This window comes from Hyphomonas sp. TMED31 (genome assembly GCF_002172815.1).
In the GTDB taxonomy this organism is placed as follows: domain Bacteria; phylum Pseudomonadota; class Alphaproteobacteria; order Caulobacterales; family Hyphomonadaceae; genus Hyphomonas; species Hyphomonas atlantica.
Map to the genome: position 1 here is coordinate 1 of NZ_NHCK01000026.1, position 41,303 is coordinate 41,303.

Genomic DNA, 41,303 nt, shown 5'->3' on the forward strand with positions numbered 1-41,303 from the left:
AAGCAATGCGATCAGCATCAGGTTACCTCTGCGTCGGAATACGACAGGATCGGGCCGGCCGGCAAGAATGCCGCCGGCCCGTTCAGGATGTGCGTCGGTCTATTAGACGACGAACAGGATCAGGATGGCGACGAGGAACGACAGGATGCCGAGAGCCTCGGAGAGGGCCATACCGATGAAGAGGTTGCCGGTCTGCTGCGGAGCAGCGGACGGTCTGCGCATCGCGGCGTCGAGGAACGAGCCGAAGATGTTGCCCACACCGATTGCAGCACCGATCATGCCGAGCGTTGCGAGGCCAGCGCCTACGTATTTCAGACCGAGAGCGATATCGCCTTCCATGGGTAGTCTCCTGTTTGGAATGCAAGGGTTTCAGTATTTTGCGGCCCGTGAAGCGTGTTCGTTAGGCTGCGTCAAGGTTTTTAGTGTGCGCCGGGGCCCACACTGGCGAAGAGGTCCTTAGTGTGACGGGTGCAGTGCGTCGTTCAGGTAAACGCAGGTCAGGATTGCGAAAACATAGGCCTGAAGACCTGCCACAAGAAGCTCGAGCGCGTTGAGCGCAACCCCCATGCCGAAGGCCAGCAGACCCACAACACCCATGAACACCGCGCCGGACAGGGCCGCGCCGATGAGCTGGGCTGCAAAGGTTGCAAACAGTTTCAGCATGATGTGACCGGCCAGCATGTTGGCGAACAGACGCAGCGCCAGCGTGACCGGACGGGCCAGGAAGGAAATGATCTCGATCGGGACGAGGATGAGATAGATCAGGAACGGTGCGCCGGACGGGGCAAACAGCTTGAAGAAGCTGAGGCCGTTCTTCCAGATGCCGAAACCGATGACGATGGAAATGACGAGCATGGCCAAGGCGCCGGTGACAACCAGGTGGCTGGTCGTTGTGAAGGCGTATGGCACCATGCCGATCATGTTCGCGAAGAAGACGAAGAAGAAGAGCGTGAAGACGAACGGGAAGAAGCGCAGGCCTTCTTCGCCAGCCGTGGAGCGGACCATGTCCGCCACGAAGCCGTAGCCGATCTCGGCCATGGACTGGGTGCGGCCCGGTACGAGCGCTTTCTTGGAGGCGGCATAGCCGAAGAAGGCAATGCACAGAACCACGCCGAGCAGCATGAAGCCGGACGCGTTGGTGAAGGAAATGTCCACGCCGCCAATGCTCAGGTCCAGCCACTTCGTGACCTGGAACTGGTGGATCGGATCAATCGCGGTGTTTTGCAGAGCGAAGTTCATTCGTTCCCGGTCCCGTCTGTTGGAGCCTCCGGCTCCTTTAAGTGTCCTTGCGCCCGGGCATTCAGTTCCCGATAAGCGCGCATCATCGCTCGAATACCTGCTGCGAAGCCGAAAGTCCCGACAATCAACAGGCCCCAGGGCTTTGTTCCTGCGAATGCGTCAATCCAGAAACCAATCAGGCCTCCGACAAAGATGCAGGCGACAAACTCCGCGCCATATCGCAGGGCATAGGCCCCGGCCGAAAGACTTCCATCATCTGGTTCAAGCTTGCGCTTGGCTGCCTCTTTTGCCGCTCGGGCCGCCTGAGCCTTGGCGATGCGTTCACCGAGGTCGTTCGGGCCTTCACTGGACATGATATGACAAGCTTCGCGCGTGCGAATCCCTTCTGATGGGGTGCCCCCCGGATTTCGGCGCAAACTATGTATACGGGGCGGGCAAGTCAACCGCGATTGCAGAAAGCTAGACGCCTGATTTTATTGAGTTTCTATTGTGCAGGTGTGCGCTACTCCGCCGCAACAAGCTCTTCGGCTGCCTGCAGGTCCACAGAAACCAGCTTGGAAACGCCTTTTTCCCGCATCGTGACGCCGAAAAGACGGTCCATCCGGCTCATCGTGACCGGATTGTGCGTGATCACCACAAAGCGCGTATCGGTACGCTGGCGCATCTCGTTCAGCATGTTGCAGAAGCGGTCGACATTGGCGTCGTCCAGCGGAGCGTCCACTTCGTCCAGCACGCAGATCGGGGCCGGGCGGGACAAGAAGACCGCAAAGATCAGCGCTGCCGCTGTCAGGGCCTGCTCTCCGCCCGACATCAGGTTCAGCGTGCCGAGCTTCTTGCCGGGCGGCTGGGCCATGATTTCGAGTCCCGCCTGAAGGGGGTCGTCCGCATCGACGAGGCGCAGCTCGGCCTGCCCGCCGCGGAACAGGGCCGTGAACAGCGCCTTGAAGTGCTCATTCACGGTCTCGAACGCGGTCAGCAGGCGTTCGCGGCCCTCGGCGTTCAGCTTGTCGACGCCCTGGCGCAGCTTGGCGATGGCCGCGATCAGGTCTTCCTTCTCGGTGACCTGTGAGCCGAGGCGTTCTTCCAGCTCTGCGGCCTCTTCCTCGGCATTCATGTTCACGCCGCCGAGTTGGTCTCGCGTGCGGCGCAGTTCGTCGGCCTTGCGCTCTGCGTCGCGCGGGGAGAATTCGCCCATCTCTTCTTCGTCGAGGCCCGCTTCGGCAATCGCCAGCAGGCCTTCGGGCGTGCGCTGGAAATTGTTGCGGGCGATCTCGACCGATTCTTCGAGACGGCCTTCGGCGTTTTCGAGCTTCACTTTCCAGCCAGCCAGATTCTCTCGCGCTTCAGAGGCTTCATTGGCGGCGCGGCGGGCGGCCTGTTCGGCTTCGCGGATCGCGGTTTCTTTTTGGGCCAGCTGGTCCGCGACGCGCTTGCGCTCTGTTTCCAGCGTTTCGACCTCATTGCTGCGGGTCTCGATCTCGCTGGCGAGTTCTTCCGGGCGCGCCTTGGCGGCGAGCGCTTCGGAGGCTGCGGATTTGCGGCGCTCGATCAGGCGGCCAACGCGNTCCTCGGCTGAGGCGATGCGGCCAGACCAGGTCTTGATGTCCCGCTCCAATCCCTCGCGCCGGGCAGCGGCCTGTTCCCGGCCACGGGTGATGTCGGTCAGGCGGCCACGCGCTTCGACCTCTTCNGTGCGGGCNTCGGCCACCATTGTCCGCGCTTCNGCGAGGCGGGCCTCCAGCGCNCTTTCATCCTCTGCCGGGCCTTCNGGNGAGATCATGGCCAGCGTTTCATTGACGATGGCAAGGTCTGATTCGGCGCGGGTCAGTGCTTCGCCGCTGGTGTCGCGTTTCATCGCNGCGCGTTCAGAGGCCTGCGCCTCCTGNGANACGCGATTGCGNGCTTCGCTCAGCGCCCGCTGGGCCGGGGCNATTGCCTGACGCAGNTCGCGCAGATTCGTTTCGGCGGCCTGACGGGCCTCGCGCGCCGCGACCCATTCGGCTTCGCGCGCTTCATAGGTTTCGGTCAGCGGGCCAAGCTCGGCCTCGGCNGCTTCCAGTCGGGCCTGCTGCTCCAGACGGGCNGCGGCGCTGACGGGGGCATCCGGCGTGCGGATATAGCCATCCCAGCGCCAGAGATGGCCTTCGACCGAAACAAGGCGCTGGCCCGGCTTCAGCTCAGCCATCAGGCGCTCACCATCCGCCACATCCACCACGCCACACTGGGCAAGGCGCGCAGCCAGTTCGCCTGGGGCTTCGGTCACGTCCGTCAGCGGGCGTGCGCCATCTGGCAGGGTTTGTCCGGCGAGAGAGGCACCGCCCCAGAACATGGCCGCNGACCGGTCTGTCGGTGCTTCAATGTCATCCCCAAGGGCGGCGGCGATGGCCTTTTCGTATCCATCCTGCGTGCGGATGCGCTCCACGACCGGCGGGGCCTTGGGGCCTTCCGCCTTGCGGAGCAATTTGCGCAAGCCGGCAATCTCGGCTTCCAGCGCGCGAACTTCCTGTTGCGCTGAGTCCCGTGGGGGTTGGGCCGAGGTTTCTGCTTCACGGGTTTCGGCCAGCTTCGCTTCTGCGGCCTCTACGGCNCGTTCCGCCTCGTGCAGCGCCGTTTCGGCAGATTGCTCAGCCGTCTTGGCGTCTCTCAGACGGGAGGTGAGGGTCACCACGTCTTCGATGCGGGACATCTCGCCCTTGAGGCGGTCGATCTCTGCGGTCAGTTGCGACTGGCGACGACGCTGGGCGGCGGCATTCTCTTCAGACGCGCGGCGCTGGGCGCGGACCTGTGCCAAACGTTCCTGCGCTTCGTCGGCAGTCTTTTCAGCTTCGGCGAGGCGCATGCGGGCATTTTCCAGCGCACGGCGCGTTTCGGCCTCGATCTCTTCATTGCGGGCTTCGTCCAGCACCGGCAGGGAGGAGAGTTCGAACTTGGCATGGGCCAGCGCGTCTTCGGCTTCCAGCTTCTGGTCCTGTTCGCGCTCGATGTCTTCCATCAGACGGGTCGCTTCGGCGTCGAGGCGCTGATGCGTTTCGGCGGCGATTTTGCGCTCGGTTTCCAGTTTCGCCAGCGTGATCCGGGCCTGGCCCAGCTTGGCGGCGGCGATGCTCTCGGCTTCGCGCAATGGGTTCAGGCCCTCGCTGGCCTCGATGCGCTCACGCTCGCGCACGGCATCTTCGCGGGTTTTCTCTTCAACGGCGCGGCGTGCGTCTTCCAGCTGGGTGCGGGCGGTGTCGCAGGCGAGCTTGGCCTCGTGCCAGCGCAAATGAGCGATCAGCGCGTCGAGGGCATGGATTTCTTCGGACAGGCGCTTGTAGCGGCGCGCCTTTGCGGCCTGCCGCTTCAGGCTTGCCAGCTGACGTTCGACCTCGGCGGAAACTTCGGACAGGCGCTCCAGATTGGTCTCTGCGCCATTCAGCTTCAACTCGGCCTCGTGACGGCGGGAGTTGAGACCCGCAATTCCGGCGGCTTCTTCGAGGATGCGGCGGCGGTTCTGGGGCTTGGAGCCGATGAGTTCGGAGATCTGGCCCTGACGCACCAGCGCCGGGGAGTTCGCCCCGGTGGAGGCATCCGCGAACAGGAGCTGGATGTCCTTGCCGCGCACGGTGCGCCCATTGAGCTTGTAGGTGGAGCCCGCACCGCGCTTCAGGCGGCGGATGATCTCCAGCGTGTCAGAGGCGTTGAATTCCGGCGGCGCGGTGCGCTTGGAATTGTCCAGCACCAGCGTGACTTCCGCCGTTTCGCGGGCCGGGCGCCCGTCTGCACCTGAGAAGATCAGGTCATCCATCTCCCCNCCGCGCATGGCGCGGGCAGAGCTGGCGCCCATCGCCCAGCGCAGGGCTTCGAGTAGATTGGACTTGCCGCAGCCATTCGGGCCGACGATCCCGGTCAGGCCGGGTTCGATCGGAACATCCTGAGGGTCCACGAAGGACTTGAAGCCAGCGATACGGAGTTCGGTTATCTGCATGCTGGCTCCCCCATATCCTTATTCGCCTGCAGCCTCGAGTGCGGCGTCCAGTGCGGCAGTGACCTTCTCGGCAGAGTTCATGTTGGCGAACTGGTGCACTTCACCATTGATGATGAAGGTCGGGGTGCCGGTCACGCCATAGGCCTCTGCGGTCTGGTACACATCCGCCATCTGCTCGCGCAGCTCGCGATTGTTCATGCAGGCATCAAAATCAGCTTCGGATTCAATGCCGTGGCGCTGTCCGATGGTTTGCAGCATGGCTTTCAGAACGCCATTCTGGGCGGATTCAACGATGCCGGACTGGTATTCGAAAAGCTCGTCCAGAACGTCGAAATACTTGTCTTCGCCAGCGCACATCGCCACGAGGTAGGCAGGCACGTCAGGCCCGTGGATCGGGTATTCGCGGAATACGAACTTCACCTTGCCGGTGTCGACATAGTCTGACTGAACGACCGGGCTGATGTCATCATGCCAGTATTTACAGGCCGGGCAGGTCGGGGACGCGTATTCGATCAGCGTGACCGGCGCATCGGCATTGCCCTTCACATGGCCCAGTTCGCTACCGGCGCTTACCGTGCCGCCTGCCGGCGTGTTGGCCGCGCCGGAGTCACCGCAGGCAGCCAGGGCCAGCGCGGAGAGTGCGGCAAGCGCAGTGCGTCGTGAGAAGATGTTCATGGTCATAACCTTCGCGTTAAGAATTGAGTCGGTTAGGTTGCCAATTGGTTAACTGCAACCCCGGTGTTTGTTAACTATTCTGCCTGTTCGGCAGGCGTTTCGGAAAGTGCGGTCAGCTGCTCATCCAGATAGGCGGCAAAAGCGTCGGCGGATTTGAAATCCTCATCGACATATTTCTCCTCGCCATTCACGATCAGGGTGGGCGTGCCGCGCAATTCGTAGAGTTCGCTGGTTTCCTGCACTTCGATCATGTCGAGGCGGATATCCATGTCCTCGTAGCAGGCATCGAACTGGGCCGGTGTGTTGATGCCGAACTCCGCGCCGATATCCAGGAAAGTGTCGAGCACTTTGCCGGCCTGCGCGGATTTGATGATCTCCGGCTGTTTCTCGAAAATCGCATCAGTGATCGCGAAGAATTTGTCAGGCCCCTTGCAGCGCGCCATGGCGATGAGGGCCGTATCCACATCGTTGCGCAATGCCTCGCGGAAGATGAAACGGACCTTACCGGTTTCGATATAATCCTGCTCGACGCGCGGCATGATCTTGTCGTGGAAGAATTTGCATCCGCCGCAGGTGACTGAGCCATATTCGATCAGCGTGATGGGCGCGTCTTCCGATCCCTTTGAGTGCCCGATCGACAGATCATCCGCGAGCGCGGGCAGGGCAAGCGCGGCGGCAGAAATGAGGGCGGTCAGAAGGGGTTTCAGCATGTCGGGGCTCCTTGCGGGCAGCGCGGATGTCTAAAAGGGCAGGTCACCGCCTGTACCGGACGTGTCGGCGGGCGGCGTGTCTTCTGCGGTTAGCATGGCCTCTCCAAGCGCAACAATTGCGGCGCGCAGCTTGTCGTCCTGGATGCGGGCGGCGGATTCCTGCAGCGCCTCACGCTCGGCGCGGGTCAGGGGGCGTGTCTTGCGGCGCATCGGCTTGGCAGGCTCGTTTCCGAGTGCGCCCTGCTTGATCTTGATCGCGGTGATGTCACCCCCGGCAGAGACCGAGACACGCTGGCGCAGCGTTTCGGACTGGTGCTGCACCATCGGCGCGGCCTGGGGCACGACGAGCAGGGTGAGCACGCGGCCATCCTTGCCGCCACTGAGTCGTTCCGGGCGGCAGTATTTGTAGAGTTGCTCCCCGGCAATCTCGCGCCAGCGCTGGCGCAGGATCTGGATGGGGGGAAGTTTCTTGGCGCCGGACTTGCGCCCGATCCGCTCTGCCGACAGGCCGATCTGGCGCATGCCCGGATGGGCGCGCGTCGCCCGCTGGTAGCGAAGGCGGATCCGCGCGCGGGCTTCCTCAATGGGATCAAGACTTGATCTCGTGACCATTCGCACGAGATTGCACGGCTTTCGGGCGAGGAAAAGGCATGGCGCCGGCAAAGCACAGAGATTTGAACAGCCTGCCGGGCAAATTGCTGCCCTGGTTCGAGCGGCATGCGCGCGATTTGCCGTGGCGGACGCTGCCGGCTGACCGCGCCGTGGGAGAGCGGCCCGACCCTTACCGCGTCTGGCTATGCGAGATCATGATGCAGCAGACCACCATCCCGCACGGCACGCCATACTTCCACGCCTTCACGGAGCGCTGGCCAAGTGTCGAGGCGCTGGCGGCGGCGAAGGATGAAGACGTGATGAGCGCATGGGCCGGGCTTGGCTATTATGCGCGGGCGCGGAACCTCCTGAAATGCGCGCGTGAAGTAACGGCGCGCGGCGGATTTCCGGAAACCGAGGCAGAGCTGCGCAAGTTGCCGGGCATCGGGCCATATACGGCGGGCGCGATTGCGGCGATTGCCTTCGATCAGAAAGCCGCAGCGGTGGATGGCAATGTCGACCGTGTGTTCGCGCGCCTGCTGGCCCTGAAGGGCGAATGGGCGGCAGAAAAGAAAGTGATCGCGGAAACCGTCCGCGCGCTGGTGCCGGAAGATCGGCCCGGAGAGTTCGCCGAAGCTCTGATGGACCTTGGCGCGACCGTCTGCACGCCGACCAAGCCGAACTGCCTGATCTGCCCCGTCTCGGATCTCTGCGCTGCGCGGGCCGAAGGGGAACCGGAGCGCTACCCCATCAAGCCTGCCAAAGTGGCCAAGCCTGTGCGCTACGGAACNGCCTATGTGCTGCGNGTGAAGGATCAGGTCCTGCTGGTCCGGCGCCCGGANAAGGGCCTGCTGGGCGGCATGCTCGCCCTGCCGACNGAAGACTGGGTGGAAGGNGGCTTTGCCGAAACCCNNCCCCCGGCAACNGCAGAGTGGGAAGACATTGGCGAAGTGCGCCATGTCTTCACGCATTTCGCGCTGCGCTTTCGGGTGATGCGGGCCGAAGCCGCACGCAAACCGAAGATCCCCGGCGCGATCTGGACCAATGCCAACGCCGTCAAAGGCCTGCCCAGCGTCTTCGAAAAAGCCTACAAACTCGCTTTGAAGTAGGGAGCGCTCATCGGGGCGCGCAACCAGAAAACGTCATCAACGCGCGATTGACTAAGCCGATCGATTGCGGAAGGTAGAATTCTGTTTTGGGTTTGATGAGTTTGGGGGCAAACATGAAAACCAGAAGGCGTTCAGACAATTTCCGAAATCCGTTCGTTGTGTCAGGGCTGTTGCGCCTTGCTCGCGCGGTGATCGTTTTTCTGGTGGGATTGTTTGTGCTGTTCCAGGCGCTTGGCGCATTCAGTAATGACAACATGCCTTTGATGATGCTGTCAGGTTTTGCTGCGTCGGTGCTGATCCTGTCAGGCTTGACGGGACTGAAGCAGGCTGTGGACAGGCTGACCGGGTTCGAGCCTGATCCACGCTCTCCAGCCGACCTTGCTGTGCGCTCGCAAGGTGGCAAAGCTGTCGCATCCATCGGAAAGGCGCAACGTTACTCCCCCGGGGAATTGTCGGAATTGCTGGATGTGGGCTCACCGCCAGAGGGAAGTATACAGGCTGGCTTACTGGGCCGGTTGGCAGAACTGTTCTTGCCCGGACTTCGATTTTCGCCCCCCGAGATTCGCCTTCTGATTGAGTACATTTTTGCCTGCCTGATCGGCACATTGATTGTGCTGGGTTTGGCGCTGTTCTTCGTGGCGGCCTCAAATACAGTCGGCCTGGAAATGACGGGAAATACGAAGAGCATGTTCTGGTGGGTGCTTGCGACCGTCTTGCTGGCGCGGTGGCGCATGTTTGTCCGCTCCTCCACGCTGACCATGCAATTGGCGCAGATGAGAAATGCGTCGCCCGGCACCCTCAGGGGGCTGATCTTCTTCCTGGCGCTGCTTGCAATCGGGGGCGTGCTGGTGTCCAGCCTCGACTATGCGGCGCTGGGAGTTGACCCGGCCAGTGCCAACGCATTGATGAGAACGTCGGATGCAAGCGTACCACAGGGGCTGGTCATGCTGATCCTGGTGTTGGCCGCGGCGTTGTCGGGCGTAGCTGTTTTCTTCTGGTTCGTCAGGATGGCGCGATTGAGGTCGCTGTCAGGTGAACTGGATGAGGGCGTTACGCAAATCCGCTTCCAACGGGATGGCGTGGGCAATTCTCGCCAGTTTGCCGAAGCCATGATCACGGCAACGCAGGACCTGTACCCAAATCAGGCCATCCGGATCTACAATACGGGGCCGCGCGTGTATGCTGAGACGCAGCCTCAGCTTCAGAAAGCCCCAATCGCGAAATATGTGCCATTTCTGGCGGAAGGGTGCGGCAACATTCTTTTGCTGGTGGCTGCATTGGCGCTGGCGTTTCGAATTCCGGAAGTGGAGGGTCTGGAAAGCCTTTCCGCCGTTCTTCAGGCCGGGAACGAACCCAGCGACGAAGCCATCGTGAATGGATGGCGCGATCTGGGGGCCATAGGACCCTGGATNNTGGTGTTCCTCATTTTCGGCGGGTTCGGGAAATGGTTCATCGGACTCTCCGAAGTGTTCCTTGGCGAAACCAATTTCAGAAGCTTGTTCTTCCGGGCAGAGATGACCGGAACAGAAACAAGCGTGACGCAGGCCATCGGCAATGCCTCATTCGACACGATGAAGACCGAAATCGATATCCCCTTCACGAATGGCGTGGTCGAAGGGAGCGCAGTATTGGTGCACTCTTGCGCCTTTGCCCGGCCAAACAAGAATGGACTGATGGGCCCGCGATCCATTCTGGAGTTTGGCAGCGACACGGACGAGTTGAAGGAAATTGTCGCCACGGCGGTGAAGTCACTGGACGATTTGAAGTTCATGCCTCAGCTACAACGTCGGGATGCCGCCGCCGTACAGGATGTCGTATCGATCAACACCCAATACGCCAAGGCCGTGCAGCATGGGGCGGAAACACCAAACGTGCTGGGCATGAAGTCGAACACACCTCAACAAGTCTCTCATGACAAGGACNCCTCGTCCGGCTCGGATGANGAGTCCTGACGCCGACTGGGAACAACGTCGGATCAGAAATCGAAGACTGAAAAGTTACCGCTAACACTGGACAAGGCTGTCGGGTTTGGGGAATGTCNCTTCAAACAAAGAGGGCGGAGGCGGATTCGTGATTCAGAAGCTTGGGCTAAGCGCATTGGCGATTGCCATGCTGGCGGGATGTGCTGAACCGAACAGCGCCGAACTGGCGGATGTGTTTGGCGACCACATGGTCATCCAGAGAGACCAGCCGGTGCGCGTGTTCGGCACCGGCGAGCCCGGAACCGAGCTGTCGGTGAAACTCGATGCGGCCGTACGCACGGTGACCGTCGCCGAAAGTGGCGCGTGGCAGGTGGAGTTTGCCGCTCTGCCCGCGGGCGGCATTCACGAAATNTCTCTCCATGAAGGCGGTCGCAAGCTGGATCATGTCGGCGANGTTCTGTCAGGTGATGTGTTCCTGTGCTCCGGCCAGTCGAACATGAAATATCCGCTGAGGAACATGCCTTACGCGCCGCAGATCCTTGAGGAGGCGAGCGAGGAAAATATACGCCTGCTGAATATTTATCAAAAGGCAGCGCTGGAGCCGCAGTCAAAACTGCCCGAGCCGACCGCNTGGAGCAAGGCGACGCCGGAANCCGCGGAGTGGTTCTCTGCGATGTGCTATTTCACNGGGCGAGACATTGCCGAGACTTATGATGTGCCGGTCGGCCTGATCCAGTCAGCCTGGGGCGGCTCTCGTATCGAATCCTGGATNGATGCCNAGGTTGCGGGCGCGGCGGCGGNGCATGCCGAACAGGTTGAGTTGCTGCGCACTCATGTTGATGATCCGGTCAAGGCGGCAAAGGATTATTCGGAAAGTTGGCAGGCGAGCTGGCTGGCCGATCCGGCAACGGGTGGAGACGCCGTTTGGGACGCGCCGGACAAAGGCAACTGGGCAGCGGTGCCCGGCCAACTACGCGACTGGCGCACATGGGGAGACCCTGAACTGGCCGATCACAAGGGGATGGTGTGGCATAAGGTGAGCTTCGATCTGACAGACGCGCAGGCCAGCCAGTCGGCCAGTGTGCACATCGGATCAATCGACGATACGGACGTNACCTGGCTGAATGGTGTGGCGATCGGCACGACGTTCGATTGGGGCGGATTGCGGGTCTATGACGTGCCGGCGGACCTGTTGAGGGCTGGGCGCAATGTCCTGCTCGTCAATGCGCATAATGATTATGGCGAAGGCGGCATGAATGGTCCGGATGCGGAGCTACGGCTNGAGCTTNCCGATGGCAGTTCGGTTTCGCTCGCGGAGGGCTGGACCTATCGCAAGGTGCCGACGGATGTGACGCGGCCCAAGCCTGCTCCCTGGCAAACCATTCAGGGATATTCGATGCTGCACAATGCGATGATCGCNCCATTGGAAGGCGTCGGGCTGAAAGGCGCGATTTGGTATCAGGGCGAGTCCAATGCCGGNGCCGGTGCGGCTTATGAGGAATTGCTGACTCTGCTTGTTCAGGACTGGCGCGCNAAGTTCGGCGCGGACCTGCCTGTGGTGGTGGTTCAGCTGCCGCGCTTTGGCGCGTTGCCGACAGTGGCCGGGGAGCCTGGCTGGGGCATGGTTCGGGAATCCATGCGCCGGGTCGCCGCGCAGGATGACCGGGTCGGGCTGGCCGTCACCATAGACCTTGGTGANCCGTATGACATTCACCCGGCCGACAAGATTTCAGCCTCCAATCGGGTCATCCGTGTCGTGAAGGCACTGATCTACGGCGAGGCGATTGACGGGCCGAGCGGGCCGGTTGCGACAGACGCCGAAATCCTGGAGGATGAGATTCGCGTCTCATTTCAGGGAATTGATCAGGGGCTGGTCACGATCAGCTCCAGCAATGTGACCGGCGTCGAGCTTTGCGATGGCGCGGCTTGCCGGTTTGCCCCGGCGACGCTGGACGGGGATGTCATGGTCATTGAAACCGATGNCGCACAGGTTTCGGAAATCCGCTACTGCCAAGGCGACTCGCCGCTGTGCAATCTGTTCGACGGCAATGGCCTGCCGGCAGGCCCGTTCTGGATGCAGNTCGACTNAGGCGANTTATTCGGCNGGCACCANGTCGGGCGCGTCGCGGCGGATGGCGCGNCGGATGACATCNCCATAGCCGTGCGAGATGCAATCGAACTCNTCATAGTATCCGCGTGAGGACAATAGCGTGTGCAGCCGCTTCAGCCGGTAGGGCGGGATCGACGCGAACATGTGATGCTCAAGGTGATAGTTCACATCATTCGGNGCAATCAGGANNCGTTGCCAGAAGGGCGCCACTGTCGTGCCNGTGTTCAGGCGTGGGTCCAGGCTGGTGCGATCCAGTGCCGTGCCATGTTCACCAATCTGGCGCAGGCGGACAATTGCGGGGTAGACGAACAATTCAGCCGCCCACCACATCAAATAGGCCCANGGGGCGCCGACCGCTGTCAGCACGCCAAGCAGGCCGACATGGAAAGTCAGCCAGGGCCAGTGGCGAGAGAGTTTGAAACTCCGGATCTTGCGCATCGTGTCGCGAAACCCGGTCTGCCCGGTCAGGTCGCGCACGAATTTGCGGCGCAGGCTCTCTTTCGGAACCGGATAATTCTTCACGAAGATGATGTCCGGATCGTCTGGCGTGCCGGCATATTTGTGGTGCTTCAAATGGTAGGCGCGATAGGCGGGCAGGGAGATGTTCATCGGTGCGCCAGCAATCCAGTGCCCGACGAACTCATCCATTTTCGGGCTCTTGAAGAAGGCGTGATGCGCGCAGTCATGATTGATAATACCAAGNCCNAGCTGCCGCCCGCCAAGNATCAGCACGCCGCCCAGAATGGTCAGNGGGTTCGGCCAGATGATCGCCACCGCGAACGCCGCAATGATCAGGCCCCAGTTCCAGCTAAGCGTGGCCAGCGCACGAATATCGGATTTCTTGCGCAGCTCGCGCAATTCNTCCTTGGTAACGGCTTCCGACAGCTTCATCTTGGCGGACANGGCAGGCCTCCCATCCTGTGCTTTAATCGTTTATTACATAAAANGGNNGTATGAGTCAATTNGTGTATTATTATGAGCCCCTGACCCCCGAAGACGTTTCGGCCCGCGCGCTGGTCCTGTCCCTGATGAGCAGCACGGATGCGTCGCCGCAGGCNATCGGGCGGTTGATCCACGCCGCGGCCCTGTTCGGGATCGAGGCGTCGACNTTGCGCGTGGCNGTNACNCGGCTGATCAAGGATGAATTGCTGGAAAGCCCCGAGCGCGGCATCTATTCCCCCGGCCCGAAGGCGCAGGCGTTGATGCGGCGGGTGAAACAGTGGGAGCATGTCGCCGGGCGCATGGTCGACTGGAATGGTGACTGGCTGGTCGCGCTGACCAGACATCTCGGCCGCAGCGATCGCAAGCAGCTGCGTGCGCGGGAGCGGGCATTGGCCCTGTTCGGCTATCAGCAGACGGAGGAAGGCTTCTGGGTNCGGCCCGCAAATCTGGCAGGCGATCTGGAAAGTCACCGGGCGGGCCTGACAGAGATCGGCGCGGACGAGGACATTATCCTCATGCGCGCGTCCGACATGGCGATGGCCGGGCCGCAGGATTGGGCGAGCCTGTGGTCGCCGGATGCGCTGTCGCGCTCCTATGCGCACGCAATCGACACAATGGACAAGAGCATGGCCACGCTGGACGGGAAGGCGGTGGATGCNGCGGCGCGCGAGACGCTGCTGATCGGACAGCCCGTGATCCGCGCCATCAACTTTGATCCGCTATTGCCGCCAGAGCTGGGCGATCAGGATGGANTGTTGCGAATGGCGGACAAGATGCGCGCCTANAACAAGATCGGNCAGGCCTGCTGGCAGCGATATTATGCCTCCATAGAAAAAGCGGCGCAGGAGTGATCCCGCNCCGCTTCGTNTTCNGATNGTCCGGNGGCGGTCTAGTTCAGCCCCATTTCTTCGCGATAGCGGCGACGCAGCAAGTCGATCGGCGCAAGGTTCCGCTTCGGGTCTTCATAGTGCCAATAGGTCCAGCCATTGCAGGCCGGCGCCTGTTGCACATGCGCGCCGAGACGATGGATCGAGCCGGAAATGGTGCCGGTCGTCAGTGAGCCGTCGACGCGGATGCGCGCCTGATAGCGACGCTGCGGGCTGAACAGGCGGTCGCCGGGCTTCAGCCAGCCGNTTTCCAGCAGGGCGCCAAAGGGGACGCGCGGCAGGGATTTCTTGCTCTTCTCCGTTTCCAGCACCGCGCCTTCGATCGGCTCAATGGCCTTCAGGCGCGCGCGGGAGAGGCGGATATAGGTTTCGTCGCGCTCGATGCCGACATAGTTGCGGCCGAGGCGCTTGGCGGCGGCGGCGGTTGTGCCCGTGCCGGAGAACGGGTCCAGCACCGTGTCGCCNGGATTGGTTGTGGCCAGCAGCACGCGTTGCAGCAGGCTTTCCGGCTTTTGCGTCGGGTGGGCCTTCTTGCCGTCTTCATCCTTCAGGCGCTCGCCGCCGGTGCAAAGCGGGATCATCCAGTCAGAGCGCATCTGCTTGTCGTCATTGAAGACTTTCAGCGCATCATAATTGAATGTGCATTTTGAGGCTTCGGACTTGCCCGCCCAGATCAGGGTCTCGTGGGCGTTCTGGAAGCGGGTGCCCTTGAAGTTCGGCATCGGGTTGGATTTCAGCCAGATCACATCATTCTGGATCCAGAAGCCCTGATCCTGGAGGATCGCGCCAACGCGGAAGATGTTGTGATACGAGCCGATCACCCAGATGGCGCCATCATCTTTCAGAACGCGGCGGCATTCTTCCAGCCATTGATGGGTGAACAGGTCATAGGCGTCGAAACTGTCGAACTTGTCCCAGTCATCGTCCACGCCGGCCACGTGCGACTGGTCCGGACGGGTCAGGCCGCCGCCAAGCTGCAGATTGTAGGGCGGGTCGGCAAAGACGAGATCAACCGACCGGTCCGGCAGACGGGACAGGATGTCGATGCAATCGCCCTGCATGATCACGTTTTTCTGTAGTTCCATAGGTTCAGCCCCGCTTGCACAAGATGTCGTATCGAAGCGCGAATCAGTGCCGGAGGTCGGTTTCTGAATCCCTAATTATTGCGCATCCGAATCAGCCCGGAAATATTTCGGNTCCGAAACTAACAGCGAAAATGACCNGTGGATAGAGTTGTGGANAATCCTGTGCNCAAGGCTCGGGAAACCCTGTGAAATCTGCGTGGGCATCNTGCTGCTGCGCCTTACTCGGGAAATGTCCTTATCCCGTTTTCTGCCGTGCGCATTACGGTGCGCGTCAGTCCAACGGAGAAAGATCATGACTGAGGCTACGATGAAGGCTGCCGTGGTGCGGGAATTCGGCAAACCGCTGGNGATCGAGGAGGTGAAGACGCCGAAGCCGGGGCCAGGGGAAATTCAGGTAAAGATCGAGGCGTGCGGCGTATGCCATACGGATCTGCACGCCGCGCGCGGCGATTGGCCGGTCAAGCCGCAACCGCCCTTCATTCCCGGTCATGAAGGTGTGGGCTACGTGTCCGGCGTTGGCGCTGGCGTTACGCATGTCAGGGAGGGCGACCGCGTGGGCGTCCCGTGGCTCTACTCGGCGTGTGGACATTGTGAGCATTGCCTCGGCGGATGGGAGACCCTGTGCGAGAGCCAGCGCAATACCGGGTATTCGGTGAATGGCGGCTTTGCCGAATATGTCATCGCCGACCCGAATTATGTCGGGCACCTGCCGGACAATATCTCCTTCGTAGAGATNGCGCCGGTCCTGTGCGCCGGAGTGACCGTCTACAAGGGGNTGAAGGTGACCGACACAAAGCCNGGCGACTGGGTTGCGATTTCCGGCATTGGCGGGCTGGGCCATATGGCAGTCCAGTATGCGCGCGCAATGGGACTGCGTGTGGCTGCAGTCGATGTTGACGAGTCCAAGCTCGCCCTCGCNAGGCAATTGGGGGCAGAGGTGACGGTGAATGCTGCCCAGACGGATCCGGCGACTTTCCTGCGCAAGGAAATCGGCGGGGCACATGGCGCCCTTGTTACAGCGGTTTCGGTGAAAGCGTTCGAACAGGCTCTCGGCATGGTACGNCGCGGCGGGACCGTGTCGCTGAATGGCTTGCCGCCCGGTGATTTTCCCCTGTCCATCTTCAACATGGTGCTGAACGGCATCACGGTGCGCGGTTCAATTGTCGGCACCCGCCTCGACCTTCAGGAGTCGCTGGANTTTGCAGCGGCGGGCAGGGTGCGCGCGCACACGGCTACCGCGCGCCTGGAAGAGATCAACACCGTCTTTGACAAGATGCTGGANGGCGGTATCGACGGGAGAATTGTGCTCGATTTCGCCTAGACATCCAGTCGCATCTGGCCNCCTCTGTCCTCGACTACGCGAAACAGATCCGTGCGCAGGGGCTCTACCGGGTGGTTCATGTCGAGCTTTGCGATGGCGCGGCCAAACCGTTTGGAAATCAGGTCCGCCATCGGCCCGCCGCCGCGCATGCGNTCATGCCAGGTGGCGTCNTAATCCTTCCCNCCGCGCATTTCCCGGACAAGGTTGATCACCCGTGCGGCCCGGTCCGGCACATGCTGCACCAGCCATTCGAGGATCAGNTCCTTGATCTCATAGGGCAGGCGCAACATCACNTAGCCCGCCCGGGTCGCGCCATGATCGGACACCGCTTCCAGAAGGCTTTCAATCTCGTGATCGTTCAGGCCGGGAATGATTGGCGCGGTCATGGCGGTGACCGGAATGCCCGCATCGGCCAGTGCGCGCATCGTGTCCAGTCGTTTCTGGGGCGTTGCGGCGCGCGGCTCCATCTTGCGGGAGAGTGTGCGGTCCAGCGTGGTGATGGACACGCCGACACGGGCAAGCCCGGCCTTGGCCATGGGCGCGATCAGGTCGATGTCCCGCTGGATCAGGGCAGACTTTGTCAGCAGGCTGACCGGGTGGCGATAGGCGTACAGCACTTCCAGCAATTCGCGGGTCAGGCGCTGTTCCCGCTCAACCGGCTGGTAGGCATCCGTGTTCATGCCCAGCGCGATCACNCGCGGCACATAGTCGGGCTTTGACANNTCCCGCTTCAGCAATTCGACNGCGTTNTCCTTGTAGAAAAGCTTGCTCTCGAAATCGAGACCGGCCGAAAGCCCNTCCCAGGTATGCGTGGGCCGGGCGAAGCAGTAGATGCAGCCATGCTCACAGCCGCGATAGGGGTTCACAGTCCGGTCAAAGGAGATGTCCGGCGACTTGTTGTAAGTGATGATCTTGCGGGCGGTATCCTTCATCAGGACCGTTTCCAGCCGCCCGGCATCATCCTCTATCGTGCCCCAGCCATCGTCAAAGGCGTGATGGGTCTGCTTTTCATACCGGCCAGTCTGATTGGAAACGGCGCCGCGCCCGCGATGTTCAAAGCGTTCCTGCGCGGCGTTGGTGTCCATTAGTGTGACACGGCCCTTGGGCGAAAGTTTCTGTCCTGTCCTCATGAGGAGAACAGGCCACAAGCCCNNGAACAAATCAAGAACATTTGTTGCCGCGNCTGGCGGAAACCTGTGAAATCAGATGCCCTTCAGGGAGGCGAAATTATCAAACACCTTGCGCACGCTGACGGGCATCTCGCGGTCGAGCACATCTGTCATGACGTGCATCTTCTTGAACTTNTCTTTGCTTTGCAGCTCCGGCGTCTTGCGCGCGACCATGCGCCAGTCTGAAAAGATCCGCAGCTGGGCTGGTTCAACAAGGACAGTCGTCACTGAAACGTGTCGCTTGTCGGTCAGAATGCGATTGTAGATATTCTCGACATTCGATTGCGGGCCTTCCAGCAATTGCAGGAAGTTCAGGCCATTGAACAGCAACACACCCGTCAGGCTCTGCACCTCGTTCACGCGCTGAGCCGTTGCCACGATATCGTCGATATCGCTTTCCTGAATCGTGTCGATTGCTGTGCTGATATAGATCAGTCTTTTCATAGGTGTCCTGTTGCCTGAGCGCGCCCCCCTTGGACACCGCTTCCAGATTTTGTTCGATAACTTAAATCAAGTTAACAGAGATTGTCAGCACTCCAGATTTTCCAATCTTCCTTCGTGTCTACGTCCTGTAGCGTTGGCAACAGGGCCACGCGAAAGCCGGAAGGCAGATTCTTGCGAAGATCGGCCATTGCGTGAGGCCCTGACCAGCGCACGTTTTCAAACATAGGTGGCAAACCGGGCCTTTTGTTCAACCCGAATAGCCAGAATCCGCCATCTGTCGCCGGGCCGAAGATGGCGTCATTGCGCGACAAGAGCCGCTCGGCGCGCAAGAGCAGGGCGGGGCTGATGTCNGGCGCATCCGTGCCGATGAACATGACCGGCCCGTTTGGGGAGTCAGCAAGCCCTTTTGCCAGCTTCTCGGTCAGTGTGCCCGGCCCCTGACTGACGCGCGGCAGATGTGGCGGCAGCAGGCCCCCCAGCGTTTCGCCCAGCGCGCGGTCGGGTGAGAGATACAGCGACACATCAAGCCCGCTGGCTGCGGCGGCGCGCATCGTGCGGGCCAGGGTGAAATGGGCAATGCGGCGCGCCTCCGTCCGGCCCATNCCNGCGGCNAGCCGTGTCTTGGCAAGGCCCATACGCGGCGGCTTGGCATAGATGAGAAGCCGGGCGCGGCGCATCAGCGATACGCCTTTGCCAGCGTCTCCGGCTTTGCCCCGAGCAGGAACCGCGTCAGCAGGGCGGCATTGCCCCAGGCCCGTTTGCGCCAGCCATCGCGTTCGTATTTCTCGGCGGAGGTGCGCGCTTCAGCACTCAGGAATGAGAGCCGCGCCTTGCCCAGCGCCCGCACGATCATCACGTCTTCCATCAGNGGCACATCCGCATAACCGCCAATCTCGTCATACAGCTTGCGGGAGACCAGCAGGCCCTGGTCGCCATAAGGCAGGCCAAGCCACCGGGCGCGGCGATTGGCGCGCGCCTCCAGCCAGCGGGCTGCGCGATCATCCGAGCGATACTTGAGCGTAAAGGCCGCCGCCTTGCCGGGCCGAGTGTCCATATGGTGCGCGGCACGTTCGGCCCAGTCGGGGGAGAGATACGTGTCAGCGTGCAGGAACAGCAACCACTCGCCCCGCGCGGCCTTCGCGCCGGCGGCAAGCTGTGCCCCGCGCCCGCTTGCGCCGGTCACCAGTGTCGCGCCCGTGTCCCCGGCAATGCGCGGCGTTGCATCATCAGAGCCGCCATCAGAGACAATCACCTCACGGATCAGGCCCAGCTCCAGCCCCGGCATCAGCGCCTGCAGACAGTCCGGCAGGCTGCGGGCGGCGTTCAGTGTGGGAATGATGACAGAGAGTGGGGCGGCCATGAATTTCCCCTAGCAGGCAATTGTGCGCTGCGGAACCGACGAGCGGTTAACACGTTCAGCAGGGACAGAATTGAACAAGGATCCCTCACATGCCGTCGATTTACGAAACCCTGAAGAAAGACCATGATACGCATCGCGAGCTGCTCGCCCAGCTGGCTGAGACAACCGGCGATTCGTCGCGCCGTCGCGAGCTCTGGAAGCAGTTCTACTATGATGTCGGTGGCCACGCCGCAGCCGAGGAAGAAACCTTCTACAGCCCGCTGATGGAGAAAGAAGACGGCCAGCCCAAGGGCCGCCATTCAGTTGCCGAGCACAAGGAGCTCGACGACATCATCCAGGAACTGGACGAGATGGATATGAGTTCCCCCGGATGGATGACGCGCTTCAAGACGCTGCGTCACGACTATGAACATCATATCGACGAGGAAGAAGAAGAGATCTTCCCGGTTGCTAAAAAGGTTATCGGCAAGGATGAAGACGGCGCGATCAGCCAGTCCTTCCTCAAGCGCAAGGAACGCGAACGCAAGATCGTCGACGAAAAGGCCGAAGCCGCGCTGGAGGAGTAATTATCCTCCCAGTTCCCCAAGCCGCTGTTCGACCAGCAACAAGTCCCGCCATGCGCGGGATTTGTCTTGTGGGCGGCGCAAAAGATAGGCCGGATGCAGGATAGGGATCAGCGGCGCGGCAAAGCCGCCCGCCGTTTTGTACACATGTTCCGTGCCGCGCAGGCGCATGATGCCATCCGAGCTTGCCAGCAGGGATTTCGCCGGAACGCCGCCCGCCGCGATGATCACTTTCGGCTGGGTCAGCTCGATCATCCGGTCCACGAAGGGGCGGCACACGGCCAGTTCCTCGGCTTCGGGATTCCGGTTTCCGGGCGGGCGCCAGTAATTCACATTCGTGATGAAGGCATTTTCCTTACGGTCGCGCTNAATCGCCGCCAGCATCCGGTCCAGCAATTGTCCGGCCGGACCAACAAAAGGGACACCGCGACGATCTTCTTCCGGACCGGGGCCTTCACCGATCACCATCAGGCTCGCGCCCGGTGTGCCATCATAGACGGCGGTTTTTTCTGCAGCGGCTTTCAGGGGGCTGCCCTCAAAGGCTTCGATGGCCGCTTTCAGCGCTTCGACCGAATCACACGCCGCAGCGGCGTTTCGGGCCTCTTCCACCCAGTCGACTTTCTTGCGACGCGGACGCCGTACAGGCGTTGGAGAGACTGCAGGCGCGGCTGGCGCGGCGCCCTCGGCAACCTTCAAATACGCCTGTACCGTGGCGTCATCGACCTCCACGCCCATGTCGCCCCACCATTCGGTGAGGGCCTGAATTGCATCAATTGACGCAGGGGCGGGCATCTGGACGCTCTGGACCTTCCTGATAGACGCTGTAATTGCTTTACCAAATGGGCTTATGAGCGGGCAACCTATCACCCGCAAGGAGGAGAAACCAATGGCTGATGACGCTATTCAGCGCGAGTCGATGGAATATGACCTGGTCATCGTNGGCGGNGGCCCTGCGGGTCTGTCCGCGGCGATCCGNGCNAAACANCTNGCACAGGAAGCTGGCGAAGACATTGAAGTGGTCGTGATCGAGAAGGGCGGCGAGATCGGCGCTCACATNCTGTCCGGCGTGGTCATGGACCCGGTNGGCCTCGACAAGCTGATNCCNGACTGGCGCACGCGCGATGATCGCCCGCTGAAGACAGAAGTGACCGGCGACAAGTTCAAATTCCTCGGGCCGAATGGCGAAGCGGACATTTCCTGGCTGCCAATGCCGGGCTTCATGAAGAACCACGGCAATTTCACCGGCTCGCTGGCAAATGTAGCCCGCTGGCTCGGACAGGAAGCCGAGAATATGGGCGTTGAAGTCTTCCCGGGCTTTGCCGCGTCAGACCTGGTGCTGGGCGAGAATGGCGAAGTGAAGGGCATCGTGGCNGGTGTCATGGGCATCGCGGCGGATGGCTCTCACAAGGCCGACTATGAGCCAGGCATGGAATTGCTCGGCAAATACGTCCTGTTTGCCGAAGGCGCACGCGGCTCGCTGACCAAGCAGCTGATCGCCAAGTACAATCTGGACGAGGGCCGTGANCCACAGAAATTCGGCATCGGCCTGAAAGAGCTGTGGTCCATTCCGGAAGAGCAATTCAATGAAGGCTATGTCCAGCACACGATGGGCTGGCCGCTCGACAACAAGACTGGCGGCGGCAGCTTCCTCTATCACTTCCGCGACAATGGCGAGCCCTTCGTATCGGTCGGCTTCGTGGTTCACCTGAACTATGAGAACCCGTACATCTCGCCGTATCAGGAATTCCAGCGCTTCAAGCACCACCCATCCGTTCTGCCACACCTTCAGGGCGGCAAGCGCGTGGCCTATGGCGCGCGGGCGATCACCGAGGGCGGCTTCCAGTCCGTTCCGAAGCTGGCCTTCCCGGGCGGCGCCCTGATCGGCTGCGGCGCCGGNTTCGTCAACGTGCCNCGCATCAAGGGCAGCCACAACGCCATCCTCACCGGCATGATGGGCGCAGAAGCCGCCTATGCAGCCATCAAGGGTGGCCGTCAGGGCGACGTGCTGACGGATTATGAAGAGGCTTACAAAGCGTCTTCCGTCTACAAGGAGCTNAAGCAGGTGCGGAACGTGAAACCGCTCTGGTCCAAGCTCGGCACGGCGATCGGCATTCCGCTCGGCGGTCTCGAAATGTGGATTTCCAGCCTGTTTGGCGGATTCTCCTTCTTCGGCACACTCAGCCACGGCAAGACCGATGCAGCGGCGCTGAAGCCTGCGAAGAAGTTCAAGCCGATCGAGTATCCAAAGCCTGATGGCGTGATCAGCTTCGACAAGCTGACCAATGTGTCCTTCACCAACACCTATCACGGCGAAGACCAGCCTGTTCACCTTGTCGTGAAGGACATGGCGCTTCAGAAGGCGTCGGAGCATGACGTCTATGCCGGTCCGTCGGCGCGCTACTGCCCGGCAGGTGTGTACGAGTGGATCGAGGAAGGCGGTGAGCTGAAGTTCCAGATCAACTCGCAAAACTGCATTCACTGCAAGACTTGCGACATCAAGGATCCGAATCTGAACATCAACTGGACCGTGCCGGAAGGCGGCGGCGGCCCGGCCTATCCGAACATGTAATCAGGCCGCTCAGGTCATGGTTTCCGGAAAGCGCGGTGGGGTTAACCCTGCCGCGCTTTCTCCATTTCGCGCCTTGCTCTCGCCGCATCCGGCTGCTTCACTCACAGCCAAAGCGAATTCGGAGCAAGCCTCGTTACCATGCATTTCAGACTGACCTTTGCCGCCTCTGCCCTGACCCTTTCCGCCATGATGAGCGCCTGTGCCACCGAACCGGCCCCGGNGCAGCCTGTCGCCGAGATCGACGCGCCAATTGTTGAGAGCAGCATTCCGCTGTCCCCGGCCGCGCGCGCCACGGCGGTCATNGGCGACAATGGCATGCCGGTCGGCATCTCCGCNTATCCCGCGCCGCTGGACGCGGTGAAGGCAGGGGACATGGCCGCGTTTCTGGAAATGACCTCCGGCCTGTCCCAGGAAGACCGGGATGTCAGCCCGCTATTCGANGCCTTCCTCGCGCTGGACCGCGCCGCNGATGGCGACATGCTGGCCGCGCGCAACATCCTGCAATNCTCCAACAGCCAGGATGATGAAGACGGCGAGACCGGGTTTTACGCCTTCCTCGACGCNTGGCTGCTGGCAATGGAAGGCAAGCCGGANGAAGCGATTGAGCGCCATCGCGGCGCTGCGGGCTCCATGCCGGGCCTGACNGGGGACCTCTCGCTGGCCGCCATGCTTGAGGCGCTGGGCCGNCCGGAGCAGGCGCTCGCNGTCTATGAATTCATGACGCCCGCAGAGATCGAGGCCCCGGAACACCAATTCGACCCGAAGGGCCTGCTCTACAGCCATGTCCGGACGGTGATTTCCCGCCACGCCTTGCTGCTGCAGCGCCTTGGCCGGATCGAGGAAGCGAAGGCCGTCTATCAGAAACTCGCCGATGCCGAGCCGGAAGAGGCGATCAGCTACGCCGCCGCGCTGGAAAGNCTGGAAACGGGCAAGAACCTCGACAATGAAGCGCTGGACGTGCCCGCCGCCTTTACCCAGTCGCTGGCCGACGTGTCCCGCGCCCTGCAGGAACAACGCATCATTCGCACCATCATGATGGGCGGCCAGATCGAAGGCTTTGACGACCAGCGCTCGGCGTTTGATCAGGTGGCATTGCTGATAAATCCNGAAGACGAAGGCCTGCGTGCCGCTGTCATCGACCAGCTTTACGAGCACGCGCTCTATGAAGGTGTCGCCCATGTNGCNATGAGCGCGCCGGAAGATACCGCCTCGCTGCAGATCGCTGCCGGGCAGGCGCTGATCATGTCCGGCAAGGAAGACGAGGCCCGCGCCGCCGTTACTCGCGCGCTGGAAATCACCGATGAGGATGACCGGTTGCAGACGCTCTATGGCGCGTTGCAGCTGCGCACGATGCTTCACGACAAGGACGGGTCGACCGAATTGGTGGAGGAAGTGATCACATTGGCCTCCAANCAGGCCGAGCGTGCCTCCGCCCACGGGCTGGCCGCCGAGATCAATGACCAGTTCGGAGACCTCAAGGCGGCGGCCTACCATGCCGAGAAGGCCCGGGAGCTGGACGATACGCACGACCGGCGCATGGCGCTGGCCAATGCGCTAGGCAAGGTGGGAGAGATCAATCCCGCGCTGGCCATTTTGCGCACAGAGCTTCTGGGGCGTCCGAACGACCCTTACACGCTGAATTCACTCGGNTATTTCCTGATCGAGAATACTGACAAGTACGAAGAGGGCTTCAAGATCCTGTACCGTGCCCGGTCACTGGCAGAGCGNGATCCCTATATCGCGGACTCGCTCGGCTGGGCCTATTATCGCCTCGGTCACCTGAAGGATGCGCAGCGCCTGATCGAACAGTCACGTGCCAAGCTGGAGCCGCACAAGCATTGGGAAATCGAAACCCATCTGGGCGACATCTACTGGCATCAGGGNGATGAGGAAGCCGCGCGCGAAGCCTGGCAAAATGCGATCGAGGCCCGTCCACCGGCAACGCAGCGCGCTGAGCTGGAAGACAAGCTGGCCAATGGCCTGACGACGCCAAAACCAGAGCGTCAGGCCCTGCCAAGCGTGTCCATCGGTGACGGCGAGATCGACCGGCAGGATATCTGACGAAACTGTCAGGCAGCTGAGACCTTTTACCCGCCTCCGACGCGCCTTACTATCGCCGGATATCAATGCGATTCCGCGATGCGAACGCTGACGGGAAAACTATGTCGAACGAAATGAATCCGCACATGCAGGAACCGGAGCCAAAGCGCAGCTTCCTGCCGGGGCCACCCTGGGTCTGGACCTGGGCAAGACGCCTTCTGATCCTCGGCTTCGTCCTCGCCGCGCTCGGCTTCGTGGCGCTCTGGATGTATTTCGCGGCGCTTGGCCGTCAGGTGCCGTCCATCGACAAGCTGAAACAGTATGAGCCGCCCATCACGTCGCGCGTCCACGCCGGCGATGGAACGCTGATTGCCGAATTCGCAAGAGAGCACCGCGTCTTCGTGCCGTATGAGTCGATCCCGACCCATGTGGTGCAAGCCTTCGTGGCGGCGGAAGACAAGACGTTCTTCACGCATGGCGGACTCGATTACAAAGGCATCGTGCGCGGCGGGGTGAACTCCGCCAAGAACAAGATCACCGGTTCCGGCGGTCTGGAAGGCGGCTCGACCATCACGCAACAGGTCGCCAAGAACATGCTGCTGACGCGCGACCAGAACCTCACGCGCAAGGCCAAGGAAGCGATCATCGCCCAGCGCATGGAGAAGGAATTCACCAAGGAAGAGATCCTCGAACTCTACCTGAACGAAATCTATCTCGGCTATCGCTCCTACGGTGTGGGTTCTGCGGCGNTGAACTATTTCGACAAGTCGCTGCCTGAACTGGACCTGTCCGAAGCGGCGATCCTCGCCTCTCTGGCCAAGGCCCCGTCGTCGGTGAACCCCTATAGCCGNCCCAAGCGCTTGCTGGCGCGCCGCAACTATGTGCTCGGTCGTATGGTTGATGATGGCTACATCACGCGCGAGGAAGCTGAAGAGGCGATGGCTCTGCCCCTGTCCACGACGCGTCGCCTGAAGGGCCCGGAATACGCCGCGGCGACCTATTTCGTGCAGGAATTGCGCCGTGACCTCATCAAGAATTACGGCGAAGACACGCTGCAACAGGGCGGTCTGTCAATCCGCTCGACCATCGATACGAAACTGCAGCTCGCCGCTCAGGACGCCCTGCAGAANGGCCTGATCGCNTATGACCGNCGTCATGGCTGGCGGGGGCCGATCACGCGTCTTGATCCCGAGGCTGACGATGTTCTGGAACAGCTCAACGACGTCACGCTGCCCGGTGGCTATGGCACGTGGGAAGCCGCGCTGGTGACCAGCACAGGCTCGCGCGGCGCGCAGCTTCTGCTGACTGACGGCGCGACCATTCCGCTGCCCGCCGAGGAAGTCGAGTGGGCCGCGACCTACAAGCCTGCTGAAGGCAAGGGTGGGCTGAATGTCGGCGACGTTGTCCTGGCTGAGCTGAAGCGCAAGGTTCTGAATGCGGATGAAACGTCTGCGCCTGCGGACCCGCAACTGGACCCCGACGGTGATGAGATCGACGAGCCGGAACCCGAGCCGATGCTGGTGCCGGTTGGCAATGCCATCCTGCGTCAGGTACCGGAAGTGGACGGCTCCCTCGTGGCGCTGGACCCGCATACGGGCCGTATCCTTGCCATGCAGGGCGGCTATTCCTTCTTCAAGTCGAGCTATAACCGCGTCACGCAATCCAAGCGTCAGCCGGGCTCCAGCTTCAAGCCCTTTGTCTATGCAGCGGCGCTGGAGCGTGGATACACGCCGGCTACGCGCATGCTGGATGCCCCCTTCGTGGCGTTTGATGTGTCTACGGATGATTACTGGCGCCCGTCGAACTATACCGAAGGGCGCACCTATGGCATGGTCACCCTGCGTGTCGCGCTGGAGAAATCCCTGAACCTGGTCACCGCCCGCGTGGCGCAGGACATCGGCATGGAAGCGGTTTCCGAACTGGCCGAGCGGATGGGCGTCTATGAAGACCTTCCGCCCTATCCGGCCATGTCCCTCGGCGCCGGCGACGCGTATCTGATCGATGTTGCGCGCGGCTATGCCGGCTTCGTGAATGGGGGAAGGAAGATCAACCCGACCCTTCTGGACCGTGTGCAGGACCGTCATGGGCGCACCCTGTTCCGCCATGACGAACGCCTGTGCGAAGGATGCTCTGCGGACGAGTGGGACGGCGCGGAACCGCCGCAACTGGCAGAAGTGGGCGAGCAGGTGCTGGACCCGATCATCGCCTATCAGGTGACGCATATGCTGGAGGGCGTGGTCGAGCGCGGCACAGGCCGCCGGGCCCGCCGGGTCGGCAAGCCTCTGGCTGGTAAAACGGGTACTACGGATGATTATCGCGACGCGGTGTTCATGGGCTTCTCGCCTGACCTCGTCGTGGGTGTGCGGGTCGGCTTTGACGACAACCGCTCGCTCGGCGAGGGCGAAGCGGGCGGCTCGGTCGCCTCACCGATCTTCACGGACTTCATGGAACGCGCCCTGGCAGACGAGCCAGCGACGCCATTCCGCATCCCGCCGGGCGTGCGCCTTGTGAAGGTGGATGCCCGCAATGGCGAACTGCCCGGCCCGGATACGGCTGTCATCATCGATGAGGCCTTCCGCCCCGGCACAGAGCCTGGCATGAGCGCCTTCACCGACACCAGCGACTGCTTGTCCATTTCCGGCAATTGCGGGGGCGGCACGGGCAGCTCGACCAGCGGGTTCGATCCTGAGCGCGACGCCGGAATTGTCGAGGAAACCGATGAGGGCTTCCCGTTCCAGCCGGCCCAGCCACGCCCCGCGCCTGAAGCGCCAGTGGATGACAGTCTCGGCGACGTTTACTGACGCAGTTGCTTTTGACGCAGGAAGGCGGGCGCGCTATGCCCCGCCTTTCCAGTTTTTATCGAACAAGATCACAAGAGGCAGATCCCATGTCCGCAGAAATCAAATCCCTCACAGACCAGATCCGCCAGTCCGCCGATTTGCTACGGAGGCGTCTTTGACTGGGATACTGCCACAAAACGCCTGGATGAGCTGACCGCGCTCTCCGAACGTCCCGATTTCTGGGACGACCCACAGGCCGCCCAGGCCATGATGCGCGAACGCCAGCGTCTGGCTGACGGCATCGAAACCGTCGAAACCCTGCAGCGCGAAGCTGACGATGCCGAGGAATTGCTCGAACTCGCCGAAGGCGACGAAGACATGATCGCGGACATCGAAACCAATCTGAAAAAAGCCGCCGAGCGCGCCGAGAAGGCAGAGCTGGCTGCCCTGCTTTCGGGCGAGGCCGATGGCAATGATTGCTTCATCCAGATCAATGCGGGCGAGGGCGGCACGGAAAGCCAGGACTGGGCCAATATCCTGCGCCGCATGTATGTCCGCTGGGCCGAAGCNCACGACATGAAGGTCGAGGAACTCGACGAGCGCGAAGGCGANGANGCNGGNATCAANTCNGCTACGCTCCAGTTCAAGGGCGAGAACGCCTATGGCTGGCTGAAGTCCGAAACCGGCGTGCATCGCCTCGTGCGGATTTCGCCTTTCGACTCCTCCGCGCGGCGCCATACCAGCTTTGCNTCGGTCGCGGTGACGCCCGTGATTGACGACAATATCGAGATCGAGATTGATCCCTCCGATGTGCGTACAGACACATATCGCGCGTCCGGCGCGGGCGGTCAGCACGTCAACCGGACAGACTCCGCCGTCCGCCTGACGCACGAGCCGACAGGCATCGTGGTCCAGTGCCAGAACGACCGGTCGCAACACCGCAACCGCGATCAGGCCTGGCAGATGCTGCGCTCGAAACTGTACGAGCTGGAACTGCAAAAGCGCCGCGAAGTCGCCGATGCCAGCTATGCCGGCAAGACCGATATCGGCTTCGGCCACCAGATCCGCTCATACGTGCTCCAGCCCTACCAGATGGTGAAGGACCTGCGGACCGAAGTGGAAACCTCCGACACGTCCGGCGTGCTGGATGGCGACATCGATCTCTTCCTCTCCGCNGCCCTGGCCGCCTCCGTGGCCAAGAANGAGGACGAGGAATAGGGGGCTNGCCCCACGCAACCCAGTCCGGGGTCTGTGCGTTCGTCCTGAATGGACGATCTGCTGACGCTATCTTTTGACAGCCAGATGCCCCTCGGGGTTCTGGCTGTTCGCCTCATCGCGGCTTCCGTGGCGGGATTGATTGTCGGGTTTGAGCGCGAAGTGAGGAACCGGCCTGCAGGCCTGCGCACACACATGCTGACAGCGCTGGCATCTGCCGTCTTCATGTTGATCTCTATAGAGATGATCCACTCATTCGGCGGCAATGACGACACCACCCAGCTGGACCCGACCCGTGTCGTGCAGGCTGTCACGGCGGGCGTCGCCTTTCTGGCAGCAGGCACGATCATTCACGGCAGCGGCTCCGTCAGAGGGCTAACGACCGGGGCGAGTATCTGGCTCGCCGGAGCGATTGGCCTTGCCTGCGGTGCTGGTTATTTGCAGCTCGCCTTTCTTGCCGTCCTTTTTTCTGTGTTGATCCTGCTCCCGATCCGGATGCTGGAGACGCATCTCTTCGGGAAACAGCCCATTGGGGAAGGGAAGGATGATGAGTAGTGCCGCGCCGGCAATGTGGGAGTATCGCATCTGGCCTGATGATGCCGGGTCGATGACGTATCAGCTTCAGACAACGCTACACTTTGTGGAAGAGTCGCCACGGACCGATACCTATTTCATGGCGACGGCCCGTGCCCCCGCCCAGCCAAAGCTGAGAGGCGGTGCGCGGTTTGATATCAAGGAATTGCTGGCAAGGGAGGCGGGGCTGGAGCTTTGGCGTCCCGTAATCGCCGCGGAGTTTCCGTTTGATGATGAGGATCGCGCGACGCTAGCCCGTCTGTATCCAGCCATTCCGCACTCCCTGCAGAGCCTTGCGGCCCTGCGAGATGCCTTTCTGGCCGAAGGTGCGGAACTCACAGTCGACAAGAAGCGACAGATTGCGACTGAGCCGGGTGGCCTGCGTGCGGAGATAACGTCGGCCTCATTGGGGGAGGGCGCGCGGACCACGCTTTGCCTGGAGCATGAGAGCGCCGCCGAACTGGCCCGGCATGTGGATCGCTTCGGTTTCAGCAATCTGCCCAATCTCAGCTATTCCGCCTGGCTGAGACAACACCTTTAAGCGAGCGCTGTGGCTGCGAGGCAGGTGATCACGACGGCCGACAGGATGAGACGCAGGCGCATCCACCAGCCGGGCGCCCGCGTTCGCTGGACAAACCAGGTCTCGATGCCGAGCAGGCCGATATAGCCGATGATCAATCCCAATGCGGCGGAGCTGTGGCCGCCGCCCACAGCGAAGAAGGCCCAGAGCGCAGGCAACACGCTGAGCCCATAGCCGATGACCGCCTCGCGTCCGCTGGATTTCGTCGCAAAGCCCCACAGCACGCCGGACATGAAGGCGAGGATGATCGCGCCGTAGAACACCTGCACATACGGCCCGACAAAGCGCGCCCCGAAGGCGGCGCTGCCAAACTCCTGCAGTGCGGGGATGAACAGGCTGAGCGTCCCCCAGACGAAGGGGATCAGCCCGGCAAGGCCAAGCGCCAGCGGCGCGGCGGGTATCTTTTGTCTGGTCATGCCTGCGAATTAGAGTGATCTGCCTCAGTGTCGAGGGCGCCGCGCGAGGGCCCTTATCCCCTCAAGTCAGGGGGATAGCGGGGACGGGGTGCGTTAGGAGGCATTTGGCGTGTGGGCGCGCACATGGCGCCAAACGCGGAGGACAGGAAATTTTTTCGTCCCCGGTGGGCGAAGTCGGGCCATGATGGCTGGTATGAGATCGCTTTCGCCTGACGCCGAGATATTCCTGGAAGACAGCTGGATGATGCTGGGCAACATCTTTGCGTCGCTGCTGGATCTGTCCCGGCGATCGGTCGGGCAGTCTGTGACGCGTCGGTATTACAATTTCGTGCTGCGGCGGTTGCGGGCGGGGGAGGCGATGCTGCGCCGGATGATCCTGATGCTGGCCCTGACGCTGGAAATCGAGCCGATCCTGCCACGCGCGCAGTCGAAACCAAGCGGACCGGACGCGCCTGTTTCACCTGAAGACAGCGCGCCCCGGCCTGAGCCACTTGGCCCACGCACGCCGACACCTTTCCTGCTCTGGGAAGCGGATGCATCGCGTCGGCAGACAGAGCGCTTTGCAGAACCGCCGCGCATCTGGACGCTCGGCATGGACTGGAAATTGCTGCCATCGGAGCTGCGCGCCCTGAAGGCTGCCGAAGCCCCAGCGGCCATTTCCCTCCAGCCCTTGCAATTGCGCCTCAAGCGTCTGGAGCTGGCCTTCCGAGACCCGGATGCGGCGGCGCGGCGCCTTGCAAGATGGCGCGCGCGGCAGGCCGGGCTGAGAACGCTTTGGCGGGCGCAATATGAATGCGGTGAGGCAGAGCCAAAGGCGCCGTTCGGGCGCACCTCGCCACTGGGGCGAGCCCGGCGACTGGCCTCGCGCACCACACTGCCGGCGGAGTATCGCCAATGGCTGGATGATCTGGACATATATGCGCGCGATGAACTGATCAATTCATCCTGATACGTTCTGAAATGATAATCGCCCGCCCTCTGTCTGTGGCAGGGGCGGGCGAAGCTATGGGAAAAACNTCAGGGCGCTACAGCACGTCCAGCATTTCTGCGACCAGTGGGTGGCGCACCACATCCTTGCCTTCGAGGCGGACGACAGACGCGCCGCCCAGCTTTTCCAGCCGTTCGGCCGCCGTGGCGAGGCCGGAGAATTCAGGCAGCAGGTCCGACTGGGCCGGGTCGCCCGTGATCACCATTGTGGAGTGCCAGCCGAGCCGCGTCAGCAGCATCTTCAGCTGNGTGTAGGTGCAGTTCTGCGCCTCGTCGATCACGATGAAGGCATTGTTCAGTGTACGCCCCCGCATGAAGCCGATGGGGGCAATCTCGATCACGCCCTCGGCCAGCATGTGCTTCAACTGTCCGGGCGACAGCCGATCCGACAGCGCGTCATAAAGCGGGCGCAGATAGGGGGCCAGCTTGTCTTCCATCGCGCCGGGCAGGAAGCCGATCTGTTCGCCTGCCTCAACCGCCGGGCGGGACAGGATGATCCGCGCGACCTTTCCTTTCTGCAGGGCCTCCACCGCCTTGCAGACGGCGAGATAGGTCTTGCCCGTGCCCGCCGGGCCAAGCGCGGCGACGAGGGCTTTTTCATCCATCGCCTTCATCAGTTCGGCCTGGTTTTCCGTGCGGGGCTTTACCGTTTTCTGGTATTTCTGCGTACGCCCATTTTCTGCACGCTGATGATCTGCGCGGGTGTCTGAATCGTCCGGGTGCCAGCCCCGGCCGCCTTCTATGGCTTGCAGCTTCGGGCCCTTTCCACGGGCGCCCTCCTCGAACCACGCGTTCAGGTTCACTTCGGAACCGTGCTTCATCCGTTTTGCTGCATTGCGTTTACCCATGGAAGGTCTCCTTGGTTACGGGCAAGAAAAAAGCCACCGGCGGACTCGCGCGATGGCTTGGCGGAAACTGGGAGGAAGAAAAGGCCGTCCGCCCCGTGGGCGGTGTGGCCAGGTCCCGGGACGTATCACCGGGCGGCGGGGTGTGACAGGATCGTGTGATGACCGTCTCCAACTCCGAATCTGTTGATGATTAGAGTGTAGCAAGGTTATCAGAAGATTAAATGAAAATTCCGCCCCGGATAAAAAGAGGAAACCCCATGGCCATTTACGAGATCGACGGAACCCGCCCACAGCTGCCCGAGAGTGGCAATTACTGGGTGGCCGAAAATGCGCAGGTCATGGGCAATGTTGTCCTGAAGGAGAATGCGTCGATCTGGTATGGCGCAGTGCTGCGAGGCGACAATGACCCGATCACGATTGGCGAGAATTCCAACATCCAGGATGGCAGCGTGCTTCACACGGATGTCGGCTGCCCGCTGACCATCGGGCGCGACGTCACCGTCGGCCACATGGTCATGCTGCACGGCTGTACGATCGGAGACGAGACTCTGATCGGCATCGGTTCCACCATCCTCAACAATGCGAAGATCGGGAAGAATTGCATCATCGGGGCGCATGCCCTGATCCCCGAAGGCAAGATCATTCCGGATAACTCGCTCGTCATGGGCGCGCCAGGCAAGATCGTCAAAGAGATCTCCGACCACCAGGCTCAGGTGATCAAGATGTCAGCGGTCCATTATGTCGAGAACTGGAAGCGTCACCGCGCCAGCCTGAAGCGGATCGATTAGGAATCCGTCTCGTCAGGGCGCAGGAAGTTCACCGCGAACTCCACGCCGTTCGAGCGCACGACCCGGCCACGCAGATTGCCTGCTGTCACGACTTCGCCGATTGGCGGTGTCTGGAACTGGCCAGTGGTCTTGAAGCTCGCGCCGGTCAGGGAGATGTCCATGACGGTGCACGGGATCTGAAGACCGTCCTTGCGGGCGATGAAGGCCGGGCCACCGGTCGGGAAGCGTGCGGCAGCGCGCTGTTCCGGGGCTTCCATAAGATCCTTGTTGACCAGCCAGCTAAGACGGTCAGCCAGTTTCTTGCGCTTGTGAGGCACGACGTTGAACTCAACGGCAAAGCCATCCTTGGAGGTGCGCACGACCCGGCCCGCCACGCGGCCCAGATCGTCGAAATAGCAGATCACATTGGCCCCATGTTCCGGCACGGTCGCAGCGCGCAGATAGGCGCCAGAGCAGGACAGGTTTTCAGTGACAAGTTGATGGTCTTCGCTGGATTCATCCAGGAAGCAGCCTTCAAGTTCCAGGTCGACTCGCTGATACTGGCGGCGATCTTCCTCGTTTTTGATCACGGGGTTGAATTGAGGCACAGACAAATCTAGTGCGGGCATGTGGATTCTCCTGAGTCCGTTACGGCAACCTGTCTGTTCTTCTCCATCAAGCCTTTACTTAGCTGAGTTTCGTTCACAAACTGTTGCGGAAAACAGAAGGATTCACGCCAATCCTTCACCATAAGGTTTATTGGGAGGTCCTCCGGTGCTGGAGACATACGACTATATTATCGTGGGCGCAGGAAGCGCTGGCTGTACACTTGCCAACAGGTTGAGCGAAGATCCGCGCATCAAGGTCTGCCTGATCGAGGCCGGCAAGAAGGATAACAACCTCATGGTGCGGATGCCCGCCGGAGTTGGAAACCTGATCAAGGCTGAGGGGGATTTCAACTGGGGCTTCTGGACCGAGCCGCAGAAGCATATGAACGGTCGCAAGCTCTGGTGGCCACGCGGAAAGGGCTGGGGCGGCTCCTCTTCCATCAATGGCATGGTCTACATTCGCGGCCACGCGCGCGACTATGACCAGTGGGCGCAGATGGGCCTGCGCGGCTGGAGCTTTGCGGACGTGCTGCCCTATTTCAAGAAATCAGAAGGCTATGAAGGTGGCGACAACGACTTCCACGGCGGCACCGGCCCGCTGAAAGTGTCGGAAAGCCCGCTCTCTTCTCCGGTTTATCGCGCCTTTCTTCAGGCAGGCGAGCAGGCTGGCTACAAGAGCACGAAGGATTTCAACGGCGCCGATCAGGAAGGCTTCGGCCGCTATCAGCGCACGATCCACAAGGGCGAACGCTGGAGCGCGTCCTATGGCTATCTGCGTCCCATCGTCGGCGTGCGGGACAATCTCACCGTGATCTCCACCGGTATGGTGACGCGCGTGCTGATCGAGAATGGCCGCGCCACGGGGGTCGAAGTCGTTGAAGGCAAGGGCCGTCTCACGCAGGAGATCCACGCCTCGGGTGAGGTCATCGTCTGCGCGGGCGCGGTGCAATCGCCGCAATTACTGCAGCTGTCCGGCATCGGCAATCCTGACCATCTCGGCCGGTTCGATATCCAGACCAAGGTGAAGTCCCCGAATGTCGGCCAGAACCTGCAGGACCATCTGGACGTCACCGTCATCCACGAGATGACCCAGCCGATTTCCGCTTACTCCATGCAGAAAGGCATCAAGAAGCTGGGCGTGGGCATCCAGTATCTCGTGAACCAGACCGGTGCTGGTGCCGACAACCACCTTCAGGCCGGCGCGTTCCTGAAGTCCCGCGAAGGGTTGGAGATGCCCGACCTGCAGCTCCACTTCGTGAATGCCATCATGATGGATCACGCCAAGCATCAGGCCAACAAGGATGGCTACACGGTCCATTCCTGCCAGCTGCGGCCGGAAAGCCGGGGCACGGTTTGCCTCGCTTCCGCAGACCCGTTCGCCCATCCGGCCATCGATCCCAATTATCTGGAAGCCGAGGAAGACCGCCGCGCGATGCGGGAGTCGGTGAAGATGATCCGCGATATCTGCGGTCAGAATGCGCTGCAGCCCTTCACCGGCGCCGAGATGATGCCGGGCGAGAGCGTGAAGACAGACGAAGAGATCGACGCCTTTATCCGACGGTGTGGCGAAACGATTTATCATCCCATCGGGACGGTCGCGATGGGAGCGAATGAGGACAGCCCGGTTGATGGGGAGTTGCGTGTGCGTGGTGTAGACGGTTTGCGGGTCGTCGATGCGTCCGTGATCCCGACCCTGATCGGCGGCAATACGAACGCGCCAACCATCATGATCGCCGAGAAAGCGGCAGACATGATCCTCGGCAAGCCGCCACTGGAAGCGGAGGCGCCGGAGACGGTTGCGGCCTGATCAGGCCGCGCCTGCGCTAGTGGTAATTGTTGGCGACCAGCTTCAGCGTTGGCTCGGCAGGTTGGGAGTCTGGCGGTACCAGCATCGCCACGCGGTGACGCCAGATCGGACGCCCTTTGAGTTTCGGCACGCCGCCCAGCGTCTGGTAGAGGCCGAGGAAACGGGTTGTTGAATTCGGCATGCCAGCCTGCGCCAGGGGCATCGTCGTGATCTCCACCTCGACACGCTGGCCTGTCAGGGTTTCGCCGCGACCTCGGATGACGCCCGGGGCGCCATCGGTGCGGACAGCCTCCAGGAAGCCGCCAATCATTGCGCGGTCCGGGCCGGTCCAGAGATTGAGGAAGTCATGATTGGGCAGGGAGCGTCCAAGCAGGTCAGACACGCCGTCACCGGCCGTCCGGAAGATCCAGGCGCCATCATCGGTTGCCTCGATCATGAAGATGTTGGCGATCAGGTCCGGATGGTCGTTCGCGCGGGGCGTCCGGTCTTCATTGGCAACCGGATCAACGCGCATGCGTTTCCAGGCTTCCAGCATGATGCGGGTGTTCGGATGTATAGACCGGTCTTGCATGATGGGCGTGGGCTCCATTGATAGTTTGTGGGCCCAGCCGGGCCAGCGTCGGAGTCGTAAACCGCAATATATATTCCAGTTAGCAATTCCCCCGGCTGGGGAATTACAGGGGATGAAATCGGGGAATTTCCCCGGTCAGGAAGTTTTCGAAGTGCCCGTACACGGCCATTCGCTCAATTGTGGGACAGGTGAGTCTCGACTCGGAACAGGATGAGACACGAAATTGGAGCGTTGAGGGAAGTTGATTTGATTCGCCTGTGCAATGTCTGGATGGATTGCATGACCGAGCGCGCAAGATCGTGCTCATTTCTTCGTCAAAAGCAGCGTTATGCGGCTGCAACACCACAGTCTCGGCAAAACTCCACTCTTAACTCATGGTGATGCCTTGCCATGCCTACCTGTTTGTTTAGTCCTAGGTAGTACAGCGCAGCTGAAAAAAATTCCTCCCAAACCAAAAACAGAAATTTGCTCAAAGGGACCAACACGTGAAATCCAGAAAATTTGTTGTATCGGGTGCACCGAAGTTCAAATCGGCGCTCACCCTCAGCGCGGGCTTTGCCGCGTTCGCCGCTCTCTCCATGCCCGCCATCGCACAAGATGCGCCGGAAGAAGAGGAGAGCCGGACCCTCCAGACTGTCACCATCACGGCCACCAAGCGCGAACAGACGCTGCAGGATGTGCCAGTGGCGGTGTCCGTTGTTGATGAGAGCGTGATCGAGAAGGCCGAGATTGTCGATTTGGGAGATCTGCAATCCGTCGTGCCTTCGCTTCGCGTTAGCCAACAGCAATCCTCCTCCAACACCAACTTCATCATCCGCGGCTTCGGCAACGGCGCGAACAATGCCGGCATCGAGCCTTCGGTGGGTGTGTTCGTCGATGGCGTTTACCGCTCGCGCTCGACCTCCCAGATTTCCGATTTGCCAAACCTGCAGCGCGTCGAAGTTCTGCGCGGGCCGCAATCGACCCTGTTCGGCAAGAACGCTTCCGCAGGTGTCATCTCCATCGTGACGCAGAAGCCGCAATTCGAGTGGGGCGGCAATGTCGAAGGCACGGTCAGCAACTATAATGGCTACCGCGCTGGCGCATTCGTCACCGGTCCTTTGTCTGACACGGTTGCCTTCAGCCTTGGCGGCAATTTCAACACGCGCGATGGCTATGTCGAAGATCTGGGCGATGGCCCGGACACGAACGAGCGCAATCGCTGGGGCATTCGCGGTGACCTGCTTTGGGAACCGAGCGACGACCTCTCCTTCCGCGTGATCGCAGACTATGATGAGATCGACGAAATCTGCTGTGCAGCGTCGAACATCATCAATGGCCCAACAGGGGCGGCGATCCTTGCGCTGGGTGGCAACCTCGTTGCCGAGGACCCGTTCTCCTATGAAGTGGCCTACAATTTCGGATCCGAGAACCTCATCAAGAATAGCGGTATCTCTCTGCAGGGCGACTATGATGCTGGCGCATTCACCGTCACCAGCATCACGTCCTACCGGACGTCTGACCTCAGCACGAACCAGGATTCTGACTTCACCAGCGCAGACCTGCTCGGGCGCAAGTCTGACGATGTCGAAATCGAAACCTTCACACAGGAAGTCCGCCTGACCTCAAACGGCAGTGGCCCGCTGAGTTGGATGGTTGGAGGCTTCTACTTTGATGAAACCGTCGATATCGAAAACCAGCTTCTCTATGGCAGCGACATTCGTGGCTATATCGACATTCTGTCGTCTGGCCTNCTGTCATCGCTTGAGCCTGTGGTGTTCGGCGTGCCGACCGGCACCTTCTTCCAGCCAGGCCAAGGCTTCACCGAATTCTATGGGCAGGACGATACGTCTGCTTCCCTGTTCGGTACGATCGACTATGAAGTCACCGACCGCCTGACAGCGACCTTTGGCCTGAACTACACGCAGGTGAACAAGGATGCCTTCTCGAACGCGGTTTCCACGGACACGTTTGCGGCAGTGGACCTGANTACGGCTGCGCCGTTCATCACGCAGGCAACGGCNGGCGGTCTGTTGCTGCAGGCTGGTGTGAACCCGACCGACCCGGCCGCTGTCGCCGCCTTTGCAACGGCGTTCCCGACAGAGTTTGCAACCATTCAGGCAACGGCCGCAGGTGCGCCCGGCGCATTGCAACAGCTGCAATTCCTGCCGCCATTCCTGAACTTCCCGAACGCCGTGGAAAGCGGCTCGACGGATGATGAGGATACGTCAGTCACCTTCCGCCTNGCCTATGACGTGACGGATTCCGTCAACGTGTACGGATCTTATGCAACCGGCTTCAAGGCGTCCTCCTGGAACCTGTCGCGTGACAGCCGTCCAACTCCAGCCGACTANGCGCTGCTTGCNCAAGGCGGCCTGTTGCTTCCGAACCTGACCACCGGNACGCGCTTTGCCGGACCGGAAGAATCGAAAGTGTTCGAGCTGGGCGTGAAAGGTGCGTATTCGGACTTTGCGTTTAACGTCGCCATCTTCGACCAGACGATTGAAGGGTTCCAGTCCAACGTCTTCACGGGAACGGGCTTTGCGCTCGCCAATGCGGGTGAGCAATCCACGCAAGGCCTCGAACTGGATGCGCAGTGGAATGCCACCGACAATCTGCTGCTCAGCTTTGCNGGCACGTTCCTTGATCCGGTCTATGACAGCTTCGAGGAATCGGCGAGCGGCGACATTTCCGGTCAGAAGCCTTACGGCATTCCGGAAGTCTCCACATCGACTGCGGCGACATACACATTCAATGTGAAGAACTATGACGCCTTCATCCGCGGTGACTGGCAGTACGAAAGTGAGTCGGATTATTTCGACGAGCCAGCCAACCAGGCACTGATCAATGATCAGAAGAAAGTCAGCACGTTCAACGCNTCGGCTGGCCTGACCACAGAATCGGGCTTGAGCTTCACGCTTTGGGGCCGGAACATCTTCAACGACGAGTATATCACCGTGGCCTTCCCGGCTGTGGCCCAGGATGGCTCTATCTCCGGCTATCCGAACCAGCCGGCAACTTACGGCCTGACAGTCCGCAAGACGTTCTAGGGTTCACNCGAATCACGAACNCGAAAGCCCCGCCCATCANGGCGGGGCTTTTTATTTGGGCCGGTAGGCGGTCAACAACACGATTGCGATGACCAGACAGCCCATCTCGAAGCCGACAAAGGTCAGGAATCGGGAAGAGGGCNCATCCCCGGCAATCAGNCCGGCGATGCGNGCGAACATGTAGCCGCCCATATATGTCGTGATGAACCANAGCGCTGGCCGCACCATGCGCGGGCGAATCAAGCCGGAGAGCGCCAGGANCCCCGCNCCGAGGCTGNCCCCGCCATAGATGCCGCGCGCTTCATACACGCCATTCTCGCCACCAATCGTAACGCCAAGGCTTGCCGCCATNCCTGTTGGATCAAGCAGGGACCATATTCCGAACGCCAGAAAGCTGGCCGCCATGANAAAAAGNTAGATACGAATCATCATGCAAGGGGAGCTAGAGCAAACGCAATGATCGGAAAGGGCGGGCCTGCGCGAAGTTCGGCGACGTATTTCTGTCCTTACGGGGTGGATTTTGCCCGTCACGCCCCATTTGATGTGAAGCAAACCGGACAGGAGATCGCTTATGCGCCAATCGCGGCGTGCGCCCCCCATTATCAATGCCCCGCCATTCGTTACGGCGTTGGCCTTGGGAATCATCGCGCTTCACGGCCTGCGGATCCTCGCAGGATCCTCGCTCGACCTGTTCTTTGTGGATCTCGGCGGGGTGTTTCCCGATCGATTCTGGGGCTGGATCGCCGGACAACAGGTCCCTGGAGGCTACGCGCCCTATAATAATGCGTTGGAGGCACTGATTCCTTTGGCCGGAACGGCGCTTGTTCACGGCAGCTGGTCACACGTCCTGATGAATACGATCATGCTGATCGCCGTCGGGAAGCCGGTCTATTCGGTCTTTGCGCGGCTCTGGCGCTCTCAACTCAGTGTAAATCTGGCGTTTCTGGGCCTGTTTGTGGCTGCGGTCGTGGGTGGGTCTCTCGCGCATCTTGCGACTCACTACCCCTCTGGTCCGCCGGCCATTGGCGCGTCTGGTGGTGTTTCAGGGCTGATTGCTGCGGCTTTGATGATCCAGAACGGCCTGCCCGCGCAGCTTCTGGAGCGCCGATTCCTTTCGGCCAGCGCCGTATTCCTTGTGGGTAACATCGTTCTGGCATTCCTTGGGCCGTCATTGTTCGGGTCCGCAATCGCCTGGCAGGCCCATATTGGCGGCTATGTAGCGGGCGCAGTGCTGTTTCGCTTCATGGTGCGCCACGCAGGACGCGCACGATTCGGCACCTGATCGCGTCTTCCAGGGAAATATGGTAGGCTCCTTCCATACGAGGCACCCAAAAAGGGGCCCAAACGCCAGGGAGGACGTGGATGACCATAGACCAAATTCTGAAAGACAAGGGATTCGCCATCATTTCGGTGAGTGCCGGAGAGACATTGGCGGCTGCAGCGCAAACGTTGGATGCCAAGAGAATCGGCGCGGTCGTTGCGCTGGATGATGATGGCAGCATTGTCGGGGTACTTTCAGAGCGGGATATTGTCCGCCATGTGGCCCGGCAGGGCGCTAGCGCACTGAACTTGAATGTCGGCGACGCGATGACACGCGACGTAATCACGGTGGAATCCAGCTCCAAAATAGACGATGCGCTTCAGCTGATGACGGATCGCAGGATTCGTCACTTGCCTGTTTTGACCGGCGGGAAGCTGGCCGGTGTGATCTCGATTGGAGATTTGGTGAAGTGGAAGATCGCGGAAACTGAAGCAGAAGCAGAAGCGATGAAGTCTTACCTTTCAGCGCAATACTAGGCGAAAGCCCCCGTATTCATTGGGCTGTTTCAATTCACGCTCCAGACTGGCTGAGTTGCGTCTGAAGTTTCGCTGCAGTTTTGTGATGAAATCCTGCATTAGGGGGTTGCTGGATACGGGGGGCGGGAGTACATCGCCACCTCCGCTGACGAGGCCTTCGGGTTTCGGACGCGGGGCCCGGTGACGGAGCGCCTGACTGGCTACGGAAGTTTTCAATTCTTCCCCAGGCAGGACCCGGTGTCGGTTCCCTGAAATCGCTCGGATCTGCGAGCCGGACATGCTTCGGCCAACGGGATCTTTTGCGTCGTAAACAGGGCAGTTTGGATGGTTAAACATTCTACTGCAGGCGACGCAAAATAGGGTGTTGACGGGAAGAACGGCGGTCCATATAAGCCGCCACTCGCTGACGAGGTCTTCGGATTTCAGAGGCGGCCCGGCAACGGGGTTTGGCCAGATTGGAAGACTTGATTTTCCGTGGACAGACAATGGTGCCGGTTTCCTGAAACGCTCGAATTTGCGGGCCGAATATGCTTCGGCCAACGAGTTCATTTGCGCCAATATTGAAGCGGAAATGGTGTCTGACACCTGACTGCAGAAGAGGCGGAAAAGAGTGTTGACGGGAAGA

The 41,303-nt window shown here is 61.1% G+C and carries 37 protein-coding genes; 17 read left to right on the top strand and 20 right to left on the bottom strand.

Features of this window, described 5'->3' with window-relative positions; translation table 11 throughout:
• Positions 1-102: 102 nt before the first annotated feature.
• The 7 genes from CBB91_RS04200 to CBB91_RS04230 form a co-directional block, all read right to left on the bottom strand.
• Entirely contained in the window at positions 103-339 is a 237-nt protein-coding gene (locus CBB91_RS04200; RefSeq protein WP_273012333.1) for a F0F1 ATP synthase subunit C, read from the bottom strand.
• Between the two features lie 117 nt (positions 340-456).
• A complete protein-coding gene (locus tag CBB91_RS04205; RefSeq protein WP_035554782.1) occupies positions 457-1,239 on the bottom strand; it encodes a F0F1 ATP synthase subunit A in 783 nt (260 codons plus the stop codon).
• The gene (locus CBB91_RS04210) at positions 1,236-1,592 is read right to left on the bottom strand and encodes an AtpZ/AtpI family protein (RefSeq protein ID WP_051602879.1); all 357 of its coding nucleotides are present in this window, start codon (positions 1,590-1,592) and stop codon (positions 1,236-1,238) included. Before CBB91_RS04210 ends, CBB91_RS04205 begins: the two co-directional genes overlap by 4 nt.
• 149 nt (positions 1,593-1,741) lie before the next feature.
• The gene (smc, locus tag CBB91_RS04215; RefSeq protein ID WP_273012335.1) at positions 1,742-5,203 is read right to left on the bottom strand and encodes a chromosome segregation protein SMC; all 3,462 of its coding nucleotides are present in this window, start codon (positions 5,201-5,203) and stop codon (positions 1,742-1,744) included.
• Between the two features lie 18 nt (positions 5,204-5,221).
• Entirely contained in the window at positions 5,222-5,878 is a 657-nt protein-coding gene (locus CBB91_RS04220; protein ID WP_051602880.1) for a thioredoxin domain-containing protein, read from the bottom strand.
• A 74-nt stretch (positions 5,879-5,952) separates the two neighbouring features.
• Positions 5,953-6,588, bottom strand: a complete 636-nt coding sequence (locus CBB91_RS04225) for a thioredoxin domain-containing protein (RefSeq protein WP_273012337.1) — start codon at positions 6,586-6,588, stop codon at positions 5,953-5,955.
• 30 nt (positions 6,589-6,618) lie between these two features.
• Positions 6,619-7,200 carry a DciA family protein gene (locus tag CBB91_RS04230; RefSeq protein ID WP_051602881.1) on the bottom strand — a complete coding sequence of 194 codons (582 nt, stop codon included), beginning with the start codon at positions 7,198-7,200 and terminating at the stop codon, positions 6,619-6,621.
• A gap of 38 nt (positions 7,201-7,238) precedes the next feature.
• Between CBB91_RS04230 and mutY the strand changes: the two genes are divergently transcribed.
• Together mutY and CBB91_RS04240 are read left to right on the top strand one after the other, a co-directional pair.
• Positions 7,239-8,288, top strand: coding sequence for an A/G-specific adenine glycosylase (gene mutY / locus CBB91_RS04235; protein ID WP_273012339.1), 1,050 nt, complete (start codon positions 7,239-7,241; stop codon positions 8,286-8,288).
• 2,070 nt (positions 8,289-10,358) lie between these two features.
• Positions 10,359-12,410 carry a sialate O-acetylesterase gene (locus CBB91_RS04240; RefSeq protein WP_273012341.1) on the top strand — a complete coding sequence of 684 codons (2,052 nt, stop codon included), beginning with the start codon at positions 10,359-10,361 and terminating at the stop codon, positions 12,408-12,410.
• On the opposite strand, the gene CBB91_RS04245 is transcribed toward CBB91_RS04240, so the two are convergent.
• On the bottom strand, positions 12,306-13,211 hold the full coding sequence (locus CBB91_RS04245; RefSeq protein ID WP_273012343.1) for a fatty acid desaturase: 906 nt from the start codon (positions 13,209-13,211) through the stop codon (positions 12,306-12,308). The genes CBB91_RS04240 and CBB91_RS04245 overlap by 105 nt on opposite strands.
• Before the next feature lie 62 nt (positions 13,212-13,273).
• Here CBB91_RS04245 and CBB91_RS04250 point away from each other — a divergent pair, with 62 nt between their 5' ends.
• Positions 13,274-14,113 carry a hypothetical protein gene (locus CBB91_RS04250; RefSeq protein WP_273012344.1) on the top strand — a complete coding sequence of 280 codons (840 nt, stop codon included), beginning with the start codon at positions 13,274-13,276 and terminating at the stop codon, positions 14,111-14,113.
• A gap of 38 nt (positions 14,114-14,151) precedes the next feature.
• On the opposite strand, the gene CBB91_RS04255 is transcribed toward CBB91_RS04250, so the two are convergent.
• Positions 14,152-15,234, bottom strand: coding sequence for a DNA methyltransferase (locus CBB91_RS04255; RefSeq protein WP_273012346.1), 1,083 nt, complete (start codon positions 15,232-15,234; stop codon positions 14,152-14,154).
• A gap of 292 nt (positions 15,235-15,526) precedes the next feature.
• Here CBB91_RS04255 and adhP point away from each other — a divergent pair, with 292 nt between their 5' ends.
• Positions 15,527-16,555: an alcohol dehydrogenase AdhP gene (gene adhP / locus CBB91_RS04260; protein WP_273012347.1), complete on the top strand. Its 1,029-nt coding sequence runs from the start codon at positions 15,527-15,529 to the stop codon at positions 16,553-16,555.
• Here the strand turns inward: adhP and CBB91_RS04265 are convergent.
• The 4 genes from CBB91_RS04265 to CBB91_RS04280 all read right to left on the bottom strand — a co-directional run bounded on the left by CBB91_RS04265 (position 16,552) and on the right by CBB91_RS04280 (position 19,528).
• Positions 16,552-17,640 (bottom strand): PA0069 family radical SAM protein, encoded by a 1,089-nt coding sequence (locus CBB91_RS04265; protein WP_273012348.1) that lies wholly within the window; start codon positions 17,638-17,640, stop codon positions 16,552-16,554. The two genes, adhP and CBB91_RS04265, sit on opposite strands and share 4 nt — an antisense overlap.
• 117 nt (positions 17,641-17,757) lie before the next feature.
• Complete coding sequence (locus CBB91_RS04270) at positions 17,758-18,168, bottom strand: BLUF domain-containing protein (protein WP_273012349.1); 411 nt, start codon at positions 18,166-18,168, stop codon at positions 17,758-17,760.
• Positions 18,169-18,239: 71 nt separating this feature from the next.
• Entirely contained in the window at positions 18,240-18,845 is a 606-nt protein-coding gene (locus CBB91_RS04275) for a DUF2064 domain-containing protein (protein WP_273012350.1), read from the bottom strand.
• Entirely contained in the window at positions 18,845-19,528 is a 684-nt protein-coding gene (locus CBB91_RS04280; RefSeq protein ID WP_272982436.1) for a TIGR04283 family arsenosugar biosynthesis glycosyltransferase, read from the bottom strand. Before CBB91_RS04280 ends, CBB91_RS04275 begins: the two co-directional genes overlap by 1 nt.
• Before the next feature lie 89 nt (positions 19,529-19,617).
• Here CBB91_RS04280 and CBB91_RS04285 point away from each other — a divergent pair, with 89 nt between their 5' ends.
• Positions 19,618-20,094: a hemerythrin domain-containing protein gene (locus CBB91_RS04285; protein ID WP_273012351.1), complete on the top strand. Its 477-nt coding sequence runs from the start codon at positions 19,618-19,620 to the stop codon at positions 20,092-20,094.
• Here the strand turns inward: CBB91_RS04285 and CBB91_RS04290 are convergent, their stop codons facing one another.
• Complete coding sequence (locus CBB91_RS04290; RefSeq protein WP_273012352.1) at positions 20,095-20,883, bottom strand: uracil-DNA glycosylase; 789 nt, start codon at positions 20,881-20,883, stop codon at positions 20,095-20,097.
• Between the two features lie 94 nt (positions 20,884-20,977).
• Between CBB91_RS04290 and CBB91_RS04295 the strand changes: the two genes are divergently transcribed.
• From CBB91_RS04295 to CBB91_RS04320, 6 genes are all read left to right on the top strand, one after another.
• Entirely contained in the window at positions 20,978-22,660 is a 1,683-nt protein-coding gene (locus CBB91_RS04295) for an electron transfer flavoprotein-ubiquinone oxidoreductase (RefSeq protein WP_273012353.1), read from the top strand.
• A gap of 138 nt (positions 22,661-22,798) precedes the next feature.
• Positions 22,799-24,721: a tetratricopeptide repeat protein gene (locus CBB91_RS04300; protein WP_273012354.1), complete on the top strand. Its 1,923-nt coding sequence runs from the start codon at positions 22,799-22,801 to the stop codon at positions 24,719-24,721.
• 101 nt (positions 24,722-24,822) lie between these two features.
• Complete coding sequence (locus CBB91_RS04305; protein WP_273012355.1) at positions 24,823-27,501, top strand: penicillin-binding protein 1A; 2,679 nt, start codon at positions 24,823-24,825, stop codon at positions 27,499-27,501.
• A gap of 86 nt (positions 27,502-27,587) precedes the next feature.
• A protein-coding gene (gene prfB, locus CBB91_RS04310) for a peptide chain release factor 2 (protein ID WP_273012356.1) occupies positions 27,588-28,698 on the top strand; the annotation gives its coding sequence in 2 pieces (ribosomal slippage) (positions 27,588-27,656 and positions 27,658-28,698; 1,110 coding nt in all).
• 48 nt (positions 28,699-28,746) lie between these two features.
• On the top strand, positions 28,747-29,250 hold the full coding sequence (locus tag CBB91_RS04315; RefSeq protein WP_273012357.1) for an MgtC/SapB family protein: 504 nt from the start codon (positions 28,747-28,749) through the stop codon (positions 29,248-29,250).
• A complete protein-coding gene (locus CBB91_RS04320) occupies positions 29,240-29,809 on the top strand; it encodes a hypothetical protein (protein ID WP_273012358.1) in 570 nt (189 codons plus the stop codon). Before CBB91_RS04315 ends, CBB91_RS04320 begins: the two co-directional genes overlap by 11 nt.
• Here the strand turns inward: CBB91_RS04320 and CBB91_RS04325 are convergent.
• Positions 29,806-30,264, bottom strand: coding sequence for a DUF3429 domain-containing protein (locus CBB91_RS04325; protein WP_273012359.1), 459 nt, complete (start codon positions 30,262-30,264; stop codon positions 29,806-29,808). The genes CBB91_RS04320 and CBB91_RS04325 overlap by 4 nt on opposite strands.
• 193 nt (positions 30,265-30,457) lie before the next feature.
• Between CBB91_RS04325 and CBB91_RS04330 the strand changes: the two genes are divergently transcribed.
• The gene (locus tag CBB91_RS04330; RefSeq protein WP_273012360.1) at positions 30,458-31,213 is read left to right on the top strand and encodes a hypothetical protein; all 756 of its coding nucleotides are present in this window, start codon (positions 30,458-30,460) and stop codon (positions 31,211-31,213) included.
• A gap of 76 nt (positions 31,214-31,289) precedes the next feature.
• Here the strand turns inward: CBB91_RS04330 and CBB91_RS04335 are convergent, their stop codons facing one another.
• Positions 31,290-32,099, bottom strand: a complete 810-nt coding sequence (locus tag CBB91_RS04335; RefSeq protein ID WP_273012361.1) for a PhoH family protein — start codon at positions 32,097-32,099, stop codon at positions 31,290-31,292.
• A gap of 257 nt (positions 32,100-32,356) precedes the next feature.
• Between CBB91_RS04335 and CBB91_RS04340 the strand changes: the two genes are divergently transcribed.
• Positions 32,357-32,887 carry a gamma carbonic anhydrase family protein gene (locus tag CBB91_RS04340; protein WP_273012362.1) on the top strand — a complete coding sequence of 177 codons (531 nt, stop codon included), beginning with the start codon at positions 32,357-32,359 and terminating at the stop codon, positions 32,885-32,887.
• Here the strand turns inward: CBB91_RS04340 and CBB91_RS04345 are convergent.
• Positions 32,884-33,495: a PilZ domain-containing protein gene (locus CBB91_RS04345; RefSeq protein ID WP_051602885.1), complete on the bottom strand. Its 612-nt coding sequence runs from the start codon at positions 33,493-33,495 to the stop codon at positions 32,884-32,886. The two genes, CBB91_RS04340 and CBB91_RS04345, sit on opposite strands and share 4 nt — an antisense overlap.
• A gap of 145 nt (positions 33,496-33,640) precedes the next feature.
• Here CBB91_RS04345 and CBB91_RS04350 point away from each other — a divergent pair, with 145 nt between their 5' ends.
• On the top strand, positions 33,641-35,281 hold the full coding sequence (locus CBB91_RS04350) for a choline dehydrogenase (protein WP_241764237.1): 1,641 nt from the start codon (positions 33,641-33,643) through the stop codon (positions 35,279-35,281).
• A 16-nt stretch (positions 35,282-35,297) separates the two neighbouring features.
• Here the strand turns inward: CBB91_RS04350 and CBB91_RS04355 are convergent, their stop codons facing one another.
• Positions 35,298-35,870 carry a PAS domain-containing protein gene (locus CBB91_RS04355; RefSeq protein WP_345906726.1) on the bottom strand — a complete coding sequence of 191 codons (573 nt, stop codon included), beginning with the start codon at positions 35,868-35,870 and terminating at the stop codon, positions 35,298-35,300.
• A 467-nt stretch (positions 35,871-36,337) separates the two neighbouring features.
• On the opposite strand from CBB91_RS04355, the gene CBB91_RS04360 reads away from it, so the two are divergent.
• Complete coding sequence (locus CBB91_RS04360) at positions 36,338-38,881, top strand: TonB-dependent receptor (RefSeq protein WP_273012364.1); 2,544 nt, start codon at positions 36,338-36,340, stop codon at positions 38,879-38,881.
• Between the two features lie 51 nt (positions 38,882-38,932).
• Here CBB91_RS04360 and CBB91_RS04365 read toward each other — a convergent pair whose 3' ends face one another.
• A complete protein-coding gene (locus CBB91_RS04365; protein WP_273012365.1) occupies positions 38,933-39,313 on the bottom strand; it encodes a DUF4345 family protein in 381 nt (126 codons plus the stop codon).
• Positions 39,314-39,452: 139 nt separating this feature from the next.
• Here CBB91_RS04365 and CBB91_RS04370 point away from each other — a divergent pair, with 139 nt between their 5' ends.
• Positions 39,453-40,163 carry a rhomboid family intramembrane serine protease gene (locus tag CBB91_RS04370; protein ID WP_035554829.1) on the top strand — a complete coding sequence of 237 codons (711 nt, stop codon included), beginning with the start codon at positions 39,453-39,455 and terminating at the stop codon, positions 40,161-40,163.
• Positions 40,164-40,243: 80 nt separating this feature from the next.
• A complete protein-coding gene (locus tag CBB91_RS04375; protein ID WP_035554831.1) occupies positions 40,244-40,678 on the top strand; it encodes a CBS domain-containing protein in 435 nt (144 codons plus the stop codon).
• 337 nt (positions 40,679-41,015) lie between these two features.
• Here the strand turns inward: CBB91_RS04375 and CBB91_RS04380 are convergent.
• Positions 41,016-41,303 (bottom strand): hypothetical protein (locus CBB91_RS04380; RefSeq protein WP_345906727.1); only part of this gene is annotated, 288 nt, incomplete at its 5' end.

Bases quoted from the DNA above. Each gene is read 5' to 3' on its own strand.
- CBB91_RS04320 (WP_273012358.1), top strand. From the start codon at position 29,240: ATGATGAGTAGTGCCGCGCCGGCAATGTGGGAGTATCGCATCTGGCCT.
- CBB91_RS04330 (WP_273012360.1), top strand. From the start codon at position 30,458: ATGAGATCGCTTTCGCCTGACGCCGAGATATTCCTGGAAGACAGCTGG.
- CBB91_RS04200 (WP_273012333.1), bottom strand. From the start codon at position 339: ATGGAAGGCGATATCGCTCTCGGTCTGAAATACGTAGGCGCTGGCCTC.
- CBB91_RS04340 (WP_273012362.1), top strand. From the start codon at position 32,357: ATGGCCATTTACGAGATCGACGGAACCCGCCCACAGCTGCCCGAGAGT.
- CBB91_RS04205 (WP_035554782.1), bottom strand. From the start codon at position 1,239: ATGAACTTCGCTCTGCAAAACACCGCGATTGATCCGATCCACCAGTTC.
- CBB91_RS04325 (WP_273012359.1), bottom strand. From the start codon at position 30,264: ATGACCAGACAAAAGATACCCGCCGCGCCGCTGGCGCTTGGCCTTGCC.
- CBB91_RS04315 (WP_273012357.1), top strand. From the start codon at position 28,747: ATGGACGATCTGCTGACGCTATCTTTTGACAGCCAGATGCCCCTCGGG.
- CBB91_RS04370 (WP_035554829.1), top strand. From the start codon at position 39,453: ATGCGCCAATCGCGGCGTGCGCCCCCCATTATCAATGCCCCGCCATTC.
- CBB91_RS04225 (WP_273012337.1), bottom strand. From the start codon at position 6,588: ATGCTGAAACCCCTTCTGACCGCCCTCATTTCTGCCGCCGCGCTTGCC.
- CBB91_RS04220 (WP_051602880.1), bottom strand. From the start codon at position 5,878: ATGAACATCTTCTCACGACGCACTGCGCTTGCCGCACTCTCCGCGCTG.
- CBB91_RS04345 (WP_051602885.1), bottom strand. From the start codon at position 33,495: ATGCCCGCACTAGATTTGTCTGTGCCTCAATTCAACCCCGTGATCAAA.
- CBB91_RS04375 (WP_035554831.1), top strand. From the start codon at position 40,244: ATGACCATAGACCAAATTCTGAAAGACAAGGGATTCGCCATCATTTCG.
- CBB91_RS04230 (WP_051602881.1), bottom strand. From the start codon at position 7,200: ATGGTCACGAGATCAAGTCTTGATCCCATTGAGGAAGCCCGCGCGCGG.
- CBB91_RS04210 (WP_051602879.1), bottom strand. From the start codon at position 1,592: ATGTCCAGTGAAGGCCCGAACGACCTCGGTGAACGCATCGCCAAGGCT.
- CBB91_RS04285 (WP_273012351.1), top strand. From the start codon at position 19,618: ATGCCGTCGATTTACGAAACCCTGAAGAAAGACCATGATACGCATCGC.
- CBB91_RS04355 (WP_345906726.1), bottom strand. From the start codon at position 35,870: ATGGAGCCCACGCCCATCATGCAAGACCGGTCTATACATCCGAACACC.